This is a genomic window from Pseudaquabacterium terrae, from assembly GCF_013266755.1.
Taxonomy (GTDB): domain Bacteria; phylum Pseudomonadota; class Gammaproteobacteria; order Burkholderiales; family Burkholderiaceae_C; genus Pseudaquabacterium; species Pseudaquabacterium terrae.
The window spans coordinates 223,808-279,585 of the sequence record NZ_JABRWJ010000001.1 but is presented as its reverse complement, the minus strand read 5'-3'; the positions used below and the strand labels follow the sequence as shown (position 1 = coordinate 279,585).

Genomic DNA, 55,778 nt, shown 5'->3' with positions numbered 1-55,778 from the left:
CTGGCCTGCGCGGCCGCGGCGGCGTGCTTCGGCGGCCACGTGCGGGTCGGCTTCGAGAACAACCTGCTCTTGAAGGACGGCACGCTGGCCCCCGACAACGCCGCGCTGGTGGCGCAGGCGGCCGACGCGGCGCGCGCGATCGGCCGCCCGCTGGCGACGGCGGACGACGTGCGCGCACGCTTTCTCGCCCCCCGCTGAACCGAATGACCGCCATCAAGGCGAAGGAGACTCCCATGCGATCGATTCATCGTCTGCGCCGCATCACCGCGCTCGGCCTGGCCGCGCTGTGTTTCGGACCCGTCGGCGCCCAGACCTTCCCGTCGAAGCCGCTGCGCTTCGTCGTGCCCTACCCGCCGGGCGGGCCGACCGACCTGATGGCGCGGCTGCTGCAGCCCGAGCTGCAGACGCGGCTCGGCGTCGCGGTGGTCATCGACAACAAGCCCGGTGCCGGCGGCAACGTCGGCAGCGCCGAGGTCGCACGCCATGCGCCGGCCGATGGCCACACGATCCTGCTCGCCGCCAGCGGCCCGATGGCGGTGAACCAGAACCTCTACCGCACGATGCCGTTCAGCGCGCTGAGCGACCTCGCGCCGGTGATCCAGATCTCGTCGTTCCCGCTGGTGCTCGAGGTGCATCCGTCGCTCGGCATCAAGACGCTGAAGGACTTCATCGCGCAATCGAAGGCGCGGCCCGACGATTTCAGCTACGCCTCCGCCGGCAATGGCACGCCGCAGCACCTGGCCGGCGAGCTCTATGCGAAGGCGATGTCGATGAAGCTGTCGCACGTGCCGTACAAGGGCGCGGGCCCGGCGCTGAACGACCTGCTCGGCGGCCAGGTCAAGGTGATGTTCGACATCATCGCCAGCTCGGCGCAGCACATCCAGTCCGGCAAGCTGGTGCCGATCGCGGTGACCTCGGCCAGGCGCAGCCCGCAGATGCCGCAGGTGCCGACGATGGCCGAGGCCGGCTTGGCGAACTTCGAGCTGACCGCCTGGCACGGCATCGCCGTGCGCGCCGGCACGCCGCGGCCGATCATCGACAAACTCAACAGCGTGCTGAACGAGACCTTCAAGGACCCGGCCTTCCGCGCGAAGTGGGAAGCGCTGGGCACGCCGGTGGTCGGCGGCACGCCGGAGCAGTTCGGCCAGCTGATCCACACCGAATCGGTCCGCCTCGGGCGCGTGGTGCGGGAGTCGGGGGCGACGGTGGATTGAGTTCGTCGGTCGCCGGTGGCACGCTGACACCCGGTCACGACCGGCCGCCGGCCGGTACGGTCCTTGCCCTGTCCAGGACAACCCTGGTCCGAAACCGCGAAAGGACCTGCCACGAGCCCGCCCGGCCGCCCGAAGGGCGAATTCCGGAGGGCGCAGCCCGAAGGAATTCCCATGACTCATCGATTCGACCGGCCGGGCGCTCTGTTGATGATTGCCGGAGCCGGAGCCGCCCTGATGCTGCTGGCGCTGGTCGGCCGCGGCCGCGGCGCCCGCCGGCGCGCTGCCAACGATGGCGACATCGACATCGAAGCCAGCCTGCTCATCGACGCGACGCCCGAGCGCGTCTTCGAGATCTGGTCGAACTGCGAAAACTACCCGCGCTTCCTCTCGCACGTGAAGGAGGCGCGGCCGCTCGGCGACGGGCGCTCGCACTGGATCGCCGAAGGCCCGGCCGGCCTGCGGCTGGAATGGATGTCGGAGCTGACCGATCGTGTGCCCTCGCGACTGCTCTGCTGGCGCAGCACCGCCGATGCGGCGATCGAGCAGATCGCCTGCGTGCGGCTCGAGCCCGCCGGCGAGGGCACCCGCGTCAGCGTGCGTTTCGTGTACCGCGTGCCGCAAGGCGCGCTCAGCCACGCGGTGGCCACGCTGCTCGGCCGCGATCCGCAGCAGGAGATCGACGACGACTTGAAGCGCATGAAGCAGTTCGCCGAGTCCGGCGTCGCGCCGACCGAAGCTGCGCGCCAGGCCGAGGCGCAGCGCCGGCAAGGCGAGGCCGCCGCGGGGGAATAGGCTCTCGCGCCTGCCCCACCCGCAGCGCAAGATCCGCTCGTGAGCGACCCCCACACAAGCTTCGTGCTCGACCCCAACAGCACCTTCGTGCTGGGCGCCCAGGACCCCGAGATGCGCGAGATCGAGCGCATCGTCGACGATGCCGGCCACCCCTGGGTGCATGCGGCCAAGGGCCGCCGGCGCTGCAGCCCGCGCACGGCCTACGAGGCCGACGCGGTGGTGCGGGTCGGGCCGGACCGGGTGCCGCGGCCGGCGGTGCTGGCGCCGAAGACGCCGGCAGTGTTCGTCGAATGCCGCTTGCAGGGCCACGAGCCGATCGCGCGGGTCGATCATCACCATCCCGGCGACGCGGGTTACGAGCTGATGCCCGAGCACTACCTGCGCGGTTCGTCGCTCGGTCAGGTGCTCGAGCTGCTGGAGCGCGAGCCGACCGCCACGCAGCGCCTGCTCGCCGCCAGCGACCACTGCCTGACCGCCGCCTACCAGGGTGAATGCCCGGGCGTCGATCCCGACGAGCTGCTGTTCCTGCGCGCGTCATGGCGGGCCCTGATGAGCGGCCGCGCGCTGTCCGACGTGATCGAAGGCATCCTCGATGCCGCCAAGCGCGTGCGCGCGCATCACGACAGCGAATTCGGCGAAGCGCGCTTCTTCGATCCGACCGAATTGCCGCTCGACCTGGCCGAAGGCGCGGCCTATGCCGGGCTGCCCGTGCGCTACCGCGAGCTGTTACCCGAGGGCATCCTGAAGGAGATGTTCAAGGGCGGTACGCCGGCCGCGGTGATTGCCTTCATGGACGAGCACCGCCACGCCGGCCGAGCGGTCTACGGCAATCCGTACCGGGGTTATGCCGGCAGCTACTGGCCCGGCCGCTCGGCACCGCTGCGGTGACATTGCGTAGCAACGTAAAGCAAATGCAACACGGTGCGACTATCGAAACCGAGTCCGCGCCGCGGGCAAATCCTGTCGGCCCACAGCCCCTCTCGAACGCTTAAGACTTCGGCCGCAGCCGCTGCTCCGGCCTCGTCGTTGGTTCCCTCGAAGCCCGCCCGGGAGGGGTTATGTCGTTCGTGCGCCGGTTCGTCGTGGGCCTGTCGTCGGCGCTGCTGGTCTTGTGCTTCAGTGTCGCGGTCAGGGCGGCCACGCTGCGCATCGAAACGCTGGATGTCGAGCGCGTCGATGCGCTGGCGCCCGGCGTCGGCCTCACCTTCAGCCTGTTCGGCACACCCGGCGGCCGCGCCGTGCTGTGGATCGAGGGTGCGCAGCGCAGCCTGGAATTGCGTGAAGTGCAGCCCGGCGTCTACGACGGCCGCTACTGGATCGACGAGCACGACCGCATCACACCGGATGCCCGCGTCACCGCGATGCTGCAGCTCGGGGAACGCGAGGTGCAGGCGACGCTCGCCGAGCGCCTGGTGCTGGGCGACGAGCCCGCGCCGGTCGCCAGCTTGCCGCCGCGTGAAGTCGCACCCCCGCCACCGCCCGCGCCCCGGATGTTGCCGCCCGCGGTGGCGCCGCCGCGGGCGCGCCTGTGCGACGACTGCGCGCTCGTCGAATCGATCCGCCAGGTCGAACCCGAGCCACCGTCCGGTGGCCTGCTCACCAGCCTGTTCGGCGAGCGCATCGGCGGCCCGGTCGATCGCCATCTCGCGCGCATCACCCAATCGGTCGACCATGCCGTCGGGCGGCCCGTTGCGCGCACGAGTCACGAGGTGGTGTTGCGGCTGCCCGGCGGCGACCGGCTGATCCGCAGCTACGAACACACGCCGCCATTCAAGGTCGGCGACACCATCGTGCTCGGCGCGAACCTGGGCGGTGCGCGCTCCGAGCGCCTCGCCGAGCCCTCCTCTTCGCGCCGGGCACCGTGATGACCATCGCCCTGGCCAGCGCCGCGCCGGCGCGCCCCGGGCGGTGGGCGCGTGCGCTGGCGCCGGCGACCGAAGCGCTGGCGCTGCTGGCGGTGCTGGTGCTGCTGTGGCCGGCCTTCGAGCGGGTGGCCGATTTCGGCGAAGGCCGCGGCGCGCGCTATGCGCCACGCGGGATCGAGGTCGAAGGCCTGCCCGCGCCGGTGCTGCCGTCGGTGTGTGCCGCCGTGACGATGCGGTCCACCTTGCGCGATGCGCTGTGCGGCACGCGCGGCGCCGCGGGCGGCACGGTGCCCACCGCGCTGCCGCCCGAGCTGCAGCAGGCCGTCGCGCGCGCGGCGCGCGCGTTCGGTGCCCCGGTGGCGGATGCGCAGGCGCGGCTCGACGCACTGCGGCTGCGCCAGCACGAGGGTGTCGGCGCGGTGCGCGCGTCGGCCGACGCGATCGCCGCGATCGAGGCCGACATGCAGCCCTACCTCGATCGCTACCAGCTGCAGGGCGGCGACGCCGGCGCGCCGCGCCCCTTGCAATGCGCGCTGCAATGGACCCGCGCAGCGCTGGCAGACGGCGACGACGCCGCACGCGCCGACGCGTTGCTGCTGCTGGCCGCAGCGCTCGATGGCCGCACGCTGCCCAGCGCGGCGGCGCCGCTCGCTGCGCCGGCGGTCAGCGGCTGCGCCGCCGACGGTGCAGCCGCACTCGCCGCCACGGCGACGCTGATGGCCGACGCGCGCCAGTCGCTGGTTCGCGCGCGCAAGAATGAAGCGACGCGCGCCTTGTTCCGCTCAGCCGGCTCGCAGTGGGGCGCGGCGCTGCTGCTGAGCTACGCCATGCTGCTGTGGAGCCGGCGCGCGCGCTCGGCGCTGCTGGGCGCCGGCGTGGCGTTGGGACTGTGGAGCCTCGCCGCGTGGGCCGCGCGCGTGCCGTGGCCGCTGGCCGGTGCGCGGGCCTTCGAGCCCGGGCGCGCCGAGGCCGCATGGACCAGCGCGCCGGCCCCCTTCGTCATCGCGTTCGCGCTCGCCGGACTGCTGCTGATCGGCGCCGCGCTGGTGCGCCGCCCAGCCGCTGCCGCACCCACGGCGACGCTGAGCTCACGCGCCGGTTTCGCCGGCCTGGCGCTGGCCACCGGCCTCGGCTGGTTGCTGCTGCTGGAGCTGTCGGCGCATGGCCACGCGCTGAACCGCTACCTGGCGCTGTACCACCAGGGGCACCTGTGGCTTGGCATGCTGGTGTTCTCGCTGCTGGGCTTCGGCCGCCGGCCGCTGGCGCGTGCGCTCGGCCGTGCGCTGGCGCTGGCCGGCGCGTGGCGACGCCGCAGCGCGGCCTGGCTGCCGCCGCTGCTGGCGGCCCTCGTGCTGCTGCTTGGCGCGGCCGTGGCGCTGCTGGTCTTCGGCCTGCTGCTGAAGAACCTGCGCCAGCTGACCTCCGAGCTCGGCCGCATCTGGCTGATCGTCGGCGCGGCCTGGTTCTTCCTGCTGCGCGCCGGGCCGCTCACCCGCCGGCTGGCCGCCGGCGACGCCATGGACGTGTCGCTCTGGCGTTATGCATGGCCACTCTTCTTTGTCGTCGGCATGCTGGTCGGCGCGATGGTGATCACGCGCGACATGGGCCCGCTGCTGATCGCCGCCTACGCCTCGGGCGCCTTCGTCGGCGCGGCCTTCGCGATGTGGTGGCAGCTGCGCGGCGGCGGCAGCGCGGGTGCGGTGGCGCTGGCGCTGCTGCTGTTCGTCGGCTGGATCGTCGCCATCACCGCGGCGCTGTTCCAGGCCGGCCAGGTCGATGCAGTGACCGCCGCGCGGCTCGAGAGCCTGGCCGCGCCGCTGGCTTCGACCAACGACCAGCTGGCGCTGGTGTCGTGGTTCCAGCGCGCCGCACCGCCGCAGGGCTACGGGCTCGGCGCGGTGCCGTGGTGCGGCCATGCGCCGGCGGCGCAATGCAGCGGCGTGCCCGCGCAGATCCACAGCGACTACACCTTCACCGCCATCGTCGGCGTCTTCGGCGCCGCGGCCGCCTGGGGCGCAACGCTCGGCACCGCCCTGTGGCTGCACCGGCTGATCCGCCGCCATGGCCGCGTCACGCGCGGCGAGCCGCGGCTCATCGCGCTGGGCAACGGCCGTTTCGCGCACGACGGCCAGGCGCTGCTGAGCTGGCTGGCCGTCGGCTGGGTCGTGCTGAGTCTGTGCCAGCTCGCAGTCACCGTTGCCGGAAACCTCGCCGTGCTGCCGCTGACCGGCGTCACCTTCCCCTTCGTCAGCTACGGCATGAGCTCGCTGCTGGTCAACCTCGGCTTCCTCGCGCTGGCGCTGACCGTCGACCTGCCGCCGGAGGCGCGTGATGGTTGAGAGCAGACGCCCAGTCCGATCCGGGTCTCCCGGTCGGACTGATCCCCTTGGGGGACCAGCCCGCAGGGCTGTAGGGGTCGACTCTCTCCTCGACCTGGCCATCGCCGCGAGCCTCGCGGTGCTGCCGGTGCTGCTGGGCGTGCTGCTGCTGGTCGCCGTGATCCGACCGGCCGACGAGCAGCACGGCGACCGCTACGTCAGCGTGCGCCATGTCGCGGCGCTGAAGACCTTCGAGCAGGCGATCGTGCGCCGCGATGCAGCCGGCTTTGCAGCGCCGGCCGCCGGCGCCGATGCCGTGCTGCAGGCGTTGCCCGCGTGTGCGCGCGATTGGGATGCGACGCAGGTCGGCGCGCAGCTCGCGAGCGTCGATGCCGCGCTGCTGCGCTTCAGCACGCGCCCCAACGGCCGCGTCGAAAACAAGCTAGGCCTGGACGCGACACGCTGGTTCGATGCGGCCGGGGCCGCGCTGGCAGCGACGCTCGAAGCGCCGCAGTACCCGGGCCAGCGCTTCCGCCTCGGCTGCGCCGACCTGGCGCGCGCGCTCGCCGCGCTGGCGCGGGCCGATGCGCGCATGCTCGATGCGCTGGCCTGGCGCGGCACGGTGCCGCAGGCGGCGCTGGCGCGCTGGGCGCCGCAGCAGCAGGTCGAGATCACCGCGCGCCATGTGATGCGCCGCAATCCGTGGAACGGCATCGCCGGCTGCATCTACCTCGGCCAGCGCGACGGCGATCCGGCCGCCCCCAGCCATGTGCTCGCGGCCGGCGCCGCGCAGGCGCGGCTGTGCACGCTGCCGGCGATGGCCGCGGCGTCCGTGCCTTCGCTCCCGTCGCCGCTCCCGCCCCCGATCACCCTGCCCGGCGAGCCGGTGGGACCGCTGGCCGCCGACGATGCGCGCTGGAGCGTGCCGCCGTCGCTGATGACGATGCTCGCGCCGCTCGAAGCGCTGCGCCAGCCTTCGCGCGCGCTGTACCGGCTGTACACCGAAGGCGAGGCGACGCCGGCCGACGATCCGTCGGGCTACCGCTACGGCGCGAACCGCATCGTGCTCGACGGCGCGCCGATCGACGTCGGCTTCTCGCTGCAGCTGACGATCGACCCGGCGCTGCAGGCGCTGGCGCAGAAGACCGCCGCCTGCTACAGCGGCAGCCACGACATCTGCCGCGCGCTCGGCATCCAGCGCGCCGAGGACGGCGCGCGGCCGCCCGGCCACAAGCTGCTCGAAGGCGCGATGGTGCGCATGGCGGCAGTCGCGGTGATCGATGTCGCCTCCGGCCGCATCGAGGCGCTGGCCGGCGGGCTGTCGCCGTGCGCGCGCCAGGAGGTCGACGGCCCCGGGCGCGAGGCGCACTGCGACAAGCGCCTGCCCTATCCCGTGCGCTACCGGCCCGATGCGCTGCTGAACCCGGCCGTCTACCACGACGCGATGCCGGCCTCGACGATCAAGCCCATCATGGCCGCGTCCTTCCTCGCCGACGCAGGCGCCGGCGCGCGCCTGCTGGCCGCCGAGCGCAGCGCGATGCAACGCCCCGGTGCACCGGCGCGCCACAGCCTGCGCGGCGAGCTGATGCGCTCGGACTCGGCCCGTTTTCTCGACCGCATGATGTGCATCGACGGCGGCGAGCAGCCGTGCCGCCGCCCGTGGGAGGTGCAGGCCGCGGCGCAGCGTTTCGGCTGGAACGCCGGCTGCGCCGAAGCGATCGCGGCCGGCGCCGGCGATCCCTGCGGCCGCCACGACCTGCTGTTCGGCCGCGCGATCGATGCCACCGCCGAGGCCGGCCTGGTGCAACCGCTGGCGACGCCGATCGCCTACGGCCGGCTGATGAGCGAGCCGCAGGGCGCGAAGCTCGGTGCGCCGATGCGGCTGCGGCCGCCGGCGGCGCTCGACGCCGGCATCCTGCGGCGCTGCGCGGCCGGCGCCGACGGTGCGCGCGGCAGCGACGACGACTGGGAGAAATGCCGCGGCGGCGCGGTGGTCGATGTCGTTGCCGAGGGCTGGGGCCAGGGCCATGCGCGCGCCAGCGCGCTGGGTGTCGCCGGCATGATGAGTACGCTGGCCGCGGCGGCGAACGGCCAGCCGGCGCTGCGCCGGCCCTACCTGGTCGAGCGCCTGCACGGCGTCGGCGGCACGCCGCTCAACGCCGCGGTCACGCGCTGGGGCCTGGCCGAGCCGCGGCCGGTCGGCATCACGCGGGAAGCGGCCGAAATCATCCTGAGCGGCCTCGCGCACAGCCACCGCGAAGGCACCGCCCGCAGCGCCTGCGAGCAGGTGTTCGACGCCAAGCGCTGCCGCGGCATCGAGTGGCTGGCCGGCAAGACCGGCACGCCGAGCTTTCCGAGCGACGGCCTGACGCTGGACGAGCTGGCGCTGCTGTGCCGCGACCCCGCCGCGGCGAAGAAGCTGGCCAAGGACAAGGACAAGCCGGCCGCCGCCTGCAGCTCGCTGCGGCCCTACAAGTGGTACGTCGCCGCCTGGCGCAGCGAGCCCACCGGCCCGTGGACCAAGGCGATCGCCGTGCTGACCGAGCGCAACTGGCATCGCGCCAGCGGCCAGGTGCACGGCGCCGGCGACCGCGGGCCGAACCCGGCGGCCGAGATCGCGCTGCAGATCGCCGGCCGGCAGGTCGGCGCCATTGCCGCAGCCGCGCCATGAAGAGCGCCCCGATGAAGCCCGCCGCGGCGCTGCCGATGCCGCTGGTCTGGACCTTCGACGGCCCGTTCGAGCGCTGCCTGGCCGACCTCGAGGACACGCTGCGGCGCGCGATCGTCGGCATCGGCGATGTCTCGCGCATCGCGCTGCAGATCGACCTGTCGCTGCCGGCGCTGAAGCGCCGCGTCGACGCCGGCGATGCGCTGCAGCCGGCCTGGGGCCGCTTCGTCGCCCGCCTGGCCGGCTACGGCCTGCCCAGCGCGCCGCGGCTGCGCCGGCTGCGCGCCGCCGGACCGCTCGCCACGCTGGTGATCGCCTACCGCAAATGAACTCGAGGAAGACCGCGATGTCGCTCAAATCATGGGTTATCCACCGCGTGCGCCGGGCGCAGCGGCTGAAGGGACTGCTGTCGCGCGTCGACCTGCCGCCGCGCGACACCGCGTTCGAGCCCTCGCTCGCGGCGTTCGGCGAAAGCGAGTCGCCGGGCCATGCCGCGCCCGGCCCGGCCGCCGAGCGCCGCGCGATCGAGCCGACGCTGGCGGCGGCCGCGCACCTGGGCGCCTATGCGCCGCTGATCGGCGCGGTGCGCGCCGAGCTCGAGCACTTCATCGTCAGCCAGCTGCGGCTGCACCTGGCGATCGCCGACCGCGACCGCTTCGTGCTGACCTCGATCGCGGTGCACTGCAGCGGCGACGACGACGCGGCGCGCGAGCGGCTGCAGCAGTTCATGCGCGAGTTCAAGCCCGAGCAGGTCAAGCGTTATCTGGCGCGTGAAGTGATCGCCGGGCTGCCGAACGCGGCAGCGATCGACCTGTCGCAGTTCGCCGGGCTGGCCGATGCGCGCGGTGGCGCGGCCGAGGCCGCCGGCGCGCCCGGCGCCGCCGAGGACTACGCCGACCTGCTCGCGACGCTGGCCGATCCGCGGCCGCCGGGGCTGGCGCCGGCCTACGAGGTCGAGCTGATCGGCCGCTGGAGCGAGGTCGACACGGCGCCGGCCGCGACCGCGGCGCCGGTGCAGCGCCCCGCCGTGGTGTCGTCGGCGCCGCTGACGCCGCTGGCCGGCCAGCGCTGCGAGTTCGACGTCGAGGATGCCGACGGCCGGCGCCGCGTCGTGCTGCCCACCGTCGTGCCCGGGCGCCGCTACGTGATCGGCAAGGGCGAGGGCTGCGACATCGTGCTGCGCGGCACCTACACCAGCCGCCGCCATGCCGAGCTGTGGATCGACGACGGCAGCTGGTGGGTCGGCGATGCCGGCTCGACCAACGGCGTGCGCATCGAGGGCCGGCGCGACGCCCCGGCGACCGGCGACGGCGCGCCGCCGCTGCGCCTGGCCGACGGCGCGCGGCTGGTGCTGTCGGCGCGCGGTGACGGGCCGGCCGCCGACTATCCGCGCCTGGCGCTGCGCGCCGCCGCCGCAGCGCCGCCGATCACGCCGATCGCCGAGGTGCCGCAAAGAATGCCGCAGCGCGTGCCGCGCACGCCGCTGACGGCGATCCACGGCGTCGCGCCACCGGCCGCGGCGTTCAGCATCGCGATGACCACGCCCTCGGGCGCGACGGTCGTGCTGGCGCTGCGCGCCGAGGCACTGCCGGTGAGCGTCGGCCGCTCGCGCAACCAGTCGCTGGTGGTCGACCGTCGGCACGACGGCGTTTCCGGCCACCACCTCGACGTGATCGCGCTCGACGCGCAGGACGACGGCGTGCTGCTGCAGGTGCACGGCGACAACGGCGTGCTGCTCGACGGCGTGCGCCACGACGCCGGCACGCGCGTGCGCTGGCGCATCGGCGAGACGCTGGTGCTCGGCGCCGTCGCGCCGGCCGACGTGGGCTGTGTGCTGCAGCTGCGGCGCAGCGCGCGCGACTGACACCGAAAGCCGACCATGCCCTGCACACCGATCACGCCGCTGGAGCCGCCGCCGCTGCGGCCCGATGCCGTCGCCGGCAGCGACGAAGCGCTGGCCCACAGCGCGGCCTGGGCACGCATCGAATTTGCCGCTGCCAGCACCTGCGGCAGCGCGCATGCGCTCAACGAAGACGCGCACAGCACGCCCGAGCGCGCCGGCCGGCTCTTCGTCGTTGCCGACGGCGTCGGCGGCGGGGCGCTCGCGCGCACCGCGAGCCGGCAGCTGGTGGCGCGGCTGCATCGAAGCCTCGATGTGCAGCGCATCGATGCGCAGCGCATCCGCCAGGCGGTGCTGGACGCCGACCGCGCGATCAAGCGCTACATCGAGCGCCGCGCCGACGCGCCGGGCGCCGCGACGCTGGTGCTCGCGGCACCGGCGAACCTGCTGGCCTCGCGCTGGCTGGTCGGGTGGGTCGGCGATTGCCGCGCCTACCGCATCGGCGCCGGCGGCGGCAGCGCGAGCCTGCTGACGCAGGACGACAGCTTCCGCCACCTCAACGAGACGCCACCGCCCGGCAGCTCGCCCGACGATCCGGCGCGCATGGTCGGCAATGGCGCGACGCTGGGCGCCAACGTCGTGCCCTGCGAGCTCGCGCAAGGCGAGCTGCTGATGTTGTGCAGCGACGGCGTGCACAAGCACGTCGAAGCGCTCGCGCTCGGCCGCGTGCTCGGCACGGCGGGCGGCAGCCTGGCGCAGCGCTGCGACGCGCTGGTCGCGCTGGCGCGCAGCAACGGCAGCGCCGACGACGCGACCGTGCTGCTGCTGCGCCATGGCGGCTTTGCGCTGCCGTGGTCGCGGCGAGGAGCGAAGAAGTGAAGCCGCCGCTCGGCCGCCGGCAAGCGGATTTCTCCCCCGCGCGGGGAAGGCGCAGCGCGCCAAAGGGGGCATCGTGAGCTCTGATCTCGACCGCGTGTTCGGCCGCAGCCGCCTGCGCATGGTCACCGGCCGCCATGTCGAGGTCTTCCGCGAGGAAGCCCGGCCGGGCGAGCGCCGCCGCTACACCAAGCGATTCCTGGCCACCGATGCCGGTGACTTCCGGATCTGGACCGAGCGCGAGTGGCGCATCCTGGCGCGGCTGGTCGGCCACGGCATCGGCTGCGTCGCCGAGGTGGTGCGCTTCGACCGCGGCGCGCCGGGCGAGCCGGCGATCGTGCAGACCTTCGATGCCGGCGTCACCGTCGACCACTGGGCGACGCTGCTGCCGGTGCAGCGCGAGGACGGGGTGCTGCCGCATGTCTTTGCCGACTGCGCACACTGGTGGGCGCTGGCGCGCCAGCTGCTGGCAGCGCTCGACACGGTGCACGAGCTGCGGCTGGTGCACCTGGACCTGAAGCCCGACAACGTGTGCATTCCGGTCGCGCCGGTGGACTTCGATCCACTGCGCCCCGGCCAGATGCTGAAACCGCGCTTCGAGCAGCTGGCGCTGATCGACTTCGCGTTCTCGCTGGTCTGCGGCGACCCGCTGGCGACCGCGCTGCCGCTGGCGCGGCAGCCCGACTACGACTACCAGTCGCCGCGGCTGCTGGCGGCGCTGGACGCCGCGCGCCGTGGCGAGCTGGGTCCGACGCGGCGGCTCGACTGGCGCTGCGACCTCTACAGCCTGGCCGCGCTGCTGGAACGTTATCTGCCCGGCCAGCTCGCGCCGCTGGACGCCGACTGGAACGTGCAGCGGCTGGCGCAGGCGCGCGCCTTCCTGCGCCGGCTGCACGAGATCCATGCCGCGGACGCGACGCCGCGGCGGCCGCACCTCGAGCTCGTGGCTGTGGCGTCGCGGGTGCTCGAGGAAGCGCCGCTGGCCATTTCGCTGCGGCGCGGCTGGGTGCTGGCCAGCGACACGGCGACGGTCCGCGACGATTCGCCAACGCCGATCACCCGCATCGCCCTGCCGCTTGGCGCGGCGCCGATCAGCGCGTCGACCGCCGCCGCAGTGATGGCGCCGCCGGCCGACGCGCCGTCGCGGCGCTGGTGGTGGCGCGCCGGCATCGGCGCTGCGGCCGTCGCCGTCGGCGTGCCGCTGGCCGGCGAGGCGTGGTGGGCACTGGCGCCGCCGGCCGCGCCGGCGAACGTCGCGCTGCCGCAGTCGGTGGCGAGTGCGCCGGTGCTCGCCGCGGCAACGCCGGCGTCTGCGGCGCCGGCCGCGGCACCGACCCCGGTTGCGGCGCCCGTCGCGACGCCCCCCATGGCGGCGGCGTCGGCCGCCGTCGCAGTGGCGGATGCGGCGGACGTCGCCGCGCCGGCAGCGCCCGTCGTCGCCGAGGCGGCGGCGTCGGCGCCGGCCGAGGTGGCCTCGGCGCCGGCCCGCGCGACCGCCGCAACGCCCGCCCCGGCGCCTGCGGTGGCTCAGGCCACGCCGGCGCGTGAATCGCCGCGCAGCGCGGCGCGCCGGCCGGCACCGCGCGCTCCTAACGTCGCATCGACGCGGGTGAGAACGCCGGTCGCGGCGGCACCGAAGCCCGTCGTGGTGCCGACCGTCGCCGCCCGCACCGCCCCCGATCGGCGCGCCGTGCCGTGGCTCGAAGCACGGCCCGCGCCGGCGTCGACGCGTCCGCCGCCGACCTTGCCACCACCGATCCCCGCGCCGGTGGCGGTGGCAGTCGCCGCGCCAGCGCCCGTTGCCAACCCGGCACCGGTCCCCGCACCGGCGCCTGCCCCGGCCCCCGCACCGGCACCGCTGCCCGCGCCGCTGGCCGCGCCGCCCACCCCGGCGGCGGTCGACCTGCAGGCCCGCGCGCAGGCGCTGCTCAGCCGCGAGCTGCCGCGCATCGCCGAACGCGCCGAGCGCCTGGTGCTGCGCGTGCTGTTCGCCGCCGGCCGCGCCGAGGGCCCGCAGGACGACGACGGCATCCGCCATGCCGCGAGCGCGATCCGCCTCGCCCCGGCCGAAGCGCTGACGGTGGTCTCGGTGCAGCAGGCGCGCGAATTGAACGAGGCCGCCGATGCGGCGTTCCGCCGCCGCGGCGATCCGCAAGCGGTGCTCGAGCTGATGAGCCGCGCCTTCGCCGCCAATCCGCTCGACGCCGAGATCGCCGGCGACCTCGCCGCGCTGCGCCTGCGCACGCCGCCCGCGCAGCCCGAGCTGGCGCGCCAGCTCGCGCTGCATGCGCTGACGACGCCGCAGCCGCGCCACCCGTACGGCCGCATCGACGACTGGACCACGCTGGCGGTCGCCAGTGCGCTGTCGGGCCGCGAGCGTGACGCGCGCCAGGCCTGGTTCGTCGCGCTGGCGGTGGCGCCGAACACCGAGCGGCTGTGCCGCTCGGCGCTCAACGCGACGGTGCGCCACGGCGAACGGCTGCGGCCCTCGGTCGAGGCGATGCTGCAGCGCCTGCAGCAATCGGGCCGCACCGATCGCTCGGTGTTCTGCGAATGGCCGCCGCACTGGGCCACCGCGACGCGCTGACGGCGCGCTGAAGCCGCTTCTCCAACGCAGCCGTCGAGGTGTTCCGCCTGGGCCCGGACGTGACGGGCAGGTAGGCGCAGTCCGACCCGCGGTGGCGGCCGCCGCCGATGCGGGGCGCTGGCCGGCGTCCCTAGAGTGGACCGACACCACTCGTTGGGAGCCTGCCATGTCCTTCTCGCTCTACCTCATCGGCTTTCTGGTGCTGCTCGGCGGCATCGCCTGGGGCTTGTCCACTGCCGGCGTGCCGGCGCTGTACATCGGCATCGCCTGTGTGATCCTGATCGGCATCGGCGTGATGACCGGCGTGTCGCGCACGCGCTCGAAGGATCCGCCGGCCGCCTGAAGCGCGCCGTTCGAGGCCGGGGTCGCCCGGCCTTTCAGCGCAGCAGCGGCGCCGCGCCGCGCGCGGTGCGCATCGAGATCGAATAGCGCAGCTCGCGCGTCTCGGCGATGCTGTGCTGCCAGGTCCAGCGCGCCGGGCCTTCGAGCACGTAGGCCGAGCGCGGTGGCAGCTCGAGGTGGCGCACCGCCTTCGATGGCCCCGCCGGCGGCGGGTACGGCCGCAGTCGCATCAATGCACTGCCGGCCAGCGACACGCCGACGATCGACTCGAAATCCGGCGCATCGCGGTGCCAGCCGAGCGGCGTGCCGGGCCGGTATTCGGCCACCAGCAATTGCGTGAAGCGCTCGGGCTCGATGCCCAGCCAGGCGGCCACCTGCTCGCGCAGCGGCTGCAGTTCCGGTGGAATCGGCGGCGCCTCCCGCAAGGTGTTGGTGTCGTAATCGAAGCGGCCGCCGAAGGCCGCCGAGCGGCGCCGCGCCACGTACTGCTTGTAGCGCACGACGTGCAGCTCGATCGCGCGGATCACGTCGAGCCAGCGCGCCTCGTCGGCAGCGGACAGGAAGCCGGCGGTGAAACGCATGCCCTCGGGCAGCACGAGCTCTTCGTCGGCGAACAGGGACGCTTGCATGGCGGATTCGAGGCGCCGCGGCGCCAAAGATTCAGCGCGACGCTGCAATGCCGGCCGGCGCGGATGCCGCCGGCACCAGACGCACCTGCGCCAGCGCACCGGCGCAGCCGCTGGCCTGGCCCGGCGGGCAGTTCGCCACATCGGGCCGCGGCGGCAGCGCGCGCGGCCCCTTGCGGCCGGGCTGGAAGATCAGCAGCAGCCACAGCAGGATCACGAACGCGATGGTCCCGCCGATCAGGCGCAGCCGCTGACGCGGCGAAAACGGGCGGTAGCGGCCGGCCAGCGGCGGCTCGGGCAGCGGCACCGTCGGCCGGGACGAGCCCGTCGGCGGCCGCGGCAGGCCCTCGCGCATGTCGCGCCCACTCAGCGGTGAAGGTGGCGGGGAACCGGGTTGATCGGGTGTCACGCCGCGATCATCCGTCCGGCGCCGCCCCGCCGGCCAGGTGATCGATCAACACCCGTACTTTCTGCGGCAAGTGGCGTGTCGGCGCGTAAACGGCAAACACGCCGCGCGTTGCATAACCGCCGCCGAGGCGCCAGTCGGCGAAGAGCCGCTGCAGCCGCCCCGCACGCAGGCCGGCCGCGGCGGCGAAGTCCGGCACGATGCCGATGCCCAGGCCCGCCTCGACGGTGGCCAGGATGCCGACGCTGTTGTTGATCGTCAGCGGGCCGCGCACCTGCACCTCCAGCGGCGCGGCGCCGTCGCGCTCGAACAGCAGCCGGTCGAGGAAGGGCCCGTAGCCGAGGTAGATGCAGCGGTGCTCGGCCAGCGCGTCCGGTGTCGCTGGCGCGCCGTTCGCCTGCAGGTAGGCGGGTGCGGCGACCAGCACGTAGTGCATGTCGAACAGCCGCCGCGCGACCAGCCCGGGCGCCAGCGCACTCGGCGCCAGGATGCGCAGCGCCAGGTCGTAACCCTCGTCGACCAGGTCGACGACGCGGTCGATCAGGGTCAGCTCGACCTCGACCTCCGGCCAGCGCGCGAGGAAGGCCGGCAGCCGCGGCGCGAGCCAGACTTCACCGAACACCGCCGGCGCGCCGACGCGCACGCGGCCGCGCGGCGTCAGCGCATAACGCCCGGCCAGCGCCTGCACGTCGCGCGCGGTCTGCGCGATGCGGGCGCAGCCGGGGTAGACCTCGGCACCGAGCTCGGTCAGCGACACCGAACGCGTGGTGCGGTTCAGCAGCTTGACGGCCAGCGCCGCCTCCAGCCGCGCGACGCTGCGGCTGACCGCCGAGGTCGTCAGCCCGAGCGCACGCGCCGCCGGCGCGAAGCCGCGCAGCTCGACGACGCGGGCGAACACCACCATTTCGTTCAACAGCTGGTCCATTCTTTGTTGCTCAGCGGGAATCAGTGTTGTTCCCGAAGCGCGGATTGTGGGCCTCGGCGCCTCGTGTGATCGTTCGGGTCTGCATCCGGAACCCTGCCATGAACGATGAGAGAACCCGCTCCGGCACCTGGCGCATGCTGGCCGCGATGGCGCTGTCCGGCACCATCGGCCTGCTGGTCGTCGAGAGTGGCCAGCCGCCCGTGGTGGTGGTGTTCTTCCGCTGCCTGATCGGCGGCGCGGCGCTGCTGGCCTGGCTCGCGTTCACGCGCGCCTGGCAGCCCTTCGGCGCTCGCGCGCTCACCTGGCTGGTGATCGGCGGCGCGGCGCTGGTCGCCAACTGGCTGTGCCTGTTCTCGGCCTACCGATTCACCAGCATCTCGGTGGCCACCGTCGTCTACCAGACGCAGCCCTTCATGCTGCTGGTGCTGGCCGCGCTGCTGCGCCAGGAGCGTCTCGACGTCGCGCGGCTGCCCTGGGTCGGGGTGGCGATGCTCGGCGTGCTGCTCAGCAGCGGGCTCGGCGTGCAGGGCCTCGATGGCGCGACCTGGCACGGCGTCGGGTTGGCGCTGGCCGCGGCGGCGCTGTACGCGGTCGCCACGCTGGCGACGCAACGGCTGCCGCAGCTGCCGTCGTCGCAGATCGCCGCGGTGCAGATGGTGCTGGGCGTGGTGCTGCTCGCGCCGCTGGCCTGGGGCCACGCCCGGCCGGGCAGCGCCGTCGCCTGGGGCGCGCTGGCCACGCTCGGCCTGGTGCACACGGCCTTCATGTACACGCTGATGTACGCCGCCTTCCAGCGTCTGCCGTCGTCGGCGATCGCGATGCTGTCCTTCGTCTACCCGGCCGTCGCGCTGCTGGTCGACCTGGCCTGGTACGGCGCCTGGCCGCAGCCGCTGCAGTGGTTGGGCATGGCGCTGATCCTCGGCGCGGTGCTGGCGCACCGGCGTGCCGGCGCGGCCGCCCGGCCAACTCCCGTCCCCTCCCCAACCACCGTCGAAAGGGCGGCCTGAACTCCCATGGTCACGATCTTCCTGCGCTACGTCATCGATCCGCTGCAGCTCGAGGCCTTCGAGCACTACGCCAAGCTTTGGATCCCGCTGGTCGCGCGCTTCGGCGGCCAACACCACGGCTACTTCATGCCCAGTGAAGGCGCCAACAACATCGCGCTGGCCTTGTTCAGCTTTCCGAGCCTGGCGGAGTACGAGCGCTACCGGATCGCCTCGCGCAGCGACCCGGAGTGCCAGGCCGCCTTCGGCCATGCCGACCGGACGCGCTGCATCGTGAGCTACGAGCGCAGCTTCTTCCGGCCGGTGTTCGAGTAGGAACGCGGTTTGCCGCGGTGGACGATTCGATCGATCGAAAGGCCCACAATGAACCGCTCCCCCGCCCTGGGTCCGGGCTCGCTGCTGCTCGCAGCGGGTGCCGGCGCCGTGTTGATGTACCTGCTCGATCCGCAGTCGGGCCGGCGCCGCGTCGGATTGCTGAAGAACCAGCTGCAGCACGGCCGCCATGTCGCCACCAAGGCCGCCGACGTCGGCTGGCGCGACCTGGCGCAGCGCACCGGCGGGCTGTTCGCGATCTTGCGCGGCACGCTGCTGAACCCGCCACCCGACGACGCCGTGCTGGTCGATCGCGCCCGCGCGCGACTGGGCCGCCTGATCTCGCATCCGCACACCATCGAGATCAGCGCACAGCACGGCGAGATCACGCTGCGCGGCCTGGCGCTCGACCGCGAACGCCAGCCGCTGCTGCGCGGCCTGCAAGCGGTGTCCGGCGTCCGGCAGGTGCATGACCTGGTCGACTGGCATGCCGAAGCAGGCCGGCTGCCGTCCTTGCAGGGCAGCCGGCTGCGCAGCGGTCCGCGCACCGAGCTGCTGCAGCAGCACTGGGCGCCCGGCCCCCGCTTGCTGGCCACCGTGGTCGGCGGCGCGCTGGCGGCCTGGGCCATCGGCCACCGCGGCGCCGGCTCGCGGCTGCTGGGCGGCGCAGGCGTCGCGCTCGCGCTGCGCGCGCTGACGGGTCGCCCCGGCGCGACGGACCCGGCCGAGACCGCAGTGCTCGACAGCGGCCCGCTGCAGCGCGACGACCCGGCGCTGCCGCCGTCCCCGGACAAACGCGCGCTGCACTGAAGCGACGTAAGCTCGCGCGCCCTCCCCCAGAAAGGCGCTCGATGCTTCAGATGACGCGGCAACTCGCCGCCGGCTGGTTGCTGCTCTTGGCCGTGTGCTGGAGCTCGGCCGGCTGCGCGAGCGGCGGTGCACGCATGGCCGACAGCGCCGCCTCGTCGCCGCAGCGCGGCAGCGACGGCCTGTACCGCAACCTCGACAACCCGCAGGCGCTGCCGTCGCAGGACAGCTGGACGATCTGGCGCCGCTTCCTCTTCGCGCGCAAGGAAGGCACGGTGCCGGTCGATCCGATCCCCGTGCGCCGCCTCGACCGCGCCGCGCTCGACGCGCTGGACCCGGGCGCCAACCACCTGATCCGCCTCGGCCACTCGTCGCACCTGCTGAAGCTGCACGGCCGCTACTGGCTGATCGATCCGGTGTTCAGCGAACGTGCGTCGCCGGTGCAATGGGCCGGGCCGAAGCGCTTCCATCCGCCGCCGCTGGCGCTGGCCGACGTGCCGGCGATCGAGGGCCTGATCCTGTCGCACGACCACTACGACCACCTCGACGTCGCCACGATCGAAACGCTGCGCGAACGCGTGCAGCGCTACTTCGTGCCGCTGGGCGTCGGCGCGCGGCTGCGCGAGATGGGCGTCGCGCCGGAGCGCATCGAGGAGTTCGACTGGTGGCAGCAGGGCCGGCACGGCGCGATCGGGCTGACCGCGACGCCGGCGCAGCATTTCTCCGGCCGCTCGCTGTGGGACCGCAACAGCACACTGTGGGCCTCGTGGGTCATCGACAGCGGCGGCCAGCGCATCTTCTACAGCGGCGACTCGGGCTACTTTGCGGGCTTCCGGCAGATCGGCGAACGCTTCGGCGGCTTCGACATCGCGATGATGGAAAACGGCGCCTACGACGCCTACTGGCCCTCGGTGCACATGACGCCCGAGGAGGCCGTGCAGGCCTTCAAGGACCTGCGCGGCAAGCTGCTCTACGTCGTGCACAACAGCACCTTCGACCTCGCGTTCCACACCTGGCGCGATCCGCTCGAGCGCATTGCGGCGCTGGCCGAACGCGAGAGCCTGCCGCTGGCGACGCCGGAGATCGGCGAGGTGCTGACCCTGGGCCGCCCGCGCGAGAACAGGCAGTGGTGGAAGGGGCTGCGCTGACCCGCTGGGCCCCTGGATATGCGAATGAACGCCTGTTTCGGATGGAAGGCCCTGTGAATATGCGCTTCAACGCATAGCCAAGATCCGCCGCGCACACGTTTGACGACCCGCCATGGCCCACCGCGGCGCGGCGCGGTGGCTCCTTCGGCGCATGCGCCGCCGAGCCCGGATTCCTAGAGTGACGTCATGCCCACTCCCGCATGACGAGGACTCCCGTGACACCCGATCCGATCCACCGCATCTCGATGCTCGAGTCGATGATGCTGATCCGCGCCTTCGAGGAAAACGTCGCCGCGCTGCAGGCCGAAGGCCGCGCGCCCGGCACCTGCACCAGCGTCGGCCAGGAAGCCGCCGCCGTCGGCGCGATCCGCGCGCTGCAGGCCGACGACCTGATCCTCAGCAACCACCGCAGCGTGGCCCACCTGCTGGCGCGCGGCGCCGATCCGGGGCGGCTGCTGGCCGAGATCCTCGGCCGCGCCGACGGTTACTGCCGCGGCAAGAGCGGCTCGCTGCACGTCAGCGCGAAGGAGCTCGGCGTGGTGCTGACCTCGACCATCGTCGGCGGCGAGCTGTCGCTGGCGCCGGGCGTTGCGCTGGCGCAGAAGATGCGCGGGCGGCCCGGCCTGACCACCGTCTTCTTCGGCGACGGCGCGGCCTGCGAAGGCATCTTCCACGAGTCGCTGAACCTGGCCGCGACCTGGCAGCTGCCGCTGCTCTTCGTCTGCGAGAACAACGAATGGCAGGCCTATGTGCACCGCCGCGAGACGATGCCGGGCAATCCGATCCGCGAATGGGCGGCATCGCACCAGATGCGCGCGGTGAGCGTCGACGGCAACGATGCCGATGCGGTGTTCGCCGCGGCGAGCCTGGCGGCCGAGACGATCCGCGCCACCGGTCGCCCGTACTTCCTCGAGCTCAACACGTACCGCTTGCGCGGCCACTACGAGCCCGACGACCAGGCCTACGTCGACCCCGCCGAGCTGCAGGCGGCGCGTCACGCCGAGCCGATCAAGCGCCTGGCCGAGCGGTTGATCGCCGAGCACGTGCTGGCGCCGGGCGAAGTCGCCGCGATGGAGCAGCGCGTGCTGGCGACGCTGGAAGCCGCGCTCGTCTTCGCGCAAGCCTCGCCCTATCCCGACGTCGCCGAGCTGACGACGCATGTCTACGCCTGAAGCCCTTGTGGAGATCAAACAGATGAGCACCCTGACTGTCACCGATGCGATCGACCAGGCGCTGGCCGAGGAGATGCGGCGCGATGACCGCGTGATGATGTTCGGCGAAGGCGTTGCGACCAAGCGCCACGCGCTGCGCGCCGAGTTCGGCCCGGAGCGCGTGCGCAACACGCCGCTGGCCGAAGGCGTGATCGCCGGCACCGCCGCCGGCGCCGCGGCGATGGGCCTGCGCCCGGTCGTCGACCTGCTGTTCGCGCCCTTCCTGACGCTGGCGATGGACGGCATCGTCAACAGCGCCGGCAAACTGCGCTACCTGTCCGGTGGCCAGTTCGAGTTCCCGCTGGTGGTGATGGCGATGAGCGGCGCCGGCTGGGGCGTCGGCGCGCAGCACAACCACAACCTCGAGGCGATGTTCGTGCATGCGCCGGGGCTGAAGGTCGTCATGCCGAGCAACGCCGCGGACTTCAAAGGCCTGCTGAAGTCGGCGATCCGCGATGACAACCCGGTGCTGTTCTTCACCGACCTGGCGCTGGCCTTCGCGCCCGGCGAGGTGCCCGACGGCGAGCATGTGGTGCCGCTCGGGCAGGCCGCCGTGGTGCGGCCGGGCGACGATGTCACGCTGGTCTCGTACGCCAAGACCGTCGGCACCTGTGTGCAGGCCGCCGAGGCGCTCGCCAAGCTCGGCGTCTCGGCCGAAGTGATCGACCTGCGCACGCTGAAGCCGCTGGACACCGCGACCGTGCTGCGTTCGGTGCGCAAGACCGGGCGGCTGATCGTCGTGCATGAAGCGAGCGGGCTGTGCGGCGTCGCCGCGGAAGTCGCCGCGCTGGCCAGCGAGCAGGCCTTCGATGCGCTGAAGGCACCGGTGATGCGGATCACCGGCCCCGACGCGCCGGCACCGGCCTCGTGGCCGCTCGAGCAGGCCGGCGTGCCGCAGGCCGATGCGGTGCGCGATGCGGCGTTGCGGCTGGTCGGCGCGCCAGCGCTGGCGTGAAGCGCCTGGGCGTCGCGGTGGTGGTGATGGGGCTGGCCTGCCCGCTCGCCGCCGCGCCGCTTCTGCCTGAGCCGCCGCAGCGGCTGCAGGACACCGGCTTCGGCGCCGCCGGCGCCCTCGCCTTCACGCCGCAGTACCCGCTGTGGTCCGACGCTGCGGACAAGCGGCGCTGGTACTCGTTGCCGGCCGGCACGGCGATCGACCAACGTGACATCGACGCCTGGCAGTTCCCGCCCGGCACGCGGCTGTGGAAGGAGTTCGCGCTCGGCGGCCGCCCGGTCGAGACGCGCTTCATCGAGCGCCTGGCCGACGGCAGCTGGCGCTTCGCCAGCTACGTCTGGACGGCAGAGGGCAGCGAGGCCCGGCTGGCGCCGGCCGCCGGCATGAGCATCGCCCACCGGGACGCACCGAATGGGCGTTATCAAGTGCCGTCGCGGACCGACTGCCTGGCCTGCCACGGCAGCGCGCCGGTGCCGGTGCTCGGGCTGTCGGCGCTGCAGCTGACACCCCGGCGCATTGCCGCCGACAACGAGACCGAACGCGCCGCGCTCGGCTATTTGCATGCGAACTGTGCTCACTGCCACAACACCTCGGACAACCGCGTGCCGCTCAAGCTGACGCTGGCGCAGTCGGCCGCCGATCCGGTCGCCAGCCGCGCGGCGGTGCTGCGCTCGGTGCTCGCCGCGAGCCGCTGGCGCGCGCACGGCAGCGCGGCGACGCAGGTGATCGCGCCGGGACAGCCGCAGCACAGCGTGCTGGCGCTGCGCATGGCCTCGCGCGATCCGCAGGTGCAGATGCCGCCGCTCGGCAGCGCGCAAGTCGATGCCGAAGGCCTGGCGCTGATCGAGCGCTGGATTCGCGCCCTTCCCCCACCCCTTCTGGAGAAACCTCGATGAGAACGTCTTTGATCACCCCGCTGCTGCTCGCGCTGGCCGGCGCAATGCACGCCCCCGCCGATGCCGCCGACACGGCCGACCAGCGCAGCGTTGCGCAGGCCGCGCGCGGCAAGTACCTGGTCGACACCTCCGGCTGCATGGATTGCCACACGCCGTTCAAGATGGGGCCGAACGGGCCCGAGCCGGACATGAGCCGCATGCTGTCGGGCCACCCCGAGCAGCTGGTGATGCCGCCCGCACCGGCGCTGCCGGCGGGGCCGTGGCTGATCGTCTCGTCGGGCACCAACACGGCGCACGCCGGGCCTTGGGGCGTCAGTTTCACTGCCAACCTGACGCCGGATCCGGAGACCGGGCTCGGGCTGTGGAGCGCACGCGACTTCCGCGCAACGATCCGCACCGGCCGCCACCTCGGCCGCGGCCGCGCGGTGCTGCCGCCGATGCCGATCCCCGTCTACAACCACTTCAGCGACGACGACCTGGACGCGGTGTTCGCCTACCTGCGCACGATCCCGCCCATCCGCAACCGCGTGCCCGAACCGCTGCCGCCGGCGCAGCGTTCAGCCGCCAGGCCGTGAGCAACTTCCTGCAATCCCGCTTTCCGTAGGTCGAATCCGACCAGCGTTCGCGTGCACGTCCGACGGATCCGGTACGGGGCGGCGACCTAGAGTGAATTCACCGTGGCGCGGCCCACCCGGACGCGTCCCTCCGAATCACTTGACGTCGTTGGAGCGCACATGAACGATCCCGCTGCGAAGTTGCCGAGATGGCTGCGGTCCCCCCTCTGGGCGGCAGCCGCCGTGGTGCTGGTGTCCGGCTGCGCGAGCACCGGCGACGCGCCGAACGAACAGATGGCGGTCTCGCGGGCCGCGGTCGAGCGCGCGAGCGGCAGCAATGCCGCCGAGGCCCCGGTCGAGCTGGCGTCCGCACGCGACAAGATGGCGCGTGCCCAGATCGCCTTCGCGAACAAGGACTACGTGCAGGCCCGCCAGCTCGCCGAGCAGGCCGAGGCCGAAGCCAACCTGGCCGAAGCGCAGGCCCGTTCGGTGCGCGCCAACCGTGCGCTCGCCGAAGTCCGCGAAAGCATCCGTCAGCTGCGGGCCGAAATGGCTCGCGCGCCTGCCTGATCAGGAGACAACACCATGAAGCGCCTCCTCTCCGCCACCGCCGTCGCCTGCGGCCTGCTGCTCGGCGCCTGCGCCAGCACACCGTCCACGCCGCCCGAGCTGCTCGATGCGCGCGCCGCCGTGCGCCAGGCCGAGTCCGATCCTGCCGTGCTCGCCCATGCTGCGCTCGAGCTGAAGAAAGCCACCGACACGCTGAACCGCGCCAACGACCTGCTCGCCAAGCGCGAGGCCCCGAGCGCCGTGATCAGCACCGCGCACGTCGCCCATGCGCAGGCCCGCACCGCCATGGCGCTGGCCGCGGCCAAGCGCGATGAAGATGCGATCAAGACGGCCGAAGCCGATCGCGAGCGCGCCCGTGCCGACGTGCGCACCGCCGAAGCCCAGCGCGCCCGCGCCCAGGCCAGCAGCGCGCAGGCGCAGGCCAACGTCGCGAACGCGCAAGCCGCTGCCGCCCAGAACCGCGCGCTGAGCGCCGAGCAGCTGGCGGCGCAGGCGCAGGCGGATGCGGCCGCCGCGCAGCAGCGCACCTTGATCCTGCAGCAGCGGCTGACCGACCTGCAGGCCAAGGAAACCGAGCGCGGCCTGCTGGTAACGCTGGGTGACGTGCTGTTCGAATTCAACCGCGCGGACCTGCGGCCGACGGCGCAGGGCCAGCTGCAGAAACTGGCCGACTTCCTGAAGCAGTACCCCGACCGCCGCGTGTTGATCGAAGGCCACACCGACAGCGTCGGCTCGGCCGCCTACAACGAGCAGCTGTCGCGCCGCCGCGCCGAAGCGGTCGCCAGCGTGCTGACCGGCATGGGCATCGGTCCGAACCGCGTGACCTTCACCGGCTACGGCAAGAGCTACCCGGTGGCCGACAACCGCACCGACACCAACCGCGCGCTGAACCGCCGCGTCGAGGTGTACATCTCCAACAACGACCAGCCGGTCCGCATGCGCGGCTGATCAACCGGGCGTGCCCCGCGAGGAGTAACTGTGAACCCCCCACGCTCGCTTCGCTCACTGCCCCCCGAGGGGGCGCTCGGTACCTTCGGACGGCCGGGCGGTACCGAGATGAACAAGAAGGGCCGGCTTCATGCACTTCCGAGACTCCTCGCGGTGGCCGCACTCGCGGCCGGCGCGTTGATCGTGCCGCTGGGCGTGGCGGCCGAGGTCTGCAGCCCGCTGACCCCCGAGGCGCGCGAAACGGCGTTCGACACGGAGGCGTTGTTCGCGCGCGGCGCGGTCGAGTTGACGCCGACCGGGCGCACGCGCGTGGCCATGTACGCCCGCGCACTCGATGCCGCCGAGATCGAAGTGGTCGTGATCCGCGTGCCGGTGGCTGCGGCCGATGCGCGCACCGCCGAAGAGCGCCGCCTGCTGTCGCAGCGGCGCGCCGAAACGCTGCGCCGGGCCTTGAGCAGCCAGGGCGTCGCCCGCGACCGCATCTACACCGAATTCGCCGGCCACCTGCCGGCCACCGAGCCGGTGGTCATCGAGACCGTCGGCGCGTGGATCTCGGCTCCGCTGGCGCAGCGGCGCCGCGCTTGCAGCGTCCTCGCCTGACCTTCCACAGCCGCGAGCCGACGCGCCGGGGGCAGCCGACACCTGAGGGTCGGCTGCCCCCACCTCATTCCGCTGTTACAAAAAACATCGCCCGGCGTGTCGATCCGGGGCAGGCTCGTTCGTCGACTGCAATGAAGCTCGAGGCTTCGTTCATCCCCACAACCGACGGAGAGACGACATGCGATTCGTAGTGCTGATCAAGGCCGACAAGAACACCGAAGCGGGCGTGATGCCGACCGAGGAATTGCTCAGGGAGATGGGCAATTACAACGAGGCGCTGGTCAAGGCCGGCGTGATGGTCGACGGCATGGGCCTGCACCCGAGCGCCAAGGGAGCGCGCATTCACTTCTCAGGCAAGGGTCGCCGTGTCGTGGACGGTCCGTTTGCCGAGACCAAGGAGCTGATCGCCGGATTCTGGGTCTGGCAGGTCAAGTCGCGCGAAGAGGCGATCGAGTGGGCCAGGCGCTGCCCGAACCCGACCGGCGACGACAGCGTCATCGAGCTGCGCCAGGTCTTCGAGGCCGAGGACTTCGGCGCCGAATTCACCCCCGAGCTGCGCGCGCAGGAAGAGCGGCTGATGGCCGAGGCCGCGGCGCTGAAGGCCGGCGGCACGCCGAAGGCCGGTGCCGTGGTCGCCGTGCCGCCGTCCGACGGCGCGACGCCCTACCTGGTCGCGCAAGGCGCGGCCGATGCGATCGCCTGGTATCGCCGTGTCTTCGGCGCCGAGCTGGTGACGAAGATGGATGGGCCCGACGGCAAGGTGATGCATTCGGAGCTCAAGGTCGGGCCGGCGCGCTTCATGCTGACCGAAGAGCGTGCCGAGTTCGGATCGCGCGGCCCGAAGGCGATCGGCGGCTCGGCGACGACGGTCATCATCTTCGTGCCGGATGCCGACGCGACGATCAAGGCCGCCGTGGACGCCGGCGCGACGATCGGCATGCCGGTGGCCGACCAGTTCTGGGGTGATCGCTCGGGCACCATCACCGATCCGTTCGGCCACCAGTGGTTCATCTCCACGCACAAGGAAGACCTGACACCGGCGCAGATCCAGGAGCGCGCCAAGGCGATGTTCGCCGCCGGCGGCGCCGGCTGCTGACGCACCGCAGGCCGCGAGCGATGTCCGCGCACACGGTGCAGACGACGATTGCGCGGCCCTGGCGTGAGGTCTGCGACTTCCTCGGCCAGGCGCCCAACTTCGCGCGCTGGGCCTCGTGGATCGGACCGACGCTGCAGCGCCGGCACGGCGGCGACTGGGTCGCCCGGCGCGCCGACGGCGCCGAGGCCAAGGTGCGCTTCACCGAGCGCAACGCCTTCGGTATCGCCGACCACTGTGTGCTCGAGTCGGCCGAACGCGCCAGCTTCGTCGCGCTGCGCGCCCTGCCGCACGGTGACGATGAGGCACGCTGCGAAGTGCTGCTGACCTTGTTCGCCGAGCCGCCGGCACCCGATGGGTTGGCGGTGCGCGCCGCGGCTGCGGTGCGCGACCTGGCGCAGCTGAAGGCGCTGATCGAACGTCCTTGATGGCGCACCCGGTCCCGCGGGGTCGCGGGCGCACCCGCCGAGCGGGTCGGTCGAGGCGTGGCATATGCTCGGCGCCCGATGCCCATCCCACTCGATCTGACCCAACTGCTCTGGCTGGCCGCCGCGCTCGCCGCGGCCGGCTGCATCACCGGCGTGCTCGCCGGGCTCTTCGGCGTCGGCGGCGGCGCGGTGCTGGTGCCGGTGCTCTACGAGGTGTTCGGCGCGCTGCAGGTGCCTGAAGGCGTGCGCATGCCGCTGTGCGTGGGCACCTCGCTGGCGGTGATCGTGCCGACCTCGCTGCGTTCGTTCCGGGCCCACCGCGCGCATGGTGCGGCCGACATGGAGATCGTGCAGGTCTGGGCCGCGCCGGTGGTGCTGGGCGTGCTGGCCGGCAGTGCAGTCGCCCGCTTCGCGCCGGCGGCGCTGTTCAAGGGCGTGTTCGTGGTCGTCGCCACCGCGTCGGCGTTGCGCCTGCTTTTCTTTCGCAACGCCGGCAGCGTGTTCGGCGAGATGCCGGGCAAGCTCGGCATGCGGCTGTATGGCGCGGTGATCGGCGTGCTGTCGTCGCTGATGGGCATCGGCGGCGGTCAGCTGTCGAACCTGTTCATGACGCTGTACGGCCGGCCGATCCACCAGGCGATCGCCACCTCGGCCGGCCTGGGCTCGCTGATCGCGATCCCGGGCGCGATCGGCTACATGATCGCCGGCTGGCCGAAGGCGGCGGACTTTCCCGGCGTCGCCGCGCTGCAGTTCCCGGCGGCGATCGGTTATGTCTCGCTGATCGGCTTCGGGCTGCTGATGCCGACCAGCGCCTGGGCCGCGCCGTATGGCGCGCGCCTCGCGCACCGCTGGCCGAAGCGGCGGCTCGAGCTGGCCTTCGGCATCTTCCTGCTGCTGGTGTCGGCGCGATTTCTCGTCGGCCTGCTCGGCGGCTGAACCGCACATTCACCGGAGACCACCATGCCTGAGATCTCGCTCGACGCCGTGCAGGCGATCCTCGAACCGCTGTTCCCCGGCCTGATGGGCGTGCGCCTGCTCGCGCTGGCGCCCGAGCGCGTGCTGGCCGAGATGGCGGTGCGGCCGGCGCTGTGCACGACCCGCGGCATCCTGCACGGCGGCGCCTACATGGCCTTCGCCGACACGCTGGGCGCCGTCGGCACGCTGCTGAACCTGCCGCCGGGCACCAGCACGACGACCACCGACTCGAGCACCAAGTTCATCGGCGGCGCGCGTGTCGACACCACGGTGACCGGCGAGTGCATCGCGCTGCACCGCGGCCGCACGACGATGGTCTGGCAGACGACGATCCGCTCGGCCACCGGCAAGCTCTGTGCGGTGGTGACGCAGACGCAACTGGTGATGCCCGCCGCGCCGGCCGCCTCAGCCTGAGCGCCGGGCGGCGTCGCCGCGCGCGAGGCTGGCGAGCGCCACGCCCATCAACAGCACGCCCAGCGCCTGCACGCCGCCGAGCGCGCGGCCATAGGCCAGCGCGTCGATCAGCACCGCGGCCGCCGGGTAGACGAACTGCAGCAGCGCGACGCGGCCGGCCGGCAACCGCGCGATGCCGGCGTACAGCACGACATAAGCCAGGCCGGTGTGCAGCACGCCGAGCCCGGCGAGCCAACCCCACGCGGCGCCGAAGACCGGCCAGCCGTGCAGCAGCGGCCACCAGGCCAGCAGCAGCGCGCCGACCACACACTGCCACCAGGCGAGCGCAAACGAGCCGACCGTGCGCGCGCCTTGCGCGATCAGCGTGACGGCGGCATAGGCCAGCGAGCCGCCCAGGCACATCGCCACACCGGACCAGTAACGCACATCATGAGCGGCAGAGTGGGCGTCGCCGTCGAACAGCCCGGAGGCCGCGGCCAGCCCGGCCAACGCCAGCAGCGCGGCGCCGAGCCGCCGCGGCGACAGCGGCTCGGACCGCCACCAGGCGCCGGCCAGCAGCAGCCACAGCGGCTGCACGTGAAAGACGACGGTCGCGACGCCGATGGAGGTGCGCTCGATCGCCGCGAAGAACAGCGCCCAGTTCGCAATCATCAGCCCGCCCGCGCCGAGCGCCGCGGCCAGGCCCGCCGGCGCCAGCTTGAGCTCGTGCAGCCGGCCGGTGACGGCGCCCCAGCCGAGCAGCGCCAGCGCGCCGAATGCGCAGCGGAACCAGACGGTGGTCAGCGGGTCCTGGCCGGCCCGTTCGACGAAGACGCCGAGCGTGCCGAGCAGCAGCCCGCCCGCGACCATCAGCGCGTGGCCTCGGCCCGTGGTACTGCGGCGGCGCAGAGCGTGAACGGCTTCCATGGCGGCCACTGTCGCGCCGGCATGGATTGCCGTAAAGCGCAATGTATTCGCGTCTACCATTCGATTTTCGGATGACTGACCGGGAGCGGCGGATGCAGGCCACGGACCTCCAGCTCGACTGGCTGCGCTGCTTCGTCGCGGTGATCGATGCCGGCAGCCTGTCGGCGGCGGCGCCGCTGGTGCATCGCTCGCAGTCGGCGGTCAGCATGCAGATCCGCAAGCTCGAGCAGGCGGCCGGCCGAGCGCTGCTCGACCGCGGCCCGCGCCACCTGGTGCTGACGCCGTCCGGCGCCGAGCTGCTGCTGCATGCGCGGCGCATGCTCGAGCTGCACGGCGAGGCGCTGGCGGCGCTGCACGGCGAACGCCTGGGCGGCCTGGTCAAGCTCGGCGTGCCGGACGACTACGCCGCGCGCTACCTGACGCCGGTGCTGCGCAGCTTCGCGCTGCGCCATGGCGCGGTCGAGATCTCGTTGACCTGCGAGCAGTCGACGGCGCTGATTCCGAAAGTGCAGCGCGGCGAGCTCGACCTGGCGCTGGTCTCGCGCGACCGGCCGCAGCGCGGCACCTTGCTGTTCAACGAGCCGCTGGTGTGGGTCGGCGCGGCGGCACACGAGGCCTGGCGGCGCGATCCGCTGCCGATCGCGGTGTACGAGGCCGGCAGCCTGGCGCGGCGCGACGCGCTGGCCGCCCTCGCCGCCCGGCGGCGGCGCCACCGCATCGTCTACAACAGCTCCAGCCTGGCCGGCCAGCTCGCTGCGGTCGACAGCGGCCTGGCGGTCGCGGTGCTGACGCAGTGCAGCGTGCCGCCGGGGCTGCAGATCCTCGGCGAGGCGCACGGGCTGCCGCCGCTGCCGGCGATGCAGGTCGCCGCCTATCGCAGCAAGGCGGCGCGCGACGCGCCGGCGGTCGACGCGCTGTACCAGCAGATGCTGCGCACGCTGACCCGAGGCGGCTGAGCGCGACGACGCGGCAGCCTCAACCGAGCTGCAGCATGCCGCGGCGGATCGCGAAATTCAGCAGCTCGCCTTCGGTCGGCTCGGCGGGCGACTCCTGGCGCGCCAGCCAGCGGAAGAAGAGCGGGCCGGCGATGCGGCTGGCCGGGCCATCGCGGCGCCAGGCCTGCGCCAGCGGCGCCAGCAGCCCCTCGAGCTGTGCCGCTTCGAAAGCCTGTTGCCAGGCCGCCCGACGGTCTGCCGGCGCGGCGTGGAAACGGTCCTCGGCGGCCTTCGCGCGCGCGCGCTCCCATTCGTCGCGAATCGACTGCACCGAGGTATGCGCGGCGGGCGGCGAGCGCGCGGGCTCGGCGGCGGGGCCAGGGGCGGGCTCGGCCGCGACGAGTGCAGGGGTCGCGCCGGCGTAGCCCTTCTTCAGCGCGTCGCGCAGATAGGCCGCGGGCGCGGCCAGCGGCGGCAGGCCGGGATGGCGCAGGCGCTGCTCGACATGGTCGAGCGTCGCGCGCAGCAGGCCCTCGTCGGTCTTCGAGTACAGCCGGTCAGCCTCCTCGTCCTTCAGACCGAGCTTGCGCAGCCGCTCGACCAGCACCAGGTCGAACGGATTGCGGTCCTCGGTGACGCCGAGCGCCGACTGCGCCTTGCGGTGCACCATGAACTGCAGCTCGGCAATGCGCCGGCCCTCGCGGTGCTCGATCAGCTCGAGGCTGAAGTCGTCCTGCAGCGCATCGACCTCGGCCAGTGCCGGCCGCAGCACGTCGCGCTTGAAGTAGCGGTAGTCGACCTTCTCGATGTCGCTGCGCCCGGTCAGCACCGAGGCCCACCAGAACAGGTCCTCGCGCATCGTCAGCCGCGACGGCGAGGTCAGGTACTGCATGCCGAGCTCGAACAAGACCGCCGCCGCGTAGGAACGCATCTGCGCGCCGACCTCGAGCAGGATCTTCGTGTAGCGATTTGGCTTGAGCAAGCGCTCACGTACCTTGTCGGGGTAGCTCCAGGTGATGATCACCGGGTAGCCGGAGCCGCGTTCGGCGATCTCGACGGTGCCGAGCAGCTGTGACGAGGTCCAGCGCTGTTCGCCGGTGCCGACCGAGTTCCACTCGATCAGCGTGGTCTGCATCTCGCGGATGTGCTCCTTCAGCAGCGCCACGTTGCGCGAGTTGAAATGCGAGTCGCCGATCAACGTCGCCAGCGGAAGTGTGTACTGACGTTCGTCGACGCCTTGCTGTTGCGCGTGATACAGCAGTGCGTTGTAGATGCGTCGCGACAACAGCGTCAGGCGGCCCTTCTTCGGCCGGATGGCGATCGACTCGTTGGCCTTCTGCACCACCGGGTCGTCGCGGCGGCTGGGGGCTGCGGGGTGGCGAAGGCGGCCAGGCGCGGGGACGGATCCAGCCGGCTGGCTGGGGACTTCGTCGTCGGGAGCGTCAAGGGGCGATTCGGACACCTTCACATGATGGCGGCTGACTGTGAATTTGGCAATTCACAGTTCATCCCAAACCCGGCCTTGAAGAAGTTGAATGAACACTTGAACTGATTGAAATACGTTGCTGGGGGTGATTCGTTCGGTGCGACAAGCACTTACGGCCGTTTTGCGGAGTGGACTTGGGATTCATCGTGAGCTTGGATGGGATTCGTTGTGAGTGGAGTTGTGATTCGGTCGCCGGTCCGGTGAGCTTGGCTGGGTTTCATGCGGAGTGGATATGGTCGTCGCGTGGATGCAGGTCGCCGGTGGCGCCGGTTCGGTCGCACAAAGGGGTGTCGGCGCCTTCGGGGCGGCCCGCGACGACGGCTGCAGCGGCCGATCGGGCCCTGGAATCACATTCGAGCTCACGTTGCCCGGCGCGGATCTGGCCGGGAGTACCAATCCCGCTCACACTTGCGTCTCCGTTGTCAGCGCTTCGACGACTCTCGTCCGGGCAAGAATTTCCCGATGATTCAACGCTTTTCGGTACACTCGCCGGAAAATGTTGACTCGACGGGATTATGGCAACTGAATCAACGCAAGCGATCGCTGGAAACCTGGTTTCCACACCCCCCTCCCCGCCGCTCCCGGCCGCCTCGGCAGCGCCGCCGGCGGCCCGGCAGCCGATCGACATGGCGCGGGTCACCGCGCTCGCCGAGCGCGCTGCCGGCATGGTCGAGGAGATCCGCGGCCGGCTGTTGGCACCCGAGGCGCGCAAGCTGTCGCCGAGTTATTCGGCAACCCAGCTGGCCGCCATCTGCGGCGTCGACAAGGCGCACGTGGCTTACCGGATCACCAAGAACGACCTGCCCTCGGGCAAGCTGACGCCGACCGGCGGGCGGCGTGAGTTCTCGCTGGCCGAGCTGCGGCGCTGGGCGCGTGAGTACCGCAAGCCTTCGCTGCGGCCGGGCGGTGACCGCGCCGTCACGATGGCCATCGGCAACTTCAAGGGCGGCGTGTCGAAGACGACGACGGCGATGGTGCTGGCGCAAGGACTCAGCATGCGCGGCCACAAGGTGCTGGCGATCGACGTCGATCCGCAGGGCTCGTTGTCGACGCTGTTCGGCATCCTGCCGGAGACCGAAGTCGAGGAAGCCATGACGATCGTGCCGATCTGCCGCGGCGAGGCGACCGACATCCGCTATGCGATCCAGCCGACCTACTGGGACGGCATCGACCTGGTGGCCGCCGCGCCGTTCCTGTTCCAGGCCGAGTTCAGCCTGCCGGCGATGCAGATGCGCGATCCGAGCGCCCGCTTCTGGGATGTGCTGAACCAGAGCCTCGAGGGCGTGCGCGACGAGTACGATGTGATCCTGATCGACACGCCGCCCTCGCTGTCCTACGTGACCATCAATGCCTTCATGGCGGCCGACGGCATTCTGGTGCCGGTGCCGCCGTCGGCGCTGGACTTCGCGAGCTCGGCGCAGTTCTGGGGTTTGTTCGCCGACCTCGGCAGCAACCTGGACCAGGCCGCGCAGCGCGGCAAGACCTACGACTTCCTGCACGTCCTGCTGTCGCGGGTCGACCAATCGGACGTCGCGGCACCGGCGGTGCGGCAGTGGATCCAGGCCACCTACGGCGAATACCTGCTGCCGGTCGAGGTGCCGAAGACCACCGTCACGTCGTCGAAGGCGGCCGAGTTCGGCACCGTCTACGACGTGCAGAAGTACGAAGGTTCGGCGAAGACCTACAAGCGCGCCGCCGATGCCTACGACCGCGTCGTCGACCTGGTCGAACAGTCGATCGTCGAGGCCTGGCGCAACCGGGCACGGGCCTGAACGGTCATGCGATCGACCTGCCTGGAAACCTGGTTTCCACCGCCGCTGGCGCCCTGCCCGGCCGAACCCCCGATCGAGCGCCGGCATGACGGCGACGGCACCGCCGGCACCCTGCGCGCTGGCCCATCCACGAGGAGATCCCGATGAGCAGCATCGGCAAACGTCTGCTGGCCTCGACGGCCGACCTGGCCGCCGCGGTTGCCGCGAAGACCGCGGCGACCAGCGAGCTGCCGAAGCCGGCCGGCCCGCGCACCGCGCCGGGCCAGATGCTGGCTGCGCGCAGCGAGATGCTGACGCTGCAGGGCGAACTGGCCGAGCTGCGCGACAAGCTGCAGCAGTTCGACGGCTCCCTGCCGACGGTCAAGCTCGACCCGGCGCTGGTGCAGGCGACCGCCTGGGCCAACCGGCACGAGCAGTCGTTCGCGACGCCGGCTTTCGCCCGCCTCAAGGCGAGCATCGAGCTGGCCGGCGGCAATGCGCAGCCGATCCTGGTGCGGCGGGCCGCGGAGGCCGGGCGCTACGAGGTGGTTTTCGGGCACCGGCGTCACCGTGCCTGCCTGGAGCTCGGCTTGGCCGTGCTGGCGGTGCTCTGGGACGGCCCGATGCCGGACCTCGACCTGTTCCTGTCGATGGACCGCGAGAATCGGGAGCGCGAAGACCCCTCCGCCTACGAGCAGGGCCAGACCTATGTGCGTGCGCTCGAGGCCGGGCTCTTCGTCTCGCAGCGCCGCCTGGCCGAAGCGATCGGCGTCAGCCACACCTGGGTGCGCAAGGCGATCCAGGTCGCTCAGTTGCCGGAGGCGATCGTCGAGGCCTTCGCATCGCCGCTGGAGGTGCAGCCCAAACACGCTGAAGAGATCCATGCGGCGCTCGAGGCCGACCGCAAGACGGTTCTGCGGCGTGCGGAGCGTCTGCGCCAATCGGTCAAGCGCCTGCCGGCCGGGCAGGTGGTCGCGCACCTGCTGGGTCGAGCCGAGGAGCGTTTGCCGCCGCAGCGCATTCAGGCCCGCGACCGGGTGGTCGGTAACTGGCGCCGCGATCCGAAGGGCAGGGCGCTGATCGTCCTGGACGCCCCGCCGGCCGACGACGCGATGATGCAGCGCATCTGTGAGGCGATCGCACAGGTGCTCGACGAACGGGTGGCAACCTAGTTTCCACAGGGCACGGCGGCAGGTCTCATCCTGCCGCCGACCGTCCGGCTCGCCAGCGGAGCCTCCTAAAGCCGCCGGCGCAGGCTGAATGCCTCCGCGGGCGACGAACCCGACGCGAATCCCAACCAGACTCACAGTTGTTTGGGCTTAATATCAATAGCTTATTGATTACTCTGTCGATCCTACATACATAAAATCGGCGCGACAGGCGTAACATCCGCCCTCGCTGTAGAAAAAACTCTGGCGCGACAGGCACTTGCCCCTTGGTGTCCTCATCGATGAACCGCACGCCCGATCTGTTCGACCCCCGCGCCCTCACGCCCGCCCCGCCGCCAGCGGCCGCGCGCCGACGCAAGCTGCACGCCGGGCACTTCGCCTTCATGCGCGCGCTGGTCCAGGGCCTGGACTGGACGCAGAGCTGGCAGCGCTACCTGCGCCTCGAGGGCGAGGCCAGCGATCGCCGCACGGTGCGCTCGACGATCGCCTGGATGCGCGACGAGTTCGCCGCCGCAGCCCGCCGCGAGCAGCGCTTCGGCACCGCACGCCTGGTGCTGCTCGACGCTGCCCGCCTGCCGGAAGTCGCGGCACCCGCGCTGCCGAGTCTGGAGGACTTCGCTGCCAGCCACGGCCTCGAGGACTTCTCGCAGTCCGAACAGCAGGCGAGCTACGAAGCTGTCTTCGGTCGCGCGACCCACCGGCAGCGCCGCCGCGCCCGCCTGATCGCGCGCCAGCTCGAAGCACTGCACTGGCTCGAGTTGCGTGTTGCCGAACCGCCGCGCGCCACGGACCCGCTGGCCTTCTGGCTGAATCCGGCGCTGGCCACGCCGCTGGAAGCCGCCGGGCTGCTGACCCTGGCCGATCTGGTGGCGCGCATCAACGGCATTGGCCAGCGCTGGCACCGGCCGATGCGTGGCCTCGGCGACATCAAGGCGCAGCGCATCGTCGAGTGGTTGAAGGCGCACCGGCCGAGCACCGGCCTCGTGCTCGGCGAGCACACGGCGCGGCCGCGCAGCCAGCTCGCGGCGGCCGAGCTCGATGCGCTGGTCAACCCGGCCAGCGATGTCCGCCCGGGCCCCAAGTTCGTCGTGCCGACAGCGCTCGACGGCCGCACCGGCCGGCACCGAGCGCCGCGGGCGTCGTGCCTGATCGACGCCGACACCGACCGCCAGGCGATCGACGCCTGGCTCGCCTCGAAGGCCGGGCAGGGCAGGGCGCACACGCAGCGCGCGTGCCGCAAGGAAGCCGAGCGCTTCGTGCTGTGGGCGGTGCTCGAGCGGCGCTGCGCGCTGTCGTCGATCGAGCCGGCCGACTGCCTGGCCTACCGCGACTTCCTGGCCGACCCGCAGCCGCGCGACCGCTGGTGCGGCGCACGCGGGCGGCCGCGCTGGTCGCCGCTGTGGCGACCCTTCGAAGGGCCGCTGTCGGCCGCGGCACGACGCCAGGCGCTGACGGCGCTGAAGAACCTGTTCGGCTTCCTGGCCGACCGCCGCTACCTGATCGGCAACCCGTGGGCGCTGACGGATGCCGCGGCCACCGCGGGCCCGAAGCTCGACCCGCAGCGTTGCCTCGACGCCGCCCAGGCGGCCTGCGTGCGCGCCGCCATCGACGCCGCGCACGGCGTGCCGAGCTCGGCGCAGCGCCGGCTCGGGCTGGCCTGGCGGCTGCTGCAGGCGACCGGCATGCGGCCCAGCGAAGCGGTCAGCGCCACCGCCGACCAGCTGCTGCGCAGCCACCTGCCGCCCGAACCGGGCGATGAGGCTGCACTTGCGGTCTGGCTGCTGCGCATCGCCGGGCCAGGCCAGCGCGCGCGCGAGCTGCCGCTGCCCGATGCGCTGATCGACGAGCTCGGCGACTACCTGGCCTCGCGTGGCCTGCCGCGCGACCCGCTGCACCCGGACAACCGCGGCACGCACTTGCTCGGCCGCGCGACCGACCTGGCTGTGCGCGCGCCGAACCTGCCCACGGCCGACAAGCCCGTCGACCCGCGCGCCGGCATCGGCACGTCGACGCTGTACCGCCAGCTCAAGCGCTGCTTTGCCGACGCCGCCGCGACGCTGCGCGCGCAGGGCGACGACGCCGGCGCGCAGCAACTGGCCCGCGCCAGCACGCACTGGCTGCGCCACAGCCATGCCCGCCGCAGCCTGGACCACGGCCTGCCGCTGCCGCTGCTGCAGCAGCAGCTCGGCCATGCCGCGCTCAGCACCACCGCGGCCTACGAACGCCACGGCACACGCCGGCGGCTGCTCGCTGCGCAGGCCGTCCTGCGCGCAGAATCGTTCACCGCCACCGAGCCATCGGGGAACGAGCGATGAGCAATCACTCCCGCAGCCGCCTCGAAGCCTTCTACGACGGATCGACCGGCACCGTTTCCTACGTCGTCTGGGAGCACGCCAGCCGGCACGCCGCGCTGATCGATCCGGTGCTCGACTTCGACTTCCGCGCCGGCCGCACCGACACGGCCTCGGCCGACCGCATGCTGGCCTGCGTTGCCGAACACGGCCTGATCGTCGACTGGATCCTCGAGACGCATGCCCATGCCGACCACCTGTCGTCGGCGCGCTACCTGCAGCAGCACGTCGGCGGCCGCATCGCGATCGGCGAGCGCATCCGCGACGTGCAGGCCACCTTCAAGAAGATCTACAACCTGGAGCGCAACTTCCTGCCCGACGGCAGCCAGTTCGACCACCTGTTCAGCGACGGCGAGCGCTTCATGATCGGCGGCCTCGAGGCCACCGCGCTGTGGGTGCCCGGGCACACGCCGGCCGACATGGCCTACCTGCTCGACGGCATCGTGTTCGTCGGCGACACCCTGTTCATGCCCGATGTCGGCAGCGCGCGCGCCGACTTTCCCGGCGGTGATGCGCGCACGCTGTACCGCTCGATGCACCGCCTGCTGGCGCTGCCGCCCGAGACGACGATGTACGTCTGCCACGACTACCCGCCGCTGGACCGCGCGCCGGCCTGGCGCACCAGCGTCGCCGAGCAGCGGGCGCAGAACAGGCATGTGCGCGACGGCATCGACGAGGACAGCTTCGTCGCGATGCGCACCGCACGCGACGCGACGCTGGAGGTGCCGACGCTGATCCTGCCGGCGATCCAGGTCAACGTGCGCGCGGGCCAGTTGCCGCCGGCCGACGACAACGGCGTCGCCTACCTGCGCATTCCGATCAACGCCTTGCCCGGACACCGATGAGCCTGCGCCTGCCGACGCTGCTGCTGCTGCTGGCCGCCGCCACGACCCCCGCCGCCGCAGACGCCCCCCACGAGCTGCGCAACTGGGCGCCCGACCCGTTCCGGCAACTCAGCGCCGACCGCGCCGACTGCCCGGTGCCGCGCGGCCCGCTGATGACCGAAGCGGAATGGCGCAGCGAGGCGCACTGGCGCATCGAGACCGGCACCAGCTGCTGGCTGGCCGGCCAATGCGCCGACTCGAACGCCTACCGCTACGACGCCGCGCTCGCGCAGGCGCTGTTCCCGCGGCTGCAGGCGGCGCCGGCGCTGGCCGGCAGCAGCGTCTGGGTCTACCTGCAGCGCCGCATCCTGTTCATGCAGGGCTGCGTGCGCGATGCGGCGCAGGCCGCGGCGCTGGAGGCGGCGGCGAAGGGCACGCCGGAGCTGCTGATGGTCGTGCCGGCGCTGCGCGTCGGCAGCGACGAGCCCATCCCGTACCGGCGCCTGGTCGCTTTTGTCACGCGTTAGCGATCCCTGGCAGGCGCAACCGCAGTGGCCTTGAAGAAGACGTAGAAGAAGGTCCCGTCGGCCTCGGCGGTGCGTTCGAGCGCGCGCAGACCTTCGTCGAAGCGCTCGGGCGTGATCAGGCCGGCGGCCAGCGCCTGCGCGCGCACGCCTTCGATCATCGCGGTGAAGGTCTTGCGGATGAAGCCGTCGACCAGCGCCGGCCGGCTGGCGTCGACGTAGACGGCGCGTGGCACGACGTGCACCGCGTCGAAGCCGGCGCCGATCAATAGCGGATAAAGGGCGCGGCCGATGTGGGCATCACCGCCGGCGCGCCGCTGCAGCATGACCTGGCAGGCGATCGCCTCGTGCGCCGCGGCGCTGTCGGGGTGGAAGACGGTCGGGCCGTGGTCGCCCTCGATCACCGTCAGCGTGCCGCCCGGGCGCAGCAGCCCGCGCAAGGCGGCCAGCGCTTCGGCCGGTCGCGGCAGGTGTTCGAGCACGAAGCAGACGAACAGGTGATCGAAGGACGCGGGTGCGAAGGGCAGCGCGAACAGGTCGGCCTGCTGGAACTGCACGTTGTGCAGGCCGGCCGCCTCGGCGCGGCGGCGCGCCTCGGCCAGCGAGCGGGCATCGATGTCGATCGATGTGAAGCGCGCCTGCGGGCTGCGCGCGGCCAGCGTCAGCGTCTGCGCGCCGACGCCGCAGCCGACTTCGAGCACGCGGCTGCCGCCCGGGTAGGCGGTGTCGCCGTGCAGCAGCTCGACCAGCGTGGCCGCCTGGTCCTGCAGGCGCGTGTGCTCGCGCTCGTCGTGGCCGTGCACGTAGGGGATCGTCGTCATGTCGAGCGGGCGGTTCGATGAGAGGCCGCCAGTCTGGTGCGGCCGCCGCGCGGCGTCTTGAACGTTATTGCAAGGCGCGCGGCACGGCCATTGCCCGCTGCCAGGCGCCCGGCGTGTAGCCGAACTGGCGCACGAAGATGCGCGTCAGGTGGCTCTGGTCGGCGAAGCCGGCCTCGGCCGCGGCCAGCGCCAGGCTCGCGCCGCCGCGGATCAGCCGGCGCGCGCGTTCGGCGCGCTGCTGCAGCAACCAGGCGTGCGGCGGCAGGCCGAAGGCCGCGCTGAAGCGGCGCAGCAGTTGGTAGCGGCTCAAGCCGGCCTGCGCGGCCAGCACGGCCAGCGAGGGCGCTTCGAGCGCAGCGTCGGCGAGGCGATCGCGCACAGCGCGCAGTTCGGCGAAGGGCAGGGCGCTCCTTGACGCAACGGCACGCCCACCGAGCAGCATTTCGCAGCAGTGCGCGAGGGCCTCGTCGCAGGCCAGCGCGGCTGCGTCGTCGCCGCGGGCGCGCCAGCCGTCGAGCCGATCGAACAGTGCGGCGACGGCGCGCTGCAGCCGCGCGTCACGCAGCACCGGGCGCGTGAACTCGCCCGCGCCGGCGGGTGCGGCGAGCACCTCGGCCATCGCGTCCGGCTCCAGGTAGACCATGCGCCAGCGCCGCGATGCGCCGTCGAGCGGCCGCCCGTCGTGCACTTCACCGGGGTTGGTCGTGATCAGATCGCCGGCGTAGGCGCTGACCTCGCCGCGGCCGCTGGCCGAACGCTGCGCGCCGCGCTCGAGCAGGCCGAAGCCGAAGGTCGTGTGCCAGTGGCGGCCGTAGTGCCGCGTGCTGTCGATGAGCGTGCCGTGCACACCGGGCCACGGCGTGGTGAAAACCTGGCCGCGATGGCTGCTGTCAGCGCGCATGGCGCGATTGTCGACCTGCGCGCCGGCGCCCGGAATGCGCGTCGAGCCAGGTGAAGAACTCCCGGTACCACTGCCGCGAATTGCGCGGCTTCAGCACCCAGTGGTTCTCGTCCGGAAACCACAGCAGCCGCGCCGGCACGCCGCGCAGCTTCAGCGTGTTGTAGAAGGCCAGGCCGTTGCAGTCCGGCACGCGGTAGTCGAGCGCGCCGTGGATCACCAGCGTCGGCGTGCGCATCGCGGCCGCGAATGCATGCGGGCTTTGTGCGAGCACCTTGGGCATGTCGTCCCAGTACAGCGCGCCCAGGTCCTTCGGCCGCTCGGCATACGAATCGGCGGCGAAGGTCGCCACGCGGTCGAAGACACCGGCATGGCAGACGTAGGCGCGGTAACGCCCGGGCGCGGCATGGCCGTTCATCCACGCGACCAGGAAGCCGCCGTAGCTGCCGCCGCTGGCACTGATGCGCTGCGGGTCGACCCAGCGCTGTGCGCGCAGCCAGTCGGTGGCCGCCTCGAGGTCCTGGAATTCGAGCTCGGCGAGGCGGCCGACGATGCTGTGCTTGAAGGCGTGGCCGAAGCTCGTCGAGCCGTGGTAGTTGACCTGCGCGACCACATGCCCCTGCGAGGCCAGCAGGTGCGCATTCCAGCGGTAGCCGAAGCTGTCGCCGGCGGCGACCTGCGGTCCGCCGTGGATCACGTGCAGCACCGGGTGGCGGCGCCGCGCATCGAAGTCCGGCGGCAGCGTCAGCCACATCTGCACCTCGTCGCCCAACGCGCCCTGAAAGCTCACCTCGCGCACCTCGCCGAGCGCCAGCCGCGCCAGCAGCCGGTCATTGAAGCGCTCGATCCGCCGCGGCGCGGCGCCCGCGCGCTGCGCGAACAGCCGCACCGGATGGCTGTGGCCGTCGATCGCGGTGACCAGCACCTCCTGCCCAGGCGCGCCGCCGACGTCGAAGCCCTGCACCCAGCCGCCGCCGGCGTGCTCGGTGATCACGTCGTCATCGACCGCGCAGCGCCACAGCGGGCAACGCCCGCGCGATTCGCCGCTGAAGTACAGCGCGCGAGCGTCGACCGACCACGCCGGCGCCGACGCGCATTCCAGGTCCCAGCCGGCACCGAGCGCACGCCAGCGACCATCGCGCGACAGCAGCGCCGGTTTCGCCGGCATCGTGTGCGCCTTGCCGACGTTCGCCGCCAGCGCGGCGATGCGCTCGCCCTGCGGGCTGTAGCGCGGCAGGTCGAAGTCCCAGGCCGGGTCGTCGGCGACGCGGTGGAAGCGACGCCGCGCGAGATCGAGCTCGACCAGCACGCGCCGCTGGCCCGCAAGCTTCTCGGGCGCCGGGTCATAGGCGAAACAGAGGTGCCGGCCATCGGCGCTGACGTCGAAAGGCAGCGGCTGCAGGTCGACGCGCGGCAGCTCGTAGGGCGTGCCTTCGAACAGGTCGACGATGCGCCCGCTGGCCAGATCCAGCCGCAGCAGGTGCAGCACACGCTGCATCGGATGCTGGTGGTCGAACAGCCGGTAGTGCGCCTCGCTGGTCGCGTAGCCGGTTTCCTTGCGCGCGTTGAAGGTCTTGAAGGCCTTGGCCTGCGCGCGCGCACCCTTCAGCCCCGGCCAGACCCAGGCCGCGAAGACCACGCCGCGGCCATCGGGCAGCCAGCGGAAGGCCTCGATGCCGGGTGCGAAGTCGCTGGCCCGCGTGGCCTCGCCGCCGTCCGGCGCAATCAGGTACAGCTGCGGCTGGTCGTCGCTGCGACCCTGCTGCTCACGCCGCGCGACGAAGGCGATGCGGTCGCCGCGCGGCGACCACGCGGCCTGGCCGTTCTTCTGCCCGCCGCTGGTCAGCGGTCGCGGCGCGCGCTTCGCGTCGGTGTCGAGCAGCCACAGCTGCGTGCTGCTGTCGTTGCGCTCCATCGACGGCTGCGTGACGCCGCACACCGCGCGCGTGCCGTCGGGCGAGACGACGACACCGGCCAGGCGCTCGAACTGCCACAGGTCCTCGACGGTGATCGGCTTGCGCATGGGTACGCTGCGCTGCTGCCGCGTCAGTGCGCCGGCCGCGCGGCGCCGAGCATCGCCGGTGGCAGGCGCTGGGCGCCATGGTGGCGGTGATGCTGCATGCGCTGCAGCTCGCGCTGGAACTGCCACATCTGCTGCAGCGTCGGCGGCTCGTTGGCGGCGCGTGCGCGGCGCGGGATCGCGGGCTGCTCGAGGTTGGCCCCCCAGCTCTCGCCGGCGCGCATCGCAGTCGGCGCCGGCAGCAGGTCGACCTCCGCTTCGTCGGCCCACGGCGCGAGCTGGCGCACGATGACGCGCGTGCGCGCCCGGATCGCCGCCTCGCCGATGCGGCCGCGCTGGCCCCAGTGCACCGGCACGCTCGACGACGTGCCGCTCGCGCGGTCGATGGTGCCGCTGATCGCGAAGTCGCGGCGGATGCCGTGCCGGCGCTGCATCAGGAACTCCTCCAGCGTCATCGCCACGTCTTCCCGGGAGGTCGAGTAGCTGTAGTCGTCGGTGGCCACGTCGGTGCTGAAGGCGCTGGCGATCTGCGCGGGCGTGTAGGCCTTCTGTTCGGAGGTGGCGTCCAGGCCGCGAAAGCGGACGTGCCCGAGGCCGGCCAGGATCGACGAGTTCAGTGGATAGGCCAACGCCACCGTGTCCGACGTGAGCTGGGAGGCTTCCCAGCGCGGGTAGATGTTGAGCCAGACGCCGAGGGAGCGGTCGAGGCCGGCATAGGCCGAGGGCGGCAGGTAGTCCAGCGCGTGCGCGAGCTCGTGGAACAGCAGCCAGCCGGCTTCGTTGTGCACGTCGTCCAGCGTGCGCGTGATGCGCTGGCGCGGATCGAAGTACGCAAAGATGCTCTTGTTGTCGCGCACGTAGCGCCACAGCGTGTCGTACTGCAGCCCGTTGCCGAAGTCGCTGCGGTAGTCCGGCGCCTCGTTCATCGTGTCGCGCTCTTCGGGCGTCAGCCAGAACGAATCACCGTCGAGGTAGATGGCGCCGCTGAGCCCGCTGTAGAACGACGGCCGCACGTGCGTCGACAGCACGATCGCGGTCACGCTGTTGAGCATGCGCCGGTAGTCGCCGCGCGTGTCGTGCGTGCGCAGGAAGTTCTCGAAGTTGCGGCCGAGCCAGTCGTGCGACACCAGCACGCGGCTCATCACCTGCTCGACCGTCGGGAGGCCGCCGCCGGTGTCCTGCGCGAGGAACGGCAGCGTGCCCAGCGTGCACAGGTTCGGGCCCGGCCCGTAGAAGTGGATCTCGGCGTCGTAGACGCAGCGCCGCAGCGCCGTCGCGTAGGGGCCGGACGACTTGTACGCATACACGCGCGCCACGTGGGCGCCGCCCCACAACGCGGCCTCGTCGCTGGCCGGCGCCTGCGTGTAGCGCTCGACCAGCACCATCACCTCGTCGTTGGCCACTCGGCCGCTGTCGGTGTGCAGCGTGGCGCGCAGCCGCACCACGGTGTCGCGCGTCACGTCGGGCGCGGTGAAGACCGCCAGGCGACTGGTGCTGGTGTCCAGCGTCACCGGCGGTCCCTCGATCTGCGTCCAGGTGACGGCCTTGACGGCGTCGTCCGCCGGCAGCTGGGCCCAAGCGCGCACCGACACCTTGCCGCCCATGCGCACCGAATGGCTGGCGCGCACGGTCACGCCGACGGCCGCCGGCTCGGCCGCCGCGACGGCGAGCGAGACGTTCTCGGTGCGCCGCGCGCCGTCGGAGCCGACGAAGCGCAGCTCGAAGCCATAGTTGCCGGCCTGCGGCGGGTCGAAGCTGATCGTCTGCGTCTTGTCGGCGGCCAGCGTCAGCGCCGGGCCGGCCGTCTGCAGCCATTGCGGCGAGCCGATCGCACCGCTGCAGCCGGCCAGCGTGATGCCGGCATTGCGGCCGACCTGCGCATTCGGCGTCGCGAAGACGGCATGCGAGACACCGGCTTGCGCGCACCGCGCCGACACGCGCTGCTGCGGCGTGATGAACTGCGTCAACGCGCCGACCGCCAGCACTTCGCCGCCGAAGATGCCGCCCAGCACGTAGACCTGGCCCTCGCGCACGCCGAGGTAGATGCCAGTCGATTCGTAGTGGCGGTAGAGGTAGCCGAGTGCCGAGCCGGTGGCCGGGTGGCCCGGGAAGAATTCCGGGAACCGGACCTCGGCGAAGTCCATCAGCTGGTTGGCCGCGTCGGTGGCATCGACCGGGCCGGCGGTCGACAAGGCGCGGCGCTGCGGCGCGGCGTCACGCGCGGCGACCATCGCCCGGGCTGCGGCCGCGGCGGTCGGCGAGTCCGATGACGAGGACGTGCCGCCGCCACACGAGGCCAGCCACAAGGTCGTGGCCAGCAAGAAAACATGGATCAGCCGCTGGTTCAAGTTCATTCCCTCCCTGATGATTTTTCACGCCGCGAACAGCCGCCCGAGGCGTTCCACCGCCGCTTCCGACAACCCGCGGTCCGGTTCGGTATTGTGATTGCCGAAATCGCGTTCGCCCTGCGCCTGCACCAGCAGGCCATCCCTCCGCGGAACGACGACCACGTTGTGGCCGCGATAGATCAGCCCATAGCTCACCTCCGGCTGCGGCACCAGCCGCGCGGTCTGCCCGCGCACCGGAATGATCGAGTGATCGCCCAGCAGCGCCCGCGCGCCGTAACCGGTGGCATTGACGATCGTGCGTTCCTTCAGGCCCGCGAACTGGCGCAGGTGCACGAAATCGCGTTGCTCGATCTCGCCGCCGTCGCGCATGAACTCGTCGAGCAGCAGGCGCGAATACGCCGCCAGGTTGAAGGTCATCTGCGTATAGCGCCGCGCATGCGGCACGCGGAACGGATGTTCGTGCGGCGCCAGCACCACCGAGCGCGGCCGCAGATCGCGAATGCGTGCTTCGAGGTCCGGATACTCCGGTTCGTCGTTCGAGTGGCCGTTGCCCGGCAAGGGCTGGTCGAACGGGATGTCGGACAGCGTGTAGCCGTCGTGCCAGCCGATCGGATCACCGGGCAGGCCGAGCAGGCGCTGGAACGCCTTGAACGAGCTGCGCGCCATCGCCTCCCACTGCTGCGCGAATGCCGGCGTCGCATGTTCCAGCGTGCACAGCCGGGATTCGGGCGACCACATGCCGGTGGCGGCGGACGAGCGCACCTCCGGCGGCCGCTCCTTGCAATAGATGTGCACGCGCAAGCCGGCGCGCTGCGCGACGCGCGCCATCGTCAGACCGATCGCACCACAGCCGACGATGGCGATGTGCCGCTCGCGCGTGGCCAGCAGCAGCGGCAGCGCGAACATCGCCGCGCCCCAGGACAGGGACCAGCCGCTGCCGCCATGGCCGTAGTTGTGCACGATGGTCTTGCCGAAACGCCGTTCGGCTTCGATGCGCGGGCCCTGAGCGCGGAACGGTCGCGTGCAGACCGAGACGTCGATGATGCGATCGGGACGGGCGCGGATCGGCGCGAGCGCCGCGGGCGGCGCGAATGCCGCTGCCTGATCCGCGGCGCGCGCGTGAGTGCCGGGCAGCGCGGCCAGCGCGGTGCTGGCGCTGCGCAGGAGAAGGTCTCGTCGGTGCATGCGGGTGGGAGGAAGCCGGGCGCGCATTGTCCTTGCGTGTCGCCGCTGTGCGCGGTCTCCCACCGACAGCGCCGGCGCGGCGAGCCGGCTATGCTTGCCCGCCATGAATGCAGCTGACGAGACCGCCGCCGCCGAACCCCGCCTGACCTCGCTGTCGCACGGCGGCGGCTGCGGCTGCAAGATCGCGCCCGGCGTGTTGTCCGAGATCCTGAAGGGCACCGCGGCGATGCCGGTGCCCAAGGAACTGCTGGTCGGCATCGAGACCGCCGACGATGCCGCGGTGTACCAGCTCAACGACGAGCAGGCGCTGATCGCGACGACCGACTTCTTCATGCCGATCGTCGACGACCCGCACGACTTCGGCCGCATCGCCGCGACCAATGCGATCAGCGACGTCTACGCGATGGGCGGCCGGCCGATCCTGGCGTTGGCCCTCGTCGGCATGCCGATCAACGTGCTGTCCACGTCGACCATCGGCCGCATCCTCGAAGGCGGCGCATCGGTCTGCCGTGCCGCGGGCATCCCGATCGCCGGCGGCCACACCATCGATTCGGTCGAAGCGATCTACGGCCTGGTGGCGCTCGGGCTGGTGCACCCGAAACACGTCAAGCGCAATGCCGACGCGCAGCCGGGCGACCTGCTGGTGCTGGGCAAGCCGCTCGGCGTCGGCGTGATGTCGGCGGCGCTGAAGAAGGGCGCATTGAATGCCGACGCTTATGCGCGGATGATCGCCTGCACCACGCAGCTCAACACGCCCGGGCCGGACCTGGCGGCCCTTTCCGGCGTGCACGCGTTGACCGATGTCACCGGCTTCGGCCTCGCCGGCCACGCGCTCGAACTGGCCCGTGGCGCGCGTTGCGAGGTGCAGGTTCACTGGCCGGCCGTGCCGCTGCTCGACGGCGTGCGAACGCTGGCCGCGCAGGGCTTCGTCACCGGCGCGTCCGGGCGCAACTGGGCCGGTTATGGCGCCGACGTGCTGCTGCCCGCCGCGTTCGCGGCCGAAGACCGGGCCTTGTTGACCGACCCGCAGACCAGCGGCGGCCTGCTCGTGTCGTGCGCGCCGGCGGCGCTGGACGCGGTGCTCGCCGTCTTCGGCCGCCATGGTTTCGGCCAGGCGGCGGTGATCGGCCGGGTCGGCGTTGGCGCGCCGCGACTCGTCGTCGGCTCGTCATCGGCCGAGGGTCGCTAACGCCTCAAGTCAGCGGCTCCAGCTGCTGCAACAAGGTCGGCAGCAGCTCGCTCACTGTCGGGTGGATGTGCATCGCTCGCGAGATCACCGTGGTCGGGCGGTCGGCCGCCATCACGTCCAGCAGGCCGTGCACGACCTCGTCGCCGTTGAGCCCGAGGATCGCCGCGCCGAGCAGGCGCTGCGTATCGGCATCCACCAGCACCTTCATGAAACCCTGGGTCTCGCCGGCCTCGCGCGCGCGGCCGACGCGCTGCATCGCCATCTTGGCGTGCAGCAGCTTGCGGCCTTGGGCCATTTCCGCGCGCGCCTGCGTCTCGGTCATGCCGATGCGCCCGAGCGCCGGGTCGATGAACAGCGCATAACACGCAATGCGATCGGTGATGCGGCGCGGGTCGTCGTCGAACAGGTTGGCCACCACGATCTGATGGTCGTTCCACGCGGTGTGCGTGAACGCGCCGCGGCCATTGCACTCGCCCACCGCCCAGACGCCGTCGGCGCTGGTGCGGCACTGGTCGTCGACGCGGATGAAGCCGCGCTCGTCGGTGTCAATGCCGGCGAGCGCCAGCCCGAGCCCGTCGGTGTTCGGCTGCCGCCCGACGGCCAGCAGCACGTGGCTGCCGACGATCGGCGGCTGGTCGCGCTCGCACTGCGCGCCGACGACGATGCGCGCGCCCTCGCGCGACAGCGAGATGCATTCCGAGGCCAGCGCGAAGCGCACGCCTTCGTTCTCGAGGATCGCGCGAATGCCCTGCGACACATCCTCGTCCTCGCGCGGCAGCAGGCGCGGCGAGCGCCCGACCACCGTCACCGCGGCGCCGAAGCGGCGCATCATCTGCGCAAACTCCAGCCCGATGTAGCTGCCGCCGACGATGACCAGGTGCTCGGGCACGTGGTCCAGCGCGAGGATCGAGACGTTGTCCAGTGTGGCCACATCGTCGATGCCCGGCAGGTCGGGTCGCACTGCGCGCGCGCCGACGTTCAGGAAGATGCGCGGCGCCGTCAAGCGGCGGCCGGCGACCTCCAGCGTGGCGGGCGCGACGAAGCGCGCTTCGCCCGTGATCAGCTCGGTGTGCTGCAAGCCCCGCAGCCAGGATTCGACCCCCGTGCGCGACTGCGCGACGATGCCGTCCATGCGCGCCTTGATGCGCGCCATGTCGACACGGATGTCGCCGGCATCGAAGCCGAACTCGGCACCGCGGCGCGCCAGTTGGATGGCGCGCGCACTCGCGACCAGCGCCTTGGTGGGTGTGCAGCCGACGTTGACGCAGGTGCCGCCGACCTGGCCGCGCTCGATGATCGCGGTGCGCAGACCCTGCTTGCTGCAGCGCGCCGCAATCGCCGGTCCGGCCTGGCCGGCGCCGACGATCAGGGCATCGAACGATTCCGGCGCCACGATCATCCGCTGGCGGTCACTAGGTGCCGCAGAAGGTCCGGTAGCAGGCGGTGACCGCCGCCGGCGCCGGCTCGGCGTAACGCGCCAGCGCAGGCGCCTCGTCGAAGGGCTGGCGTATCGCTGCCAGCAGCCGCTCGAAGGGGCCGAGGTCGTCGTGGTCGGAGGCCGCCGCCAGCGCCTCCTCGACGCGGTGGTTGCGCGGGATGATCCACGGGCTCGTGCGGCGCATCCGGGCCGCGCGCTCGGCAGCAGGCGGGCCGCCGGCCGCCTCGTCGCGCGCACAGCGCTCCTGCCAGCGCGTGAGCCAGGCGTCGAGCGCCGCCGGCTCGGCGAACAGTGCGCGCAGCGCGGCGCCGTCGCCGTCGGCCGCGTCGGCCAGCCGTCGCCAGGCCAGCGTGAAGTCGACGGACTGCGTGTGCAGCAGCGCGAGCCAGTCGTCGGGGAGCGCGCTGTCGGCGTCGTCGTCGGCCGCGGTGGCCGCGAACAGGCCGAGCTTGGCGCGTTGACCTTGCCGCAGTGCCGTGGCGTACAGCGCCGGGAAGGCATCGATCACTTCCATCACCTGCGCCACCACGCGCTGCACCGCGGCCTCGTCGTCGGCGTCGGCCATCAACGGCAGCAGCGTTTCGGCAAAACGCGCGAGGTTCCAGCGCGCGATGTGCGGCTGGTTGGCGTAGGCGTAGCGGCCGCCGTGGTCGATGCTGCTGAACACTGCCGCCGGGTCGTAGGCCTCCATGAACGCGCACGGCCCGTAGTCGATCGATTCGCCGGAGATCGCCATGTTGTCGGTGTTCATCACGCCGTGGATGAAGCCGACGTTCATCCACTGCGCGATCAGCGTCGCCTGCCGCGCGGCGACGGCACGCAGCAGCGCCAGATGGCGCTCCGGCGCGCCGATGAGGTCCGGGTCGTGCCGCGCGATCGCATAGTCGGCGAGCTGGTGCAGCCGGGCCGTGTCGCCCTGCGCCGCGAAGAACTGGAAGGTGCCCACGCGCAGGTGGCTGGCGGCCACGCGCGTCAGCACCGCACCGGGTAGCGCCTGTTCACGGTAGACCGACTCGCCGGTCGCGGCGACCGCCAGCGCCCGCGTTGTCGGGATGCCCAGCGCATGCATGGCCTCGCCGATCAACACCTCGCGCAGCATCGGCCCGACGGCGGCCTTGCCGTCACCGCCGCGAGAGAAGGGCGTGCGTCCCGAGCCCTTGAAGGCGATGTCGCGCCGCCGGCCGGCGCGGTCGATCAGCTCGCCCAGCAGCAGCGCGCGGCCGTCGCCGAGCTGGGGCGAGAAGCCGCCGAACTGGTGGCCGGCATACGCCTGCGCGATCGGCTCGGCGCCATCGGGCACGACGTTGCCGGCAAAGAGCGCCGCGCCATCCGGGCCGTTCAGCGCCGCGGCGTCCAGGTTCAGCTCGGTGGCGAGCGCTTCGTTGAGGAACAGCAGCCGCGGCGCAGGCACCGCGGCGGGTTTCCACGCCACGTAGAAGCCCGGCAGCTCGCGGGCGTAGGTGTTGTCGAAGCCGAAGGGCAGCATGGGGCAATGCGGTTGTGGGCTGGGCGGCAGTGTGCAGGGAATCGCTCGCCCGCGTCGGGGGCGGGGTCGGCGGATTTCGCCGCGGCGCGCCGCCTCGCTACCAGAAATAGATCTGCAGCGCCTTGTCGACGCGCGGCGAAGGGATGTCCGCCAGCACCTCGCGGTGATCCCTGAAGTTCATCGCGCTGCGCCGCAGCAGGTTGTCGATTTCATCGAGGCTGTAGCGCGCTTCGCTCGCCGTGGCTGCGCGCAGGTCCTGCGGCTCGGGAAAGATGCCCATGCCGGCCAGGATGCAGTACCACGAGAACACCGGATAGCCGCGGCCGATGGCCTGCCTGTCGATCTCCGGCGCGATCGGCTTGCCCGAGAGCCAGATCATGAACAAGCGCTTCAACTCGTCGGACAGGTTCATGTTGGCGGCATTGGCACGCCAGTAGTCGGTGTCGCCGCGCGTATTGGTTTTGTAGTGCGTGACGATGTAGTCGCGCGTGCCTTCGAAATGGTCGTTGATGCGCTGGTTGAATTGCGCCTGCGCCGCCTCGTCCATCTCGCCCTTCTCGACGTACTCGACGAAGTTCATTGCCGTGCGCTGGATGAACAGCAGCGCGGTGGCCTCCAGCGGCTCGATGAAACCTTGCGACAGGCCCACCGCGAGGCAATTGCGGTTCCAGTGCTTCGTCACGCGGCCGATGCGCATCTTCAGGTGGCGCGCCGGCGTGTCCGAGTCGAGCAAGCCCAGCCGCTCGCGCAGCTCGCGCTCGGCCTCGTCGGCCGAGCAGAACGACGAGCTGTAGACATAACCGTTGCCATAGCGGTTGGTCAGCGGGATCTCCCATTTCCAGCCGTGGCGCATCGCGGTGGAAACCGTCTGCGGTGGAATGGTGTCGCCGATCGGGGTGGGCATCGCCACCGCCGCATCGTTGAACAGGTTCTCGGCAAAGCTGACGAAGGGCGTGTTCAAGGCCTTGCCGATCAGCAGCGCGGCGAAGCCGGTGCAATCGACGAAGAAGTCGGCGGCAATGCTCTCGCCCTCCTGCGTGCGCACGGAGGCAATGTCGCCCTGCTCGTCGAGCTGGACATCGACGATGTGGCCGCGCTGGTAGCGCACGCCGCGCTCGACCGCCTTCTGGTGCAGGAATTCGCCGAGCAGCACCGCGTCGAAGTGGTAGCCGTACCAGACGTCGAACGGGAACTGATAGGCCGGCTTCGGCGCCAGCCGGCGCTCGGCCAGGTGGGCGGAGATGAAGAAGCGGTTCGGGTGCGCGGGCAGGTCGGCGCCGGCGATGCGCGCATGCGCGTTGTGCACGAACTGCGTCATCGTCAGGTTGTCGAGCATCGACGCAAACGGGTGGAAGTAGTGCTCGAAGCCCGGCTTGGTCGACCAGCCGTCGAAGGTGATGCCGCACTTGTAGGTGGCATGGCACGGCGGCATCCATTCGGACTCGGCGATGCCCAGGCTGTCGAAGAAGCCGCGCAGCCACGGCGTCGAGCCCTCGCCGACGCCGATGATGCCGACCGTCGGCGACTCCAGCACGGTGATCTCGACGCCGCTCTTCAGCAGCGCGTTGCCCAGGATCAGCGCCGTCATCCAGCCCGCGGACCCCCCACCGACGATGACGATCTTCTTCAGCGTCGGCGGCACGCCCGGCTTGGGTGCGGGCGGCGTGAACGTGAACGAGTAGTTGAAGAGGGTGGCAGTGGTGGCCATGCACGGGTCCCGGTCGCGGCGGCGCGGCCCATTGTCTGGACGCGGGGTCCACGCGCCATCGGGATCGCTACCGAGCGGGCCGCGCCGGGCCACGAATCAACAACTTTGCCGAGCGCCTGTCGGCCGGTATTGGCTAAGCTTGCGACGACGAGCAGAAGGGAGGCCGGAATGACCGAGCAGACATCAGACTACCTGGGCGACTACACGCGCGTCGCGACCTGCGCGACGCCCACCGAGGCGCATCTGCTGAAGGGCGTGCTCGAAGCGGCCGGACTCGCGCCGCACGTCGCCGACGCAAACATCGTGCAGGCCAACAGCTGGCTGACGCAGGCGGTCGGCGGCGTGCGCGTGCTGGTTCCGGCGCAGCAGGTCGAGGCCGCCCACGAAGCCATCGCCGAATTCCAGGCCGGCGCCTACCAGCTGCCCGGCGAGGAGAGCGCCGCGCCGAAGCCGTACGCTCAATCGCCCGTACCGCTCTTCAGCATCGATCGTGCTGCGTTGCTCAGCTTCATCCTGACGCCCGTATTCGGCGCCGTCATCCACCTCGTCAACGGCAAGCGCCTCGGCCAGGGCGGCTCCGGCATCGGTGCATGGCTATGGCTGGCGCTGCTCGCGGCTGCCAGCATCGCGGCCATCGTCGCCGTGCAGCGGGCGGACCCGGGGCCGTTCATCGTGTTCCGCGCCAGCATGGCGATGTGCTTTCTCACGGCCGTCTGGTACTTCGTGGTTGCATACGCGCAGAGCAAGCACATCTTCGCTACCTTCGGGCCGAAGTACCGGCGACAGGGGCTTGGCAAGCCCGCTTTGCTCGTCGCGCTCGGGCTGTTGGCGAGCGGTTGGGTGATCAGCGAGTTCATGTGAAACGAATAGGGCCGCGGCGCAATGGCCTCGCTGAATGGGTCTGACCGATGAAACCGCCCGTCTGCCACTTCTGCAACCGAAGCCTCGATTCGGTGAAGTCGCGCCGGGCGAAGGCCGGGGATCTGGTTCAGTTCGCAGACTACGTGCCATTGCCTCCCGGAATGTGCGGGCACCCGCACGGCCTCGAATGGTTCTGCGCCGAGCACGTCGACGCGGCGCGAGCGCTCTCGCGAATGCGCATCGATGAAGCCATGCTCGAGCTGAAGGCCGGCCATGGCGCGCTGCGTCAGCCGTCGACCAACGGTGGGGGGCCGTTCGGGCGCTGGCTCCGGGCGCTGCGCCGCTACTTCGCCTCGTCCGACCGACCTCCGCCGCGCTGACCCCGCGTCAGCCCAGCATGTCGCGCAACGTGCGCGCCACCACCTTCGTCGCCTTGCGCAGATCCTCCAGCACGAGGTGCTCGTCGGCCCGCTTGGCATTCGATTCGAGCACCGTGCGCGGGCCGGCGCCGTAGATCGCGGCCGGCACGCCGGCGGCGCCGTAGAGGCGCACGTCGGTGTACAGCGGCGTGCCGGAGGTCGGGATCGGCTCGCCGAACACCGCTTCGCCGTGGCGCTGCAGCGCCTGCACCAGCGGCGCGCTGCGCGGATCGGGCTTCCAGGCTTCGGCGCGCAGCAGGCGCTTGATCTCGACGTGGATGCCGGGGCAGGCGGCGGCCGCTTCGGTGATCACGCGGCGCACGTCGGCCTCGACTTCGGCCGGGCTCTCCTCGGGGATCATGCGGCGGTCGAGCTTCAGCACCACCTTGCCGGGCACGACGTTGGTGTTGGTGCCGCCTTCGATGCGGCCGACGTTGAGGTACGGATGGGTGATGCCGGGCACCTTCGACGTCACCGACCGATAACGCGCATTCTGCTCGTACAAGGCATTGAGGATGGTCACGGCGCCCTGCAGCGCGTCGACGCCGGTGTCGGGAATCGCGGCGTGCGCCATCTTGCCGTGCACCGTCACTTCCATCTGCAGGCAGCCGTTGTGTGCGGTGATCACCTGGTAGCTGAAACCCGCGGCGAGCAGGTAGTCGGGCTTCGTCAGCCCGTGCTTCAGCAGCCAGCCGGGGCCGAGCTCGCCGCCGAATTCCTCGTCGTAGGTGAAGTGCAGTTCGACCGCGCCGCGCAGCGGCATGCCCGCCGCTTCAGCGCCCTTGACCGGCGCCTGCAGCGCCTCGAGCGCGCGCAGCGCGAAGGTGTAGCTCGCGAAGTCGCTCTTGCTGACCGCGGCGGCGCGGCCGTAGAGCTTGCCGTCGACCACCGCGCCACCGTAGGGGTCGTGCGTCCAGCCTTCGCCCGGTGGCACGACATCGCCATGCGCATTCAGCGCGATCACCGGACCGCCCTCGGCGAAGCGCCGGCGCACGATCAGGTTGGTGATCGATTGCAGGCCGCAGTCCTGCACCTCCTGCGCCGGCACCGCGTGTTTCTCGGCATCGAAGCCGAAGCCCTGCAGCAGCTCGGCCGTGCGCTCGGCGTGCGGCGCGTTGTTGCCCGGCGGCGTGTCGGTGGGCACCTGCACCAGCGCCTGCAGGAAGCGCACCTGTTCGTCGAAATGGGCGTCGATCCAGGCGTCGAGCGCCTCGTAGTGCGGTTGGGTCATGGTGTCAGTCATTCAGGTCGTCGAGCAGGTGCTGGAAGGCGCGCACCGCGAGCTCGGCGTCGTGGTTGGTGGTCGATTCGAGCGGGTTGTGGCTGATGCCGGCGTTCAGCCCGCGCACGAACAGCATTGCCTGCGGCATCACCTCGTGCAGCTTCATCGCATCGTGGCCGGCGCCGCTGGGCATGCGGAAGATCGGCAGCTGCAGCGCGGCGACGGCCCGTTCCCAGCGCGCCTGCCAGTCGGGCGCGCTGGGTGCGGCAGCGGCGCGCAACGTTTCCTCCAGCCGGTGCGCCAGGCCGCGCCGCTCGCAGATGCGCTCGAGCTCGGCCAGCACGTCGGCGGCGCAGGCGTCGCGCACCGCGTCGGTCGTCGCGCGGATGTCGAGGCTGAACTTGCAGCGGCCGGGCACGACGTTGATCGAGCCGCTCGGCACTTCGAGCATGCCGACCGTGCCGACCAGGTGCGGTTCACTGGCCGCTCTTTTTTCGAGGTAGAGGATCAATTCGGCGACGGCCGCCGCGGCGTCGCGCCGGCGGTCCATCGGCGTCGTGCCGGCGTGGCTGGCCATGCCGATCACTTCGCCCAGGTAGCGCACGCTGCCGTTGATCGAGGTGACGATGCCCAGCGGCAGGTCGAGCTCGTTGAGCACCGGGCCCTGCTCGATGTGCACCTCGACGAAGCCGAGGTAGTGAGACGGGTCGCGCTCGAGCTTCGGAATGTCGGCGATGCACAGGCCCGCGTGCTGCATCGCCTGGCGCATCGTGATGCCGTCGGCGTCCTGCTGCTCGAGCCAGGTGGGATCGAAATGCCCGGTCAGCGCGCCGGAGCCGAGGAAGGTGGCCTTGTAACGCTGGCCTTCCTCCTCGGCGAAGCCGACCACCTCGAGGCCGAAGGGCAGCCGCCGGCCGGCATTGCGTAATTCACGCACGCAGGCCATCGGCACGAAGATGCCGAGCCGCCCGTCGTACTTGCCGCCATTGCGCACGGTGTCGTAGTGGCTGCCGGTCAGCAGCCGCGGTGCATTCGGATCGGCGCCGTCGTAGACGCCGACGACGTTGCCGACCGCATCGATCTCGACGCGGTCGAAGCCGCAGTCCTCGCGCATCCAGTGCGCCAGGCGCTGCGCGCAGGCGCGGTGCGCATCCGTGAGGTAGGTGACGGTGAGCTGGCCGTTCTCGGCATAACCGGGGTCGCTGTGCTGGGCGAGCTTCTCGGCCCAGTCCCACACCAGGTTGCCGAGCGCGGGCGACTCGCCGAACTTGTCGTCGAGCCGGATCTGCGCGATGCGGTGGATGTTGCGCAGGTTTTCGTGCAGTTCGTAGTCGGTGGGGTGTTGCAGCCGCCGCTCGAAGGTGGTGATGATCTCCTGGCGTGTGAGCCCGAGCCCACGCGGGCCGCGCACCGCGAGGATGAACGGAAAGCCGAATTTCGCGTTGTAGTCGGCGTTCAGTTGCTGCAGCTTGGCGAACTCCTGCGGCGTGCAGTCGGTCAGTCCCGCCTTGCCCTGCTCGTGGGTCGATTCGGCAGTCAGCGTCTTCGCGACCATCGCCTTGCCGGCCAGCTCCGGGTGGGCGCGGATGAGCGCGAGCTGCGGCTCGCGGCCGGCTTCGCGCACCGCCTGCACCAGCGCGTGTTCGAGCTGGGCGCGGCTGGCGAAGGGCCGCCGCGCCGCGGCGCGCTCGGCGATCCACGGCGAGTGTTCGTACACGCCGTCGAGCAGCGCGGCGAATCCGGCCGGCGTCGCGGCATTCAATTGGTCGAGGCTCAGGCTCATCAGGTTCACTCCCAGACGAAAGCGGTCGCGGCATCGAAGGGAAACGTCGCTTTCCAATGCCGCGCGATGTCGATGCGGCG

General features: G+C 71.9%; 52 protein-coding genes and 1 pseudogene (2 of these 53 running past the window's edge). 37 read left to right on the top strand and 16 right to left on the bottom strand.

From position 1 onward, the window contains the following. The 12 genes from HLB44_RS01315 to HLB44_RS01260 form a co-directional block, all read left to right on the top strand. Positions 1 to 198, top strand: the 3' end of a protein-coding gene (locus HLB44_RS01315; RefSeq protein WP_173119816.1) for a beta-keto acid cleavage family enzyme. 630 nt of this gene lie to the left of the window's left edge; the window shows 198 of its 828 coding nt (coding positions 631–828); its start codon lies beyond the left edge, outside the window; it ends in the stop codon at positions 196 to 198. Positions 199 to 233: 35 nt separating this feature from the next. Further along, positions 234 to 1,214, top strand: a complete 981-nt coding sequence (locus HLB44_RS01310; RefSeq protein ID WP_246312002.1) for a Bug family tripartite tricarboxylate transporter substrate binding protein — start codon at positions 234 to 236, stop codon at positions 1,212 to 1,214. A 171-nt stretch (positions 1,215 to 1,385) separates the two neighbouring features. Further along, the gene (locus HLB44_RS01305; protein WP_173119812.1) at positions 1,386 to 2,006 is read left to right on the top strand and encodes an SRPBCC family protein; all 621 of its coding nucleotides are present in this window, start codon (positions 1,386 to 1,388) and stop codon (positions 2,004 to 2,006) included. Between the two features lie 39 nt (positions 2,007 to 2,045). After that, entirely contained in the window at positions 2,046 to 2,894 is an 849-nt protein-coding gene (locus HLB44_RS01300; protein WP_217283498.1) for a hypothetical protein, read from the top strand. A 170-nt stretch (positions 2,895 to 3,064) separates the two neighbouring features. Next, complete coding sequence (locus tag HLB44_RS01295; protein WP_173119810.1) at positions 3,065 to 3,871, top strand: hypothetical protein; 807 nt, start codon at positions 3,065 to 3,067, stop codon at positions 3,869 to 3,871. Beyond that, the gene (locus HLB44_RS01290; protein ID WP_173119807.1) at positions 3,871 to 6,210 is read left to right on the top strand and encodes an FtsW/RodA/SpoVE family cell cycle protein; all 2,340 of its coding nucleotides are present in this window, start codon (positions 3,871 to 3,873) and stop codon (positions 6,208 to 6,210) included. Before HLB44_RS01295 ends, HLB44_RS01290 begins: the two co-directional genes overlap by 1 nt. A 118-nt stretch (positions 6,211 to 6,328) precedes the next feature. Further along, complete coding sequence (locus tag HLB44_RS01285; RefSeq protein WP_173119805.1) at positions 6,329 to 8,860, top strand: hypothetical protein; 2,532 nt, start codon at positions 6,329 to 6,331, stop codon at positions 8,858 to 8,860. Further along, positions 8,857 to 9,186 carry a hypothetical protein gene (locus HLB44_RS01280; RefSeq protein WP_173119803.1) on the top strand — a complete coding sequence of 110 codons (330 nt, stop codon included), beginning with the start codon at positions 8,857 to 8,859 and terminating at the stop codon, positions 9,184 to 9,186. Before HLB44_RS01285 ends, HLB44_RS01280 begins: the two co-directional genes overlap by 4 nt. A gap of 17 nt (positions 9,187 to 9,203) precedes the next feature. Then, the gene (locus HLB44_RS01275) at positions 9,204 to 10,721 is read left to right on the top strand and encodes an FHA domain-containing protein (RefSeq protein WP_173119801.1); all 1,518 of its coding nucleotides are present in this window, start codon (positions 9,204 to 9,206) and stop codon (positions 10,719 to 10,721) included. A 15-nt stretch (positions 10,722 to 10,736) separates the two neighbouring features. After that, complete coding sequence (locus tag HLB44_RS01270; RefSeq protein WP_173119799.1) at positions 10,737 to 11,576, top strand: PP2C family protein-serine/threonine phosphatase; 840 nt, start codon at positions 10,737 to 10,739, stop codon at positions 11,574 to 11,576. A gap of 73 nt (positions 11,577 to 11,649) precedes the next feature. After that, the gene (locus tag HLB44_RS01265) at positions 11,650 to 14,160 is read left to right on the top strand and encodes a serine/threonine protein kinase (RefSeq protein WP_173119797.1); all 2,511 of its coding nucleotides are present in this window, start codon (positions 11,650 to 11,652) and stop codon (positions 14,158 to 14,160) included. A gap of 166 nt (positions 14,161 to 14,326) precedes the next feature. Beyond that, positions 14,327 to 14,503 carry a hypothetical protein gene (locus HLB44_RS01260; protein ID WP_173119795.1) on the top strand — a complete coding sequence of 59 codons (177 nt, stop codon included), beginning with the start codon at positions 14,327 to 14,329 and terminating at the stop codon, positions 14,501 to 14,503. A gap of 34 nt (positions 14,504 to 14,537) precedes the next feature. On the opposite strand, the gene HLB44_RS01255 is transcribed toward HLB44_RS01260, so the two are convergent. The 3 genes from HLB44_RS01255 to HLB44_RS01245 all read right to left on the bottom strand — a co-directional run bounded on the left by HLB44_RS01255 (position 14,538) and on the right by HLB44_RS01245 (position 16,459). Further along, on the bottom strand, positions 14,538 to 15,131 hold the full coding sequence (locus tag HLB44_RS01255) for an alpha-ketoglutarate-dependent dioxygenase AlkB (protein ID WP_173119793.1): 594 nt from the start codon (positions 15,129 to 15,131) through the stop codon (positions 14,538 to 14,540). Between the two features lie 31 nt (positions 15,132 to 15,162). Beyond that, entirely contained in the window at positions 15,163 to 15,483 is a 321-nt protein-coding gene (locus HLB44_RS01250) for a hypothetical protein (protein WP_173119791.1), read from the bottom strand. 61 nt (positions 15,484 to 15,544) lie between these two features. Beyond that, entirely contained in the window at positions 15,545 to 16,459 is a 915-nt protein-coding gene (locus tag HLB44_RS01245) for a LysR family transcriptional regulator (RefSeq protein ID WP_173119789.1), read from the bottom strand. A gap of 98 nt (positions 16,460 to 16,557) precedes the next feature. Between HLB44_RS01245 and HLB44_RS01240 the strand changes: the two genes are divergently transcribed. From HLB44_RS01240 to HLB44_RS01170, 16 genes and pseudogenes are all read left to right on the top strand, one after another. Then, positions 16,558 to 17,466, top strand: coding sequence for a DMT family transporter (locus HLB44_RS01240; RefSeq protein ID WP_246312001.1), 909 nt, complete (start codon positions 16,558 to 16,560; stop codon positions 17,464 to 17,466). Between the two features lie 6 nt (positions 17,467 to 17,472). Further along, the gene (locus HLB44_RS01235) at positions 17,473 to 17,778 is read left to right on the top strand and encodes an NIPSNAP family protein (protein WP_173119787.1); all 306 of its coding nucleotides are present in this window, start codon (positions 17,473 to 17,475) and stop codon (positions 17,776 to 17,778) included. A gap of 48 nt (positions 17,779 to 17,826) precedes the next feature. Continuing rightward, positions 17,827 to 18,585 carry a BON domain-containing protein gene (locus HLB44_RS01230; RefSeq protein WP_173119785.1) on the top strand — a complete coding sequence of 253 codons (759 nt, stop codon included), beginning with the start codon at positions 17,827 to 17,829 and terminating at the stop codon, positions 18,583 to 18,585. 50 nt (positions 18,586 to 18,635) lie between these two features. After that, the gene (locus tag HLB44_RS01225) at positions 18,636 to 19,730 is read left to right on the top strand and encodes an MBL fold metallo-hydrolase (RefSeq protein WP_246312000.1); all 1,095 of its coding nucleotides are present in this window, start codon (positions 18,636 to 18,638) and stop codon (positions 19,728 to 19,730) included. A 215-nt stretch (positions 19,731 to 19,945) separates the two neighbouring features. Further along, entirely contained in the window at positions 19,946 to 20,902 is a 957-nt protein-coding gene (locus HLB44_RS01220) for a thiamine pyrophosphate-dependent dehydrogenase E1 component subunit alpha (RefSeq protein ID WP_217283497.1), read from the top strand. Between the two features lie 22 nt (positions 20,903 to 20,924). After that, the gene (locus HLB44_RS01215; RefSeq protein WP_173119779.1) at positions 20,925 to 21,896 is read left to right on the top strand and encodes an alpha-ketoacid dehydrogenase subunit beta; all 972 of its coding nucleotides are present in this window, start codon (positions 20,925 to 20,927) and stop codon (positions 21,894 to 21,896) included. Then, positions 21,893 to 22,792, top strand: a complete 900-nt coding sequence (locus tag HLB44_RS01210; protein WP_173119777.1) for a hypothetical protein — start codon at positions 21,893 to 21,895, stop codon at positions 22,790 to 22,792. Before HLB44_RS01215 ends, HLB44_RS01210 begins: the two co-directional genes overlap by 4 nt. Then, positions 22,789 to 23,367, top strand: coding sequence for a c-type cytochrome (locus HLB44_RS01205; RefSeq protein ID WP_173119775.1), 579 nt, complete (start codon positions 22,789 to 22,791; stop codon positions 23,365 to 23,367). The genes HLB44_RS01210 and HLB44_RS01205 overlap by 4 nt, the downstream gene beginning before the upstream one ends. Before the next feature lie 222 nt (positions 23,368 to 23,589). Continuing rightward, positions 23,590 to 23,916 (top strand): DUF4398 domain-containing protein, encoded by a 327-nt coding sequence (locus HLB44_RS01200; protein ID WP_343051194.1) that lies wholly within the window; start codon positions 23,590 to 23,592, stop codon positions 23,914 to 23,916. A gap of 15 nt (positions 23,917 to 23,931) precedes the next feature. Continuing rightward, the gene (locus HLB44_RS01195; protein WP_173119773.1) at positions 23,932 to 24,864 is read left to right on the top strand and encodes an OmpA family protein; all 933 of its coding nucleotides are present in this window, start codon (positions 23,932 to 23,934) and stop codon (positions 24,862 to 24,864) included. Positions 24,865 to 25,017: 153 nt separating this feature from the next. Next, positions 25,018 to 25,464, top strand: a complete 447-nt coding sequence (locus tag HLB44_RS37705; RefSeq protein WP_173119771.1) for an OmpA family protein — start codon at positions 25,018 to 25,020, stop codon at positions 25,462 to 25,464. Positions 25,465 to 25,642: 178 nt separating this feature from the next. Next, a pseudogene (locus HLB44_RS36710) lies at positions 25,643 to 26,050 on the top strand (YciI family protein); the annotation flags it as partial. Beyond that, complete coding sequence (locus HLB44_RS36705) at positions 26,042 to 26,560, top strand: VOC family protein (protein WP_217283520.1); 519 nt, start codon at positions 26,042 to 26,044, stop codon at positions 26,558 to 26,560. The pseudogene HLB44_RS36710 and the gene HLB44_RS36705, both read left to right, overlap by 9 nt. 20 nt (positions 26,561 to 26,580) lie before the next feature. After that, a complete protein-coding gene (locus tag HLB44_RS01180; RefSeq protein ID WP_173119767.1) occupies positions 26,581 to 26,985 on the top strand; it encodes a Clp protease/crotonase-like domain-containing protein in 405 nt (134 codons plus the stop codon). A gap of 78 nt (positions 26,986 to 27,063) precedes the next feature. Continuing rightward, on the top strand, positions 27,064 to 27,921 hold the full coding sequence (locus tag HLB44_RS01175) for a sulfite exporter TauE/SafE family protein (RefSeq protein WP_173119765.1): 858 nt from the start codon (positions 27,064 to 27,066) through the stop codon (positions 27,919 to 27,921). A gap of 24 nt (positions 27,922 to 27,945) precedes the next feature. After that, positions 27,946 to 28,374, top strand: a complete 429-nt coding sequence (locus HLB44_RS01170; RefSeq protein ID WP_173119763.1) for a PaaI family thioesterase — start codon at positions 27,946 to 27,948, stop codon at positions 28,372 to 28,374. Here HLB44_RS01170 and HLB44_RS01165 read toward each other — a convergent pair. Next, on the bottom strand, positions 28,366 to 29,280 hold the full coding sequence (locus HLB44_RS01165; protein WP_173119761.1) for a DMT family transporter: 915 nt from the start codon (positions 29,278 to 29,280) through the stop codon (positions 28,366 to 28,368). The genes HLB44_RS01170 and HLB44_RS01165 overlap by 9 nt on opposite strands. A 92-nt stretch (positions 29,281 to 29,372) precedes the next feature. Here HLB44_RS01165 and HLB44_RS01160 point away from each other — a divergent pair, with 92 nt between their 5' ends. Next, positions 29,373 to 30,236, top strand: coding sequence for a LysR family transcriptional regulator (locus HLB44_RS01160; protein ID WP_173119759.1), 864 nt, complete (start codon positions 29,373 to 29,375; stop codon positions 30,234 to 30,236). Positions 30,237 to 30,255: 19 nt separating this feature from the next. Here the strand turns inward: HLB44_RS01160 and HLB44_RS01155 are convergent, their stop codons facing one another. Continuing rightward, a complete protein-coding gene (locus HLB44_RS01155) occupies positions 30,256 to 31,557 on the bottom strand; it encodes a RepB family plasmid replication initiator protein (protein WP_173119757.1) in 1,302 nt (433 codons plus the stop codon). A gap of 770 nt (positions 31,558 to 32,327) precedes the next feature. Between HLB44_RS01155 and HLB44_RS01150 the strand changes: the two genes are divergently transcribed. The 5 genes from HLB44_RS01150 to HLB44_RS01130 all read left to right on the top strand — a co-directional run bounded on the left by HLB44_RS01150 (position 32,328) and on the right by HLB44_RS01130 (position 38,323). Next, positions 32,328 to 33,473 carry an AAA family ATPase gene (locus HLB44_RS01150; protein ID WP_217283495.1) on the top strand — a complete coding sequence of 382 codons (1,146 nt, stop codon included), beginning with the start codon at positions 32,328 to 32,330 and terminating at the stop codon, positions 33,471 to 33,473. Between the two features lie 143 nt (positions 33,474 to 33,616). Beyond that, the gene (locus tag HLB44_RS01145; RefSeq protein ID WP_173119755.1) at positions 33,617 to 34,624 is read left to right on the top strand and encodes a ParB/RepB/Spo0J family partition protein; all 1,008 of its coding nucleotides are present in this window, start codon (positions 33,617 to 33,619) and stop codon (positions 34,622 to 34,624) included. A gap of 278 nt (positions 34,625 to 34,902) precedes the next feature. Beyond that, positions 34,903 to 36,936, top strand: coding sequence for a phage integrase family protein (locus HLB44_RS01140; protein ID WP_173119752.1), 2,034 nt, complete (start codon positions 34,903 to 34,905; stop codon positions 36,934 to 36,936). Next, positions 36,933 to 37,817, top strand: coding sequence for an MBL fold metallo-hydrolase (locus HLB44_RS01135; protein WP_173119750.1), 885 nt, complete (start codon positions 36,933 to 36,935; stop codon positions 37,815 to 37,817). Before HLB44_RS01140 ends, HLB44_RS01135 begins: the two co-directional genes overlap by 4 nt. Next, entirely contained in the window at positions 37,814 to 38,323 is a 510-nt protein-coding gene (locus HLB44_RS01130) for a transporter (protein WP_173119748.1), read from the top strand. The genes HLB44_RS01135 and HLB44_RS01130 overlap by 4 nt, the downstream gene beginning before the upstream one ends. Here the strand turns inward: HLB44_RS01130 and HLB44_RS01125 are convergent. The 5 genes from HLB44_RS01125 to HLB44_RS01105 form a co-directional block, all read right to left on the bottom strand. Then, a complete protein-coding gene (locus HLB44_RS01125) occupies positions 38,320 to 39,141 on the bottom strand; it encodes a methyltransferase domain-containing protein (protein WP_173119746.1) in 822 nt (273 codons plus the stop codon). The two genes, HLB44_RS01130 and HLB44_RS01125, sit on opposite strands and share 4 nt — an antisense overlap. Before the next feature lie 64 nt (positions 39,142 to 39,205). Next, on the bottom strand, positions 39,206 to 40,042 hold the full coding sequence (locus HLB44_RS01120) for an AraC family transcriptional regulator (RefSeq protein ID WP_173119744.1): 837 nt from the start codon (positions 40,040 to 40,042) through the stop codon (positions 39,206 to 39,208). Then, complete coding sequence (locus HLB44_RS01115; protein ID WP_173119742.1) at positions 40,032 to 42,062, bottom strand: dipeptidyl-peptidase 5; 2,031 nt, start codon at positions 42,060 to 42,062, stop codon at positions 40,032 to 40,034. Before HLB44_RS01115 ends, HLB44_RS01120 begins: the two co-directional genes overlap by 11 nt. Positions 42,063 to 42,085: 23 nt before the next feature. After that, a complete protein-coding gene (locus tag HLB44_RS01110) occupies positions 42,086 to 44,413 on the bottom strand; it encodes a hypothetical protein (RefSeq protein ID WP_173119740.1) in 2,328 nt (775 codons plus the stop codon). 18 nt (positions 44,414 to 44,431) lie between these two features. Further along, positions 44,432 to 45,592 (bottom strand): FAD-dependent oxidoreductase, encoded by a 1,161-nt coding sequence (locus tag HLB44_RS01105; RefSeq protein WP_173119738.1) that lies wholly within the window; start codon positions 45,590 to 45,592, stop codon positions 44,432 to 44,434. A 103-nt stretch (positions 45,593 to 45,695) separates the two neighbouring features. Between HLB44_RS01105 and selD the strand changes: the two genes are divergently transcribed. Continuing rightward, entirely contained in the window at positions 45,696 to 46,781 is a 1,086-nt protein-coding gene (gene selD / locus HLB44_RS01100) for a selenide, water dikinase SelD (RefSeq protein WP_173119735.1), read from the top strand. A gap of 4 nt (positions 46,782 to 46,785) precedes the next feature. On the opposite strand, the gene HLB44_RS01095 is transcribed toward selD, so the two are convergent. The 3 genes from HLB44_RS01095 to HLB44_RS01085 all read right to left on the bottom strand — a co-directional run bounded on the left by HLB44_RS01095 (position 46,786) and on the right by HLB44_RS01085 (position 51,413). Further along, positions 46,786 to 48,180: an FAD-containing oxidoreductase gene (locus HLB44_RS01095; RefSeq protein WP_173119734.1), complete on the bottom strand. Its 1,395-nt coding sequence runs from the start codon at positions 48,178 to 48,180 to the stop codon at positions 46,786 to 46,788. Between the two features lie 13 nt (positions 48,181 to 48,193). After that, positions 48,194 to 49,705, bottom strand: coding sequence for a protein adenylyltransferase SelO (locus HLB44_RS36940; RefSeq protein ID WP_173119732.1), 1,512 nt, complete (start codon positions 49,703 to 49,705; stop codon positions 48,194 to 48,196). Between the two features lie 97 nt (positions 49,706 to 49,802). Continuing rightward, complete coding sequence (locus tag HLB44_RS01085; protein ID WP_173119730.1) at positions 49,803 to 51,413, bottom strand: tryptophan halogenase family protein; 1,611 nt, start codon at positions 51,411 to 51,413, stop codon at positions 49,803 to 49,805. A 105-nt stretch (positions 51,414 to 51,518) separates the two neighbouring features. Here HLB44_RS01085 and HLB44_RS01080 point away from each other — a divergent pair, with 105 nt between their 5' ends. Both HLB44_RS01080 and HLB44_RS01075 read left to right on the top strand, forming a co-directional pair. Then, positions 51,519 to 52,274, top strand: a complete 756-nt coding sequence (locus HLB44_RS01080) for a putative signal transducing protein (protein ID WP_173119728.1) — start codon at positions 51,519 to 51,521, stop codon at positions 52,272 to 52,274. Between the two features lie 47 nt (positions 52,275 to 52,321). Beyond that, complete coding sequence (locus HLB44_RS01075; RefSeq protein WP_173119726.1) at positions 52,322 to 52,654, top strand: hypothetical protein; 333 nt, start codon at positions 52,322 to 52,324, stop codon at positions 52,652 to 52,654. Between the two features lie 7 nt (positions 52,655 to 52,661). On the opposite strand, the gene HLB44_RS01070 is transcribed toward HLB44_RS01075, so the two are convergent. The 3 genes in view from HLB44_RS01070 to puuE are tightly spaced (at most 5 nt apart) and all read right to left on the bottom strand, a layout consistent with a single transcriptional unit that may run on beyond the window. Beyond that, the gene (locus tag HLB44_RS01070) at positions 52,662 to 53,924 is read right to left on the bottom strand and encodes a M20 family metallopeptidase (protein WP_173119724.1); all 1,263 of its coding nucleotides are present in this window, start codon (positions 53,922 to 53,924) and stop codon (positions 52,662 to 52,664) included. A 4-nt stretch (positions 53,925 to 53,928) separates the two neighbouring features. Further along, positions 53,929 to 55,698: a 2-oxo-4-hydroxy-4-carboxy-5-ureidoimidazoline decarboxylase gene (gene uraD / locus HLB44_RS01065; protein ID WP_173119722.1), complete on the bottom strand. Its 1,770-nt coding sequence runs from the start codon at positions 55,696 to 55,698 to the stop codon at positions 53,929 to 53,931. Between the two features lie 5 nt (positions 55,699 to 55,703). Then, positions 55,704 to 55,778: the 3' end of an allantoinase PuuE gene (puuE, locus tag HLB44_RS01060; RefSeq protein WP_173119720.1), read on the bottom strand. The gene runs 906 nt beyond the window's last position; only the last 75 of its 981 coding nucleotides appear in the window; the start codon falls outside the window, past its right edge; the stop codon is at positions 55,704 to 55,706.

Bases quoted from the DNA above. Each gene is read 5' to 3' on its own strand.
- HLB44_RS01305 (WP_173119812.1), top strand. From the start codon at position 1,386: ATGACTCATCGATTCGACCGGCCGGGCGCTCTGTTGATGATTGCCGGA.
- HLB44_RS01120 (WP_173119744.1), bottom strand. From the start codon at position 40,042: ATGCGCGCTGACAGCAGCCATCGCGGCCAGGTTTTCACCACGCCGTGG.
- HLB44_RS01175 (WP_173119765.1), top strand. From the start codon at position 27,064: ATGCCCATCCCACTCGATCTGACCCAACTGCTCTGGCTGGCCGCCGCG.
- HLB44_RS01165 (WP_173119761.1), bottom strand. From the start codon at position 29,280: ATGGAAGCCGTTCACGCTCTGCGCCGCCGCAGTACCACGGGCCGAGGC.
- HLB44_RS01115 (WP_173119742.1), bottom strand. From the start codon at position 42,062: ATGCGCAAGCCGATCACCGTCGAGGACCTGTGGCAGTTCGAGCGCCTG.
- selD (WP_173119735.1), top strand. From the start codon at position 45,696: ATGAATGCAGCTGACGAGACCGCCGCCGCCGAACCCCGCCTGACCTCG.
- HLB44_RS01245 (WP_173119789.1), bottom strand. From the start codon at position 16,459: ATGGACCAGCTGTTGAACGAAATGGTGGTGTTCGCCCGCGTCGTCGAG.
- HLB44_RS01070 (WP_173119724.1), bottom strand. From the start codon at position 53,924: ATGACCCAACCGCACTACGAGGCGCTCGACGCCTGGATCGACGCCCAT.
- HLB44_RS01250 (WP_173119791.1), bottom strand. From the start codon at position 15,483: ATGCGCGAGGGCCTGCCGCGGCCGCCGACGGGCTCGTCCCGGCCGACG.
- HLB44_RS01125 (WP_173119746.1), bottom strand. From the start codon at position 39,141: ATGACGACGATCCCCTACGTGCACGGCCACGACGAGCGCGAGCACACG.
- HLB44_RS01180 (WP_173119767.1), top strand. From the start codon at position 26,581: ATGTCCGCGCACACGGTGCAGACGACGATTGCGCGGCCCTGGCGTGAG.
- uraD (WP_173119722.1), bottom strand. From the start codon at position 55,698: ATGAGCCTGAGCCTCGACCAATTGAATGCCGCGACGCCGGCCGGATTC.
- HLB44_RS01105 (WP_173119738.1), bottom strand. From the start codon at position 45,592: ATGCACCGACGAGACCTTCTCCTGCGCAGCGCCAGCACCGCGCTGGCC.
- HLB44_RS01240 (WP_246312001.1), top strand. From the start codon at position 16,558: ATGAACGATGAGAGAACCCGCTCCGGCACCTGGCGCATGCTGGCCGCG.
- HLB44_RS01095 (WP_173119734.1), bottom strand. From the start codon at position 48,180: ATGATCGTGGCGCCGGAATCGTTCGATGCCCTGATCGTCGGCGCCGGC.
- HLB44_RS01150 (WP_217283495.1), top strand. From the start codon at position 32,328: ATGGCGCGGGTCACCGCGCTCGCCGAGCGCGCTGCCGGCATGGTCGAG.
- HLB44_RS01275 (WP_173119801.1), top strand. From the start codon at position 9,204: ATGTCGCTCAAATCATGGGTTATCCACCGCGTGCGCCGGGCGCAGCGG.
- HLB44_RS01135 (WP_173119750.1), top strand. From the start codon at position 36,933: ATGAGCAATCACTCCCGCAGCCGCCTCGAAGCCTTCTACGACGGATCG.
- HLB44_RS36705 (WP_217283520.1), top strand. From the start codon at position 26,042: ATGGCCGAGGCCGCGGCGCTGAAGGCCGGCGGCACGCCGAAGGCCGGT.
- HLB44_RS01145 (WP_173119755.1), top strand. From the start codon at position 33,617: ATGAGCAGCATCGGCAAACGTCTGCTGGCCTCGACGGCCGACCTGGCC.
- HLB44_RS01170 (WP_173119763.1), top strand. From the start codon at position 27,946: ATGCCTGAGATCTCGCTCGACGCCGTGCAGGCGATCCTCGAACCGCTG.
- HLB44_RS01215 (WP_173119779.1), top strand. From the start codon at position 20,925: ATGAGCACCCTGACTGTCACCGATGCGATCGACCAGGCGCTGGCCGAG.
- HLB44_RS01140 (WP_173119752.1), top strand. From the start codon at position 34,903: ATGAACCGCACGCCCGATCTGTTCGACCCCCGCGCCCTCACGCCCGCC.
- HLB44_RS01260 (WP_173119795.1), top strand. From the start codon at position 14,327: ATGTCCTTCTCGCTCTACCTCATCGGCTTTCTGGTGCTGCTCGGCGGC.
- HLB44_RS01225 (WP_246312000.1), top strand. From the start codon at position 18,636: ATGACGCGGCAACTCGCCGCCGGCTGGTTGCTGCTCTTGGCCGTGTGC.
- HLB44_RS01290 (WP_173119807.1), top strand. From the start codon at position 3,871: ATGACCATCGCCCTGGCCAGCGCCGCGCCGGCGCGCCCCGGGCGGTGG.
- HLB44_RS01195 (WP_173119773.1), top strand. From the start codon at position 23,932: ATGAAGCGCCTCCTCTCCGCCACCGCCGTCGCCTGCGGCCTGCTGCTC.
- HLB44_RS01255 (WP_173119793.1), bottom strand. From the start codon at position 15,131: ATGCAAGCGTCCCTGTTCGCCGACGAAGAGCTCGTGCTGCCCGAGGGC.
- HLB44_RS01310 (WP_246312002.1), top strand. From the start codon at position 234: ATGCGATCGATTCATCGTCTGCGCCGCATCACCGCGCTCGGCCTGGCC.
- HLB44_RS01160 (WP_173119759.1), top strand. From the start codon at position 29,373: ATGCAGGCCACGGACCTCCAGCTCGACTGGCTGCGCTGCTTCGTCGCG.
- HLB44_RS01205 (WP_173119775.1), top strand. From the start codon at position 22,789: ATGAGAACGTCTTTGATCACCCCGCTGCTGCTCGCGCTGGCCGGCGCA.
- HLB44_RS01280 (WP_173119803.1), top strand. From the start codon at position 8,857: ATGAAGAGCGCCCCGATGAAGCCCGCCGCGGCGCTGCCGATGCCGCTG.
- HLB44_RS01235 (WP_173119787.1), top strand. From the start codon at position 17,473: ATGGTCACGATCTTCCTGCGCTACGTCATCGATCCGCTGCAGCTCGAG.
- HLB44_RS01230 (WP_173119785.1), top strand. From the start codon at position 17,827: ATGAACCGCTCCCCCGCCCTGGGTCCGGGCTCGCTGCTGCTCGCAGCG.
- HLB44_RS01085 (WP_173119730.1), bottom strand. From the start codon at position 51,413: ATGGCCACCACTGCCACCCTCTTCAACTACTCGTTCACGTTCACGCCG.
- HLB44_RS01295 (WP_173119810.1), top strand. From the start codon at position 3,065: ATGTCGTTCGTGCGCCGGTTCGTCGTGGGCCTGTCGTCGGCGCTGCTG.
- HLB44_RS01270 (WP_173119799.1), top strand. From the start codon at position 10,737: ATGCCCTGCACACCGATCACGCCGCTGGAGCCGCCGCCGCTGCGGCCC.
- HLB44_RS01075 (WP_173119726.1), top strand. From the start codon at position 52,322: ATGAAACCGCCCGTCTGCCACTTCTGCAACCGAAGCCTCGATTCGGTG.
- HLB44_RS01130 (WP_173119748.1), top strand. From the start codon at position 37,814: ATGAGCCTGCGCCTGCCGACGCTGCTGCTGCTGCTGGCCGCCGCCACG.
- HLB44_RS36940 (WP_173119732.1), bottom strand. From the start codon at position 49,705: ATGCTGCCCTTCGGCTTCGACAACACCTACGCCCGCGAGCTGCCGGGC.
- HLB44_RS01110 (WP_173119740.1), bottom strand. From the start codon at position 44,413: ATGAACTTGAACCAGCGGCTGATCCATGTTTTCTTGCTGGCCACGACC.